This window comes from Micromonospora sp. CPCC 206061, assembly GCF_036906915.1.
Classification (GTDB): Bacteria; Actinomycetota; Actinomycetes; order Mycobacteriales; family Micromonosporaceae; genus Phytohabitans.
In genome coordinates this window covers 1-50,579 of the sequence record NZ_JBAKHX010000062.1, presented here as the reverse complement: position 1 = coordinate 50,579, position 50,579 = coordinate 1, and the positions used below count along the sequence as shown (strand labels likewise).

Annotated in this window: 44 protein-coding genes and 1 pseudogene; 15 read left to right on the top strand and 30 right to left on the bottom strand. The window is 71.7% G+C overall.

Translation table 11 applies throughout. The annotated features are described in order from the left end of the window. Nucleotides 1-645 precede the first annotated feature (645 nt). The gene (gene rnhA / locus V6V89_RS30450) at nucleotides 646-1,116 is read left to right on the top strand and encodes a ribonuclease HI (RefSeq protein WP_334622941.1); all 471 of its coding nucleotides are present in this window, start codon (nucleotides 646-648) and stop codon (nucleotides 1,114-1,116) included. Between the two features lie 1,846 nt (nucleotides 1,117-2,962). Here rnhA and V6V89_RS30445 read toward each other — a convergent pair. Further along, nucleotides 2,963-5,446: pseudogene (locus tag V6V89_RS30445) on the bottom strand (glycoside hydrolase family 38 C-terminal domain-containing protein); the annotation flags it as partial. Then, nucleotides 5,443-6,624, bottom strand: a complete 1,182-nt coding sequence (locus V6V89_RS30440) for an ROK family transcriptional regulator (RefSeq protein WP_334622940.1) — start codon at nucleotides 6,622-6,624, stop codon at nucleotides 5,443-5,445. The pseudogene V6V89_RS30445 and the gene V6V89_RS30440, both read right to left, overlap by 4 nt. Nucleotides 6,625-6,811: 187 nt before the next feature. Between V6V89_RS30440 and V6V89_RS30435 the strand changes: the two genes are divergently transcribed. Together V6V89_RS30435 and V6V89_RS30430 are read left to right on the top strand one after the other, a co-directional pair. Next, nucleotides 6,812-7,714, top strand: a complete 903-nt coding sequence (locus tag V6V89_RS30435; RefSeq protein ID WP_334622939.1) for an ROK family protein — start codon at nucleotides 6,812-6,814, stop codon at nucleotides 7,712-7,714. Next, the gene (locus tag V6V89_RS30430; protein WP_334622938.1) at nucleotides 7,711-8,124 is read left to right on the top strand and encodes a VOC family protein; all 414 of its coding nucleotides are present in this window, start codon (nucleotides 7,711-7,713) and stop codon (nucleotides 8,122-8,124) included. Before V6V89_RS30435 ends, V6V89_RS30430 begins: the two co-directional genes overlap by 4 nt. Here the strand turns inward: V6V89_RS30430 and V6V89_RS30425 are convergent. Together V6V89_RS30425 and V6V89_RS30420 are read right to left on the bottom strand one after the other, a co-directional pair. Further along, on the bottom strand, nucleotides 8,096-9,016 hold the full coding sequence (locus V6V89_RS30425) for a GNAT family N-acetyltransferase (RefSeq protein WP_334622936.1): 921 nt from the start codon (nucleotides 9,014-9,016) through the stop codon (nucleotides 8,096-8,098). The two genes, V6V89_RS30430 and V6V89_RS30425, sit on opposite strands and share 29 nt — an antisense overlap. A gap of 3 nt (nucleotides 9,017-9,019) precedes the next feature. Beyond that, complete coding sequence (locus V6V89_RS30420; RefSeq protein WP_334622935.1) at nucleotides 9,020-9,367, bottom strand: MmcQ/YjbR family DNA-binding protein; 348 nt, start codon at nucleotides 9,365-9,367, stop codon at nucleotides 9,020-9,022. Between the two features lie 19 nt (nucleotides 9,368-9,386). Here V6V89_RS30420 and V6V89_RS30415 point away from each other — a divergent pair, with 19 nt between their 5' ends. Both V6V89_RS30415 and V6V89_RS30410 read left to right on the top strand, forming a co-directional pair. Next, on the top strand, nucleotides 9,387-10,601 hold the full coding sequence (locus tag V6V89_RS30415) for an RNA polymerase sigma factor (RefSeq protein ID WP_334622934.1): 1,215 nt from the start codon (nucleotides 9,387-9,389) through the stop codon (nucleotides 10,599-10,601). After that, the gene (locus V6V89_RS30410; RefSeq protein ID WP_334622933.1) at nucleotides 10,598-12,010 is read left to right on the top strand and encodes a xylulokinase; all 1,413 of its coding nucleotides are present in this window, start codon (nucleotides 10,598-10,600) and stop codon (nucleotides 12,008-12,010) included. Before V6V89_RS30415 ends, V6V89_RS30410 begins: the two co-directional genes overlap by 4 nt. A 49-nt stretch (nucleotides 12,011-12,059) precedes the next feature. Here V6V89_RS30410 and V6V89_RS30405 read toward each other — a convergent pair whose 3' ends face one another. From V6V89_RS30405 to V6V89_RS30380, 6 genes are all read right to left on the bottom strand, one after another. Next, entirely contained in the window at nucleotides 12,060-12,821 is a 762-nt protein-coding gene (locus V6V89_RS30405) for an SRPBCC family protein (protein WP_334622931.1), read from the bottom strand. Beyond that, entirely contained in the window at nucleotides 12,811-13,674 is an 864-nt protein-coding gene (locus tag V6V89_RS30400) for an FAD binding domain-containing protein (protein WP_334622930.1), read from the bottom strand. Before V6V89_RS30400 ends, V6V89_RS30405 begins: the two co-directional genes overlap by 11 nt. Beyond that, nucleotides 13,671-16,058, bottom strand: a complete 2,388-nt coding sequence (locus tag V6V89_RS30395) for a xanthine dehydrogenase family protein molybdopterin-binding subunit (protein WP_334622929.1) — start codon at nucleotides 16,056-16,058, stop codon at nucleotides 13,671-13,673. The genes V6V89_RS30400 and V6V89_RS30395 overlap by 4 nt, the downstream gene beginning before the upstream one ends. A 13-nt stretch (nucleotides 16,059-16,071) precedes the next feature. Further along, a complete protein-coding gene (locus V6V89_RS30390; RefSeq protein ID WP_334622927.1) occupies nucleotides 16,072-16,764 on the bottom strand; it encodes a (2Fe-2S)-binding protein in 693 nt (230 codons plus the stop codon). A gap of 246 nt (nucleotides 16,765-17,010) precedes the next feature. Next, the gene (locus V6V89_RS30385; protein ID WP_334622926.1) at nucleotides 17,011-18,108 is read right to left on the bottom strand and encodes a vWA domain-containing protein; all 1,098 of its coding nucleotides are present in this window, start codon (nucleotides 18,106-18,108) and stop codon (nucleotides 17,011-17,013) included. Further along, entirely contained in the window at nucleotides 18,096-18,974 is an 879-nt protein-coding gene (locus V6V89_RS30380) for an AAA family ATPase (RefSeq protein ID WP_334622925.1), read from the bottom strand. Before V6V89_RS30380 ends, V6V89_RS30385 begins: the two co-directional genes overlap by 13 nt. Before the next feature lie 88 nt (nucleotides 18,975-19,062). On the opposite strand from V6V89_RS30380, the gene V6V89_RS30375 reads away from it, so the two are divergent. Beyond that, nucleotides 19,063-19,242, top strand: coding sequence for a hypothetical protein (locus tag V6V89_RS30375; protein WP_334622923.1), 180 nt, complete (start codon nucleotides 19,063-19,065; stop codon nucleotides 19,240-19,242). A 39-nt stretch (nucleotides 19,243-19,281) separates the two neighbouring features. On the opposite strand, the gene V6V89_RS30370 is transcribed toward V6V89_RS30375, so the two are convergent. Next, nucleotides 19,282-19,431 (bottom strand): hypothetical protein, encoded by a 150-nt coding sequence (locus V6V89_RS30370; protein ID WP_334622922.1) that lies wholly within the window; start codon nucleotides 19,429-19,431, stop codon nucleotides 19,282-19,284. A gap of 217 nt (nucleotides 19,432-19,648) precedes the next feature. Here V6V89_RS30370 and V6V89_RS30365 point away from each other — a divergent pair, with 217 nt between their 5' ends. Continuing rightward, nucleotides 19,649-23,077, top strand: a complete 3,429-nt coding sequence (locus V6V89_RS30365; protein WP_334622921.1) for an ATP-binding protein — start codon at nucleotides 19,649-19,651, stop codon at nucleotides 23,075-23,077. Nucleotides 23,078-23,198: 121 nt separating this feature from the next. On the opposite strand, the gene V6V89_RS30360 is transcribed toward V6V89_RS30365, so the two are convergent. Then, on the bottom strand, nucleotides 23,199-23,600 hold the full coding sequence (locus V6V89_RS30360; protein WP_334622920.1) for a type II toxin-antitoxin system PemK/MazF family toxin: 402 nt from the start codon (nucleotides 23,598-23,600) through the stop codon (nucleotides 23,199-23,201). A 71-nt stretch (nucleotides 23,601-23,671) separates the two neighbouring features. On the opposite strand from V6V89_RS30360, the gene V6V89_RS30355 reads away from it, so the two are divergent. The 3 genes from V6V89_RS30355 to V6V89_RS30345 are packed head-to-tail and all read left to right on the top strand — an operon-like array spanning nucleotide 23,672 to nucleotide 24,929. Beyond that, on the top strand, nucleotides 23,672-24,031 hold the full coding sequence (locus V6V89_RS30355) for an ArsR/SmtB family transcription factor (protein WP_334622919.1): 360 nt from the start codon (nucleotides 23,672-23,674) through the stop codon (nucleotides 24,029-24,031). 38 nt (nucleotides 24,032-24,069) lie between these two features. Then, nucleotides 24,070-24,516 (top strand): SRPBCC family protein, encoded by a 447-nt coding sequence (locus tag V6V89_RS30350; RefSeq protein ID WP_334622942.1) that lies wholly within the window; start codon nucleotides 24,070-24,072, stop codon nucleotides 24,514-24,516. Beyond that, entirely contained in the window at nucleotides 24,513-24,929 is a 417-nt protein-coding gene (locus V6V89_RS30345) for a VOC family protein (protein ID WP_334622918.1), read from the top strand. Before V6V89_RS30350 ends, V6V89_RS30345 begins: the two co-directional genes overlap by 4 nt. On the opposite strand, the gene V6V89_RS30340 is transcribed toward V6V89_RS30345, so the two are convergent. From V6V89_RS30340 to V6V89_RS30285, 12 genes are read right to left on the bottom strand one after another with little or no spacing between them, the layout of a single operon-like run. Then, nucleotides 24,915-25,658, bottom strand: a complete 744-nt coding sequence (locus V6V89_RS30340; protein ID WP_334622917.1) for a GntR family transcriptional regulator — start codon at nucleotides 25,656-25,658, stop codon at nucleotides 24,915-24,917. The genes V6V89_RS30345 and V6V89_RS30340 overlap by 15 nt on opposite strands. Before the next feature lie 11 nt (nucleotides 25,659-25,669). Next, on the bottom strand, nucleotides 25,670-26,662 hold the full coding sequence (locus V6V89_RS30335) for a Gfo/Idh/MocA family protein (protein ID WP_334622916.1): 993 nt from the start codon (nucleotides 26,660-26,662) through the stop codon (nucleotides 25,670-25,672). A 13-nt stretch (nucleotides 26,663-26,675) separates the two neighbouring features. Next, a complete protein-coding gene (locus V6V89_RS30330; RefSeq protein WP_334622915.1) occupies nucleotides 26,676-27,440 on the bottom strand; it encodes an ATP-binding cassette domain-containing protein in 765 nt (254 codons plus the stop codon). Then, a complete protein-coding gene (locus V6V89_RS30325; RefSeq protein WP_334622914.1) occupies nucleotides 27,437-28,534 on the bottom strand; it encodes an ABC transporter permease in 1,098 nt (365 codons plus the stop codon). The genes V6V89_RS30330 and V6V89_RS30325 overlap by 4 nt, the downstream gene beginning before the upstream one ends. Next, a complete protein-coding gene (locus V6V89_RS30320; RefSeq protein ID WP_334622913.1) occupies nucleotides 28,531-29,535 on the bottom strand; it encodes a substrate-binding domain-containing protein in 1,005 nt (334 codons plus the stop codon). The genes V6V89_RS30325 and V6V89_RS30320 overlap by 4 nt, the downstream gene beginning before the upstream one ends. A gap of 53 nt (nucleotides 29,536-29,588) precedes the next feature. Then, on the bottom strand, nucleotides 29,589-31,085 hold the full coding sequence (locus V6V89_RS30315; RefSeq protein WP_334622912.1) for a CoA-acylating methylmalonate-semialdehyde dehydrogenase: 1,497 nt from the start codon (nucleotides 31,083-31,085) through the stop codon (nucleotides 29,589-29,591). After that, the gene (iolD, locus tag V6V89_RS30310) at nucleotides 31,082-32,980 is read right to left on the bottom strand and encodes a 3D-(3,5/4)-trihydroxycyclohexane-1,2-dione acylhydrolase (decyclizing) (RefSeq protein ID WP_334622911.1); all 1,899 of its coding nucleotides are present in this window, start codon (nucleotides 32,978-32,980) and stop codon (nucleotides 31,082-31,084) included. Before iolD ends, V6V89_RS30315 begins: the two co-directional genes overlap by 4 nt. After that, on the bottom strand, nucleotides 32,977-33,798 hold the full coding sequence (iolB, locus tag V6V89_RS30305; RefSeq protein WP_334622910.1) for a 5-deoxy-glucuronate isomerase: 822 nt from the start codon (nucleotides 33,796-33,798) through the stop codon (nucleotides 32,977-32,979). Before iolB ends, iolD begins: the two co-directional genes overlap by 4 nt. Further along, nucleotides 33,795-34,658, bottom strand: coding sequence for a Cgl0159 family (beta/alpha)8-fold protein (locus V6V89_RS30300; protein WP_334622909.1), 864 nt, complete (start codon nucleotides 34,656-34,658; stop codon nucleotides 33,795-33,797). The genes iolB and V6V89_RS30300 overlap by 4 nt, the downstream gene beginning before the upstream one ends. Then, on the bottom strand, nucleotides 34,648-35,592 hold the full coding sequence (gene iolC, locus V6V89_RS30295) for a 5-dehydro-2-deoxygluconokinase (protein ID WP_334622908.1): 945 nt from the start codon (nucleotides 35,590-35,592) through the stop codon (nucleotides 34,648-34,650). The genes V6V89_RS30300 and iolC overlap by 11 nt, the downstream gene beginning before the upstream one ends. After that, nucleotides 35,589-36,446: a TIM barrel protein gene (locus V6V89_RS30290; RefSeq protein ID WP_334622907.1), complete on the bottom strand. Its 858-nt coding sequence runs from the start codon at nucleotides 36,444-36,446 to the stop codon at nucleotides 35,589-35,591. The genes iolC and V6V89_RS30290 overlap by 4 nt, the downstream gene beginning before the upstream one ends. Further along, nucleotides 36,443-37,450, bottom strand: coding sequence for a Gfo/Idh/MocA family protein (locus V6V89_RS30285; RefSeq protein WP_334622906.1), 1,008 nt, complete (start codon nucleotides 37,448-37,450; stop codon nucleotides 36,443-36,445). The genes V6V89_RS30290 and V6V89_RS30285 overlap by 4 nt, the downstream gene beginning before the upstream one ends. A 244-nt stretch (nucleotides 37,451-37,694) precedes the next feature. Between V6V89_RS30285 and V6V89_RS30280 the strand changes: the two genes are divergently transcribed. Next, nucleotides 37,695-38,048, top strand: a complete 354-nt coding sequence (locus V6V89_RS30280; protein WP_334622905.1) for a hypothetical protein — start codon at nucleotides 37,695-37,697, stop codon at nucleotides 38,046-38,048. Nucleotides 38,049-38,288: 240 nt separating this feature from the next. Here V6V89_RS30280 and V6V89_RS30275 read toward each other — a convergent pair whose 3' ends face one another. Next, a complete protein-coding gene (locus tag V6V89_RS30275) occupies nucleotides 38,289-39,308 on the bottom strand; it encodes a phosphatase PAP2 family protein (protein ID WP_334622904.1) in 1,020 nt (339 codons plus the stop codon). A 122-nt stretch (nucleotides 39,309-39,430) separates the two neighbouring features. Here V6V89_RS30275 and V6V89_RS30270 point away from each other — a divergent pair, with 122 nt between their 5' ends. Then, nucleotides 39,431-40,615 carry a GNAT family N-acetyltransferase gene (locus V6V89_RS30270; protein WP_334622903.1) on the top strand — a complete coding sequence of 395 codons (1,185 nt, stop codon included), beginning with the start codon at nucleotides 39,431-39,433 and terminating at the stop codon, nucleotides 40,613-40,615. On the opposite strand, the gene V6V89_RS30265 is transcribed toward V6V89_RS30270, so the two are convergent. Further along, entirely contained in the window at nucleotides 40,523-41,479 is a 957-nt protein-coding gene (locus V6V89_RS30265; protein ID WP_334622902.1) for a cytochrome c biogenesis CcdA family protein, read from the bottom strand. The genes V6V89_RS30270 and V6V89_RS30265 overlap by 93 nt on opposite strands. Nucleotide 41,480: 1 nt before the next feature. Then, entirely contained in the window at nucleotides 41,481-42,050 is a 570-nt protein-coding gene (locus V6V89_RS30260) for a redoxin domain-containing protein (protein ID WP_334622901.1), read from the bottom strand. A 172-nt stretch (nucleotides 42,051-42,222) separates the two neighbouring features. On the opposite strand from V6V89_RS30260, the gene V6V89_RS30255 reads away from it, so the two are divergent. After that, nucleotides 42,223-43,242, top strand: a complete 1,020-nt coding sequence (locus V6V89_RS30255; RefSeq protein WP_334622900.1) for an NAD-dependent epimerase/dehydratase family protein — start codon at nucleotides 42,223-42,225, stop codon at nucleotides 43,240-43,242. On the opposite strand, the gene gsmA is transcribed toward V6V89_RS30255, so the two are convergent. The 3 genes from gsmA to V6V89_RS30240 form a co-directional block, all read right to left on the bottom strand. Further along, entirely contained in the window at nucleotides 43,224-44,300 is a 1,077-nt protein-coding gene (gene gsmA, locus V6V89_RS30250) for a sporangiospore maturation cell wall hydrolase GsmA (RefSeq protein ID WP_334622899.1), read from the bottom strand. The two genes, V6V89_RS30255 and gsmA, sit on opposite strands and share 19 nt — an antisense overlap. Nucleotides 44,301-44,364: 64 nt before the next feature. Continuing rightward, on the bottom strand, nucleotides 44,365-45,828 hold the full coding sequence (locus V6V89_RS30245) for a PhoX family protein (protein WP_334622898.1): 1,464 nt from the start codon (nucleotides 45,826-45,828) through the stop codon (nucleotides 44,365-44,367). 19 nt (nucleotides 45,829-45,847) lie between these two features. Continuing rightward, complete coding sequence (locus V6V89_RS30240) at nucleotides 45,848-47,200, bottom strand: DedA family protein (RefSeq protein WP_334622897.1); 1,353 nt, start codon at nucleotides 47,198-47,200, stop codon at nucleotides 45,848-45,850. Between the two features lie 114 nt (nucleotides 47,201-47,314). On the opposite strand from V6V89_RS30240, the gene typA reads away from it, so the two are divergent. Together typA and V6V89_RS30230 are read left to right on the top strand one after the other, a co-directional pair. Further along, nucleotides 47,315-49,177 carry a translational GTPase TypA gene (gene typA, locus V6V89_RS30235; protein ID WP_334622896.1) on the top strand — a complete coding sequence of 621 codons (1,863 nt, stop codon included), beginning with the start codon at nucleotides 47,315-47,317 and terminating at the stop codon, nucleotides 49,175-49,177. 202 nt (nucleotides 49,178-49,379) lie between these two features. Further along, the gene (locus tag V6V89_RS30230; RefSeq protein WP_334622895.1) at nucleotides 49,380-50,279 is read left to right on the top strand and encodes a serine hydrolase; all 900 of its coding nucleotides are present in this window, start codon (nucleotides 49,380-49,382) and stop codon (nucleotides 50,277-50,279) included. The last annotated feature ends 300 nt before the right edge of the window (nucleotides 50,280-50,579 follow it).

The window sequence follows — 50,579 nt, the reverse complement described above, 5'->3', positions numbered from 1 at the left end:
CGGCGCCCGCCGCGCCACGCCCGCCGCGCCACGCCCGCCGCGCCGCGCCCGCCGTTGGCGCGCTCCGCGCGCCCCCTCTCCCCGCCGATCAAGGGCAAACGCACGTGATTGGATCTCAAAACCACGTGCGTTTGCCCTTGATCCATGCGAACGCCCTTGATCGGCGCCGCAAGGCGCCGCGCCCGGCCGGATTGCCCCTTCCGCGCCGCGGGCCGCTCGGGCTATTCGCAGCGCCCACCGACCGCGACCTTGGCGCCTGGCGTCCGCCCTAACTCGACGGCGTTGTCTCCTTGATCGCGGAACGAGGCGCGGTCGCTGTCGCAACCCCGCCGCTCGCTCTGGGAGGCGCGACGCGCGGCCACGGCCTGCTCGTCCTCGCGCGCGGCGACGGCCGTGACCCGCACCAACGCGGCGTCCGCCGATCAAGGCCATCCTCATCGATCAAGGGCGAACGCACGTGTTTTGAGATCCAATCACGTGCGTTTGCCCTTGATCGGCGGGGAGAGGGGCCGCGCGGGCCGCGCGGGCCGCGCGAGGCACGCGGGGCACGCGAGGCACGCGGGGCACGCGAGGCACGCGAGGCACGCGAGGCACGCGAGGCGCGCGAGGCGCGCGCGGGAGGTGGGGCGCCGGTACCGTGGGCGGGTGACGGTGGTTGAGGTGTATACGGATGGGGCTTGTAGCGGGAATCCTGGGCCCGGTGGGTGGGGTGCGGTGCTGCGGTACGGCGAGCATGTCAGGGAGCTGTGGGGCGGCGAGCCCGCCGGCACCACCAACAACCGCATGGAGCTGACCGCCGCCATCGAGGCGCTGGAGCATCTGAACAGGGCGGTCGCCATCCGCCTTCACACCGACAGCACCTACCTGCGGGACGGCATCACCAAGTGGATGCGCGGCTGGGAGCGCAACGGCTGGATGACGTCGGCCCGCACCCCGGTCAAGAACGCCGACCTGTGGCGCCGCCTCGCGACAGCGGCGGAGCGGCACCAGATCGAGTGGGTATGGGTCAAGGGCCATGCCGGCGACGAGGGCAACGAGCACGCCGACCGCCTCGCCAACCGTGGCATGACAGAAGCGCGCAGCGGCGCTGTCCCGCTGACTACCCCTCGGGCGTGACCTCGACCGAGACCGTCTCGGTGTAGTGGACCTGACCGAAGCAGGCGACCCTTACCGCCGCCCACCAGTGTGCGCCCGCTCGGGCCGTCGGCGGCGCTTCCACGACGAAGGGCACTTCGACGGTTTCCCCGGCCGGCACCACGACGCCCAGCGTCCATGGCGTGATCGCGACGCCGTCGCGGCCGCCCCAGGTGCCATCCGGGCTGAGCAGCTGCGCCTCGCCGCGCAGCTCGCTCCGGAGCAGGTTGGTCACCCGCAGGATCAGCTCACCCTGACCACCGGGCGCGACCCGCACGCCCGCTGGCCCCAATGCGGTTGAGACGAACGGGGCCGGCTCGGCGACACCGACCCTGACGGCGACCGCGTCTTCGAGGATCTGGCCCAGGTCGTCACGGATGCGTGCCGCCACCACGTACATGCCCGGCGACGCCCCGGAGGAGCGCACCGTCAACGGGAACGTCGCGTGAGAGCCTGCCGCAAGGTCGTACGCGAACGGACCGGCAGGCTCCACCGCGAGCCCCGGTGGCACGTCCAGCTCCAGCACACCGGACGCCGCCCGGCTCGACGCGGCCACCCGCACGACGACGTCGCCGGGCCCGCCGGTAAGCGCCAGCGACGACGGTTCGACGTGGACGGTGGTGGGCAGGTACCCGACCGGTGCCGGTCCCTTGTTGTGAAGCCAGTATCGGGTGAAGACGGGCTGAGCCGGCTCGGTCACGGGTGCCGGCAGCGAGGACGGCGCAGCCGAGGTCGGGCGTGCGGTCACGGTCACCACGTCGGCGGCGCCGATATCGACGACCACCGCCTCATTGTCCACAGTGAGCGGTCGCGGTTCGCCGCCCTCCAGGACGTCGGTCCGTTCCGGCGATGTGAGCCCACCGTACAGGCGCAACCGGGCCGTGGCCGGTGCGCCGCTCGACTCGTACAGCCGCACGGTGATTCCCGAACTCGGGTCGACGTCGCCAGGCAGCCCGGACGCCATCGGGTTGCCGCGCGGCTTGACCGCCGACAGGATGACGTGCGAGGGCTCGACCGAGCCGAGGCTCAACCGCGACGGCAGCTGCCCCGGCGTGGCGGGCGTCTCGTCGACGCGTACCGCGTGGTTTGCCTCCTGGCCGGCGCGCACGAAGCCGGCGGCGCGCCAGTCACCTGACCCCGCGACCAGGCTGTAGCGGAACGTGTGGCTCCAGTGCTGCAACTGGAAGCCGCTGCCGTCCGGCGCGGTGCGGCGCGGCCCGTCGATCCAGACGCCGCTAGGCCACGCGCTGCACGCGCGCATCAGGGAGAGGTACAGCGTGCCGTCCGGTTGGGCCACGAAGCTGGGTGTGCCGTGGTTGACCAGCGCGACCGAGTAGTCGTCGACCGGTTCGGCGGTGCCGGGCAACCCGTCCGGCAGCGGCACCTCGATGGTCGAGCCGTCGAAGTCGAGCCTGTCGCCGGCGACGATCAGCACCGGCAGGTCACGCGGTCCGCGTAGGTCCGCGCCGGGCGTCCACGCCGAGAGGCGGCTGCTGGCGGCGGGCACGAACACCATTCCGTTGCGCGCCAACGCCTCCCGGTATCCCGGCTCGGCGGCGTCGAGCACCTGCGAGGCGAACGCGTTGCCCGCGCCCAGCACGATCCGCACGTCGGGCAGGTTCGAGTCGGCGTCGAGCGCGCCGTACCGCGGCCCGTCCGGCCGGGTGAGGGTCGCTGTCACGCCCACCGCGACGAGCCGGGCCAGCAGATCGCGGACCGCCCCGCCCGACCCGTCCGAGGAGGACACGACCTCGGCGACACCGATAGCGTGCGCGGTGCGGCTGCCGTCGGCCCTCACGAGCGCGATGCGCGCGGTCGCCGACAGTCCCGCCCAGGTGTGCGCCGGACTGTCCAGTGTCCACAGATCCTCGGCGGCGTCCGATTCGGGAAAGCCGAACGACCGCCCGACGGCCGCGTATCCCACTTCGGCGACGGGAAGCGCGCCGGGCAGGTCGAGGTCGAAGCGGACGCGCAGCAGGTTGTCCTGCCCGATGGAGCCGTCGACGTGGGTCTGGAAGTCGATCCGGTCGACGCCGTCCCACAGTACCGTCTCGTGGCGGACGCGCAGGTCGCCGAGGGAGGTGGTGGACACGATCCGCCGGCCGATCGGCGACTCCTCAATGGACACTTCGGCGCTCTCGGCGCCCACGGCGGGACCGCTGGGAAGCAGGTGCCACGGTCCCTCGCCCCACCTGGGATGGGTCGCGTGCTCCGGCTGGCACACCAGCGCCCCGCCGAGCCCGCCGGGGCGCAGCAGCTCGCGCCCGGTGCGCCGGTCGGTGATCCGGCTGAGCGCGCCGTTGGCAGCGGCCTCGACGGCGAAAAGCTCATTCTGAGCGACGAGGCCAGGGGTCCAACCCGCCGGCACATCGTCAGCGGGAACCGCCCGGTACACCCGATAGCCGAGCGCCGGCACGTCTCGCGCCAGGAACGACAGTGTCACGTCGGCGAGCCCACCGTCCGCGTGCCGCAGCACTCCTTCGGCGAGCGCGGGCACGGGGCGCCCGCCATCGTCCTGTACGGCGACGCCGGCGGGACCCGGTGCCGGGTAACGCAGTCGCACCGTGGTGACGCCGTCGCGCGCCCAGGAGAGCGGGTTGACCGCCACCAGCGCCCGCCCGGGCCCGCTCGTGTCGGCGGCCGCCGCGATGGCCGCGACCGCCGCCGCCCGAGCGCCCTCCCCCAGCTCGTACGCCTCCCGCCAGCCGCCGAGCAGATCCAGGTACACCTGGTCCGACTCGGTGCCGGTAACCGCGTCGTGGTGCGCCCCGTACGCGAGCTGCCGCCACGCCTTGTCCAACGCCTCAGCCGGAAACCGGAAGCCGAACGCCGAGGACTGGCCGCCGAGCGCCGAGGACTGGCCGCCGAGCGCCGAGGACTGGCCGCCGAGCGCCGAGGACTGGCCGCCGAGCGCCGAGGACTGGCCGCCGAGCGCCGAGGACTGGCCGCCGAGCGCCGAGGACTGGCCGCCGAGCGCCGAGGACTGGTCGCCGAGCGCCGGGGACGAGCTGCCGAGCAGAGCCGCCACAGTGGACAGCCTTTCGGCGTCGAGCACGGAGACCTCGCCGGCCCGCTGCCCCTGCTTCGTGTCGATGTAGGACACGTCCTTGCCGGTGTACACCGGGTTCATGTCGCGGGTCTGCGGCGACGCGGTCCGGCCGGTTGAGGCGAGTTCGGCGCGCACAGCCGCGAAGAAGTCGTGGGGCAGCCCGAGGACGAAGCGCGGCCACACGTACCGCTTTGCCCACAGCCGGTGGATCTCGGTGCACCAGCGGGACGGGATGTTGTGGTCGTGCCCGACGGGCAGCAGCACGTGCCGCGTGGCAGCCACCTGCTTCAGCTCGCTGAACTGGGCGTACGCCTCGGCCATCGCCTCGTCGAGGGTGTCCTTGCGCTCCATGTTCCAGCCGGCGACGTAGTGGTCGGCCATGTACGCGGTCAGCAGGCCCCGCCCGGTCGGCGAGATCCACTCGAACTCGCTCGGGAACTGCATCCGCGCGATGTCACCGGCGTGCCGCCGCGGGCCGACGTGGTGGAACGGCCCTCGCGCCCACGCCGACGAGTCGAGGCCGGCGTCCGCCATGAGTCCCGGAAAGGCCGGGTCGTGGCCGAACACGTCGAGCATCCACGCGGTACGCGGGTCGCCGCCGACCACGTCGCGCTGGTACCCCACGCCGTAGACCGCGTTGCGGATCGTCGACTCGGGGTGGGTGAGGTTGGTGTTGGGCTCGTTGTAGGTGCCGCCAACCAGCTCGACGCGACCCTCGCGGAGAAACCGCCGCAGGTCGGCCCTGTCCTGCGGAAACACGTCCCAGTAAGGCTTGAGGTAGTCGAGCTCGGCGAGCACGAACTTGTAGTCGTCGTCGTGCCGGGCCGCGTCGAGGTGCGCGCGCACGAGGTCGAACGCGGTGCGGTTGAAGTCTGGCCGGCGCTCCTCGGCGACCGGCAGGTCGTACCACGTCTCGGTGAAACCGGCCTGGGTGTTCCACCAGACCGGGTCGTAGTGGAAATGCGACACCATCCACATCGTCCAGCCGGTTTCGGCCGCGGTGACGACGCCGTCCATCGTGGACTCGCCCGCCACGGCGGTGACCCGGTGCACCGAGCCGGGGCGCGAGGGCGCGGCGATCCGCACGCCGACCTCGACAATGCCGGGTGCGGTGGCGAGCACCGGCTCGGGCGTGGTCACCGTCGGGCCCTCGACCCGGACGTGCACCGGGGTGAGCACAGTGGACAGCGTGACGCGCACGACCTGGCAGGGCGCGGCGGCGGTGCCTACGAAAAGATCGGTGGACTGGATTTCGGTTATCACACTGGTTCCGCTCGTTGCAGGGCACGTTCTCGGGCGTTGCGCAGGCCGCTTGCCAGCCCGCCGAGGAGGGTGGCGTCGTCGCCGAGCGCGGACACCGCGAAGGCGGGGATGGGCAGCGGAAGCAGCGCTGCCAGCCGCTGACGAAGGGGTACCAGATAGTCGCCGAAGTGGCGGCCGACGCCGCCGCCGAGCACGACCAGCTCGGGGTCGAGCAGTGTCATCACCGCGGCCAGCGCGGTGGTCAGGTGGTCGAGTTCGTCGGCCATGGCGCGCACCGCCGCGGGTTCCTCGGCCTTGGCCGCGGCGAGCACGTCTTCGGCCTTGCTCGCGGTGGTGAGGCCGTGCCGGCGCGCCGCGGCGACCAGCCCGTCGGCCGCGGCGGCGGTCTCCAGGAGGCCACGGCGTAGTGCGGCGCGGCCCGATTCCGGGGCCGCGACCGGGAGGAACGCGACCTCGCCCGCGGTGCCGTGCGCCCCGCGGTGCAGCTTGCCGCCGAGTACCGCGCCGATGCCGAGCCCGCTGCCGATGTGCAGGTAAACGAAGTTTTCGACGCCGCGTCCCAGTCCGTACGCCTGCTCGCCGAGCGCCGCGAGGTCGACGTCGTTTTCGAAGGCGATGTGCGCGCCGAGCCGGTCGCGGAGCGTGGGCACCAGGTCGGGGCGTTCCCAGCCGGGCAGGTTGGAGGCGTGGCGGACCCGGTGGCCGGCCTCGTCGTAGACGCCGGGGCTGCCGACCACGACGTTGAGCACCGATTCGGGCGCGACCTCGGTGCCGGCGAGCAGCTCGTCGACCATGTCGCCGATCTGGTCGACCAGCGCCCGTGCGCCGCGCTTGGACCGCCGCCGCGACCGGCCGGCGACGGTGCCGGTCAGGTCGGCGAGGAGTACGCCCACCCACCGCAGCCCGACGTCGATGGCGACGACCCAGCCGGCCTCCGGGCGCGGGCCGAACAGCTGCGGCGCCCGGCCAGCGGCGCCGGTGCGGAGGCCGACCTTCTGGACCAGCCCGAACTGCTCTAGCCGCGCGAGGGCGAGCCCGACGGTCGGCTTGGACAGGCCGGTCTCGTTGACCAGTTGGGTGACCGACGTGGGCGCGAGCTCGAACACCCGCCTGAACACGGTGCGCTCGTTGACCTGACGCAGGAACGTGGCGCTCGTGGCGACCTCGGACGCGGTCATCGGAACAGTAAACACCACCCGTGTTCGTGATTGAAAGGAAGGCTCCCTTACACTCATCGGCCATGACAGAGTCAGCTGGCGTTCGCTGGCCCGCGCTCCGCTCGGGCGGCTCGGGCGCCGAAAGCCGCCGCCCCGCGGCGCGCCCTCACAGGTTCCTCGACTCCGGGGCGGCGGCGGGCGGCGGCGCATGACAGGCCAGGTGCTCGGCATCGACATCGGCGGAACAAAGGTGGCGATAGCGACCGCGGCGGCGGGAAACCGGCTCCACGAAACGCAGCGCCCCACCGCCGCCACGGAAGGCGTCACCGCCGTCGTCGACCGGATCATCCGGGCCGCGCGCGAACTGGTCGAGGCCGACCCAGCGCCGCTTGCCGGCGTGGGCGTCGTCTGTCCCGGCGTCATCCGCGAGGACGGCGTCGCGCTCGCGCCCAACAACCCTGGCTGGGAGACGCTGCGGCTGCGCGAGACGTTCGCGGCGGCGTTCCCCGGCGTACCGGTGGCGGTCATGAACGACGTCAAGGCCGGCGCCCTCGCCGAGAGCGCCACCGGCGCGCTCGTCGGCACCCGGTCCGGCATCTACCTCAACCTCGGCACCGGGCTTGCCGCGGCGTTCGTCGTCGACGGCGCGGTGGTCGAGGGCGCGCACGGCGCCGCCGGCGAGATCGCGTACCAATTGCCCGGGCCCCGCCACCCGTCCGCGTACGCCGACGGCCACGCCCCGCTGGAGGAGATCGTCTCGGGACAGGCCATCGGCGCCAACGCCTCCGCCGTGCTCGGCCGCCCGGTGGACGCCGCCGAGGCGTTCGCGCTGGCCCCCACCCACCCGGCGGTCGCCGCGGTGGTCGACGCGGCCGTCGAAGCCCTGGCCACCCACGTCGCCAACCTGTGCGTCGCCCTCGACCCGGACCGCGTGGTGCTGGCCGGCGGGCTGGTCGGGCAGGCGGTCGTGCTGGTGCCCCGGCTGGCCGCCGTGCTGCGGCGAGCAGTGCCGTTCCCGCCGGAGGTGCTGGTGGCCCGGCACCCGTTCGACGCGCCGCTCGCGGGCGCCCTCGTGATCGCGGCGCGCGCCGCCCTACCCTTGGTCCGATGAGCGACAACGCGCACGTCCGGCAGCTCCGCATCGTGGTGACGGCCGACGACTACGACGCCGCCCTCCGCTTCTATCGGGACGTGCTCGGCATGCCCGAGGAGGCGGCGTTCTCGTCGGAGGACGGGCGGGTCACGATCCTCGACGCCGGCCGCGCCACGCTGGAGCTGGCCGATCCCAACCACGCCGACTACGTCGACGAGGTCGAGGTCGGGCGGCGGGTGGCCGGCCACATCCGGCTCTGCTTCGAGGTCGACGACGCGACCGCGAAGACCGCCGCGCTGGCCGAGGAGGGCGCCACCGTGGTCGCCGAGCCCACGCTCACGCCGTGGAACTCGCTCAACGCCCGCCTCGACGCCCCCGCCGGCCTGCACGTCACGCTCTTTACCGAGCTGGGTCCCACGTCCAGTTGACCGACCGCTCGAACGTGACATAACCGGCCCGCGCGAAAGCCGCGGCCATCGGGACGTTGCCGACGTCGGTCGCCGCGCGGACGCGCGGCACGCCTTCGGCGGCCAGGACACGGGTACCTTCGGCCAGCAGCTCGTCGACGTACCCGTTGCCGCGATGCTCGGGCAGCACCGCGATATACCCGATGACGGGGTTGTACGCGTTGCGCCCAGGCGTGACGAAGCCGACCGGCTCGCCATCCGGCAGCGTCGCGACCCGCCACCACTCCCGCGGGCTGCGGTACGTCGCCAGCTCCCGGTCGAAGTGCGCGGCGGCCGATTCGGCGGGCGTCATGTGGGTGAGGTCGTCGAGGCCGTGCGCGTCGAGGGTGCCGTCGAGCACCCGCGCCATCAGCTCGATCATCTCGTCGCGGCCCTGCGTCTGGCGGAAGAGCAGCCGCCCGCTCGGCTCGGCGATCGGCGTGCCGGGCCGCCACTCCAGCCGCAGCCGCTCCACCAGGGGCTGCGCGCCTATCCGGGCGACCGCAGCCAGCCGCTCCTCGACCACGCGCCGGCTCTCCGGCTGCTCCCGCCAGTCCGGCGGCACGAACCGGATGTACTCCGGCGGGGTGCCACCAGCCGGTACGACGGCACCGAGCGCGGCCTCAAGAAGCGCGATCCCCTCGTCGACGGCGCCGCTCTCGACGTCGAAGACGTCGAGCAGCTCCGGGTCCGGATCGCCCCACCATGCGGCCCGCGCAACGAGCTGGTCACCCCGCAGTGCCACCCACATCCACTCCGGGCGTCGCCGCCCGGCGTCGAGGTCGTCGGCCAGCTCGTGGTCGAGCGTGTACGTCAGCCGGCAGAACAGGTCCAGCTCGTCGCGACCCGAGATCGGGCGCATGATCAAATCCATCCGCTAACCCTGTCGCGCTTCCCACTCGGCTGCCACTCTTTTTGGCACGCACATCCGCCACGCGTCGATGACCAGCTCACGCATCTCGTCTTCGTCGAGGGCGGCCATCCACGCCTGCACCCAGTGGTACCGCTCGTCGGCGCGGGACGGCGGGAAGAACTTCTCCGGCTCGGCGGCGATCAGCGCGGCACGCTCCTGTTTGGGAAAGCCGAACCCCATGGTGGTCTCGTCGCGCGAGAACGCCACGTAGACGATCCGCCCCACCCGGAACTTGACCCGGTCGCGAATCAGATGCTCCGAGGTGCGCGGCAGCGTCAAGGCCACCCGTCGCACGTCCTCGACCGTCACCATCCGCCTAGGGTAGTGCGCTATGGGACGGGTCGAGGAGCAGCTGCGGGAAGCGGCGCCGCAGGTGCTGGGCATACTCATCCGGCGGTACGGGCAGTTCGACGCGTGCGAGGACGCCGTGCAGGAGGCGCTGCTGAGCGCCGCGACCCAATGGCCCGAAGAGGGCATACCCGACAATCCGCGCGCATGGCTGGTGACCGTCGCCTCCCGCCGGCTGACCGACCAGTTCCGCAGCGACGCGGCCCGGCGCCGCCGCGAGGCCACCGTGGCATCGATGGGCGAGGAGACCTACGAAGACCAGCCGACCGCACACGACGACACGCTCACCCTGCTCTTCCTGTGCTGCCATCCGTCGCTCACCGCGGCGTCACAGATCGCCCTCACCCTCCGCGCCGTCGGTGGCCTGACCACCGCGCAGATCGCGCACGCCTTCCTGGTGCCGGAGGCCACGATGGCCCAACGGATCAGCCGGGCCAAACAGCGCGTCAAGGCGACGGGCAGCGAGTTCACGATGCCGCCCGAGCCCGAGCGCGCCGAGCGGCTGCGCGCGGTGCTGCACGTCCTGTACCTCATCTTCAACGAGGGCTACACCGCGACCTCCGGTCCGGACCTGCACCGCGGCGAACTGACCCGAGAGGCGATCCGCCTCACCCGCGGCCTGCACCGGGCCCTGCCCGACGACGGCGAGGTCGCCGGCCTGCTCGCGCTGATGCTGCTCACCGACGCACGGCGGCCGGCACGCACCCGGCCCGACGGCTCGCTGGTGCCGCTCGCCGAGCAGGACCGCGCCCTGTGGAGCCGGCCCGACATCGAGGAGGGTGTCGCGCTCATCACGGACACGCTGGCCCGCGCTCCCATCGGCCCATACCAGATCCAGGCCGCCATCGCGGCCGTCCATGACGAGGCGCCGCGCGCGGACGACACCGACTGGCCGCAGATCCTGGGCCTCTATTCGGTACTGGAACGCGTCGCGCCCGGCCCCATGGTCACCCTGAACCACGCGATCGCGCTCGCGATGGTCAAGGGACCCCGAGCCGGCCTCGACCTGCTGGCCACGCTCGACTCCGACGATCGGATCGCCTCCCACCACCGGCTCGCCGCGACCCGGGCACACCTGCTGGAGATCACCGGCGACGCGGCGGCCGCCCGCGCCCAGTACCAGCTAGCCGCCAAGCGGACCAGCAGCGTGCCCGAGCAGCGCTACCTGGAGGCGCGCGCGGCGCGGCTCGCGACATGAGCGAGGGAGTCGCCTTCAGCGCCGCCCGACCGAGCAAACCTGGAGGCACTGCGAACGCGTTCCTGGGCGTCGACCTGGGCACCAGCGGCCTCAAGCTCGCCTTGCTCGGCGCGGACGGCTCGCTGGTCGCGGAAGCCGAGGCTGGATACGAGGTGCGGCGGCCGCACGCCGGCTGGGCGGAGACCGACCCGGCCGAGTGGGTGGCCACGCTGCGGACCGCGCGGGCGGCCTTGCCGCCCGCGAGCATCGCCGCGGTCGGTGTGACGGGCCAGATGCACGGCGCCGTCCTGTGTGACGAGTCAGGTGTACCGGTACGGCCGGCCGTGCTCTGGCCGGATCAGCGCGCCACCGCCGAACTCGACCGCTGGGGTGCCATCCCCGCCCCGGCCCGCGACCGGCTCGCCAACCCGCTGGCACCCGGAATGACCGGCCCGATCGTGGCATGGCTGGCCGCACACGAACCGGACGCCGTCGCGCGCGCCACCCACCTGTTGCTGCCCAAGGACTTCCTGCGGCTGACCATCGCCGGCCCACCCGTGACCGAACGCAGCGACGCCTCCGCCACCCTCCTGTGGGACGTGGTTGGCGACGACTGGTCCGCTGCCGCCGTCGCGGCGGCCGACATCCCCGCGCGCCTGCTGCCCGAGGTGGTCTCACCGGACACGGTCGTCGGCTCGGACGGCGACGCCGCGGTGATAGCCGGCTGCGCGGACACGCCCGCCGCGCTGCTGGCCGTCGGCACCGTCGACGACTTCCAGATCAACCTCGGCACCGGGGCACAGGTGCTGCGCAGGGTCGCCGCCCCGCAACCGGTGGCGTCACCGGTCACGCACCTGTACGCGGCCGCCGACGAGGGCTGGTACGCGATGGCCGCCGTGCAGAACGCGGGCCTCGCGCTGGACTGGGTCTGCGGCGTGCTCGGATTCTCGTGGGCCGACCTGGTGGAGGCGGCGGCCGCCGGGCCGGCCGGCGCCGGCGGTGTGACCTTCCTGCCATTCCTGACCGGCGAGCGCGGCGGCCTGGCCGGTCCGTCCAGCCGAGGCGGATGGCTGGGACTGCGGGCGTCCACGACCCGTTTGGAACTGGCTCGGGCTGCTGTGGAGGCGATGGTGTTCGCCGTGCGGCGTGCGGCCGAACTGCTCGGGCCGCTGGGGCCGGCGGTACGCCTGACCGGAGGCGGCGGGCGCGAGCCGCTCGTCCGCCAACTGCTCGCGGACGCCTTGGGCGTGGTCGTGCGGCGCGTGGAGGTACGCAGCGCGTCCGCGACCGGCGCGGCCCTGCTCGCCGCCCGCGCGGTCGGCGCCAACGTACTCCCCGACCGCGCCTGCCCTCCCGACACCGTCCCCCGCCCGAACCCGGCGCTCGAGTCCGCGTACAGCTCCTGGCTGGAGCACACCCGCACGGCCTAGCCGCCCCCAGACGGGGTGGTCGGCAAGCATCGGCCGTGCGCGGGTGAGGTCAGCCGCGTAGGGCGCGGATCACGAACCATGTCGCGACCGCCGCTACGGCCGCGAGGCCGACCAGGCCCGCGTACCGGGCGGTGCGCGTGCCCGCCGAGAGCTTGAGCAGGTCGATCGGCTCGACTTCCCGCTCCGGCTCGACCGGCCGCAAGACAGCTGCGGGCGAGACCGCGGTGGCCGCCGGCTGGATGGCGGCGGGCGTCGTTTCGATGCCGTCCGCGGACGGCGTCGAGGTGGCCTCGGCTGGTGCGGGCTCGCTCGGCTCGGCGGGGTCGGGGAGGCTGTCGGGGACGACGGGCTGGGGTGCGTCCGGAACGGGTGCGGCGATCTCGCTCGCCAGGCAATCGGCGAACTGGCCCACCAGCCGCCCGCCCACGTCGGCCAGCATCCCGCGCCCGAACTGCGCCGGACGCCCGGTCACCACCAGGTCGGTGGCGACCTCGACGCGGGTCCGGTCGCCGTCCGGCACCAGAACGGCGGTGACCGTCGCGGACGCGGTGCCCGCCGCCCGCGTGTCTCGCCCGGAGGCCTCGATGACGACCCGGTGGGCCGCGTCGTCGCGTTCGACGAAGCGGCCCTTTCCGGTGTACGTCAACACGATCGGTCCGACCTTGACCTTCACCGTGCCGGTGAACGCCTCGCCGTCGAACTCGGTGAGCGCCGCCCCCGGCATGCAGGGCGCGACACGTGGCACGTCCAGCAGGACGCGCCACGCCTCGTCGACGTCCACCGGCACGGTGAAGCTGTGGTCAAGACGCATGGATGCCTCCTGCCGCCGCGACGGCGCGACGGGTCAGCACGGTTGCCAGGTGACTGCGGTACGCCGCGGACGCCCATACATCCGTCGGTGGATCTGCGCCCTCGGCCGCTCGCCCGGCGGCGGAGCTGACCGCGTCGACGGTGGCCGATGCGCCGACCAGAGCCTCCTCGACGGCGCGGGCCCGCACCGGGCGAGAACCCATGTTGGTCAGGGCCACCCGCGCCCCGGCGATCATGCCATTCTCCCGCCGGACGGCCGCGGCCACACCGACGATGGCCCACGCCTGCGCCACCCGGCTGAACTTCTCGTAGTGGGTTCCCCAACCGTCCTGTTTGGGCACCCGGAGCGCGGCGAGCAGCTCACCGTCGCCGAGGGAGGTGGTGAGGAAGTCGACGAAGAAGTCGGCGGCGGGGATGGTGCGCCAGCCGCCAGGGCCGACCACTTCGAACGAGACGTCCAACGCGATCGCCACGCTGGGCAGATCACCGGCCGGGTCGGCGTGCGACAGGGAGCCGCCGATGGTGCCCAGATGCCGCACCTGCCGATCGGCCACGGTCTCGGTGGCCTGAGCGAGCAGCGGCGCGTGGTCGCGCACCAGGGGATCGCGCAGCAGGTCGGCGTGCCGGGTCATCGCGCCGACGACCAACGCGTCGCCGTCGTCGCGGACGCCGCGCAGCTCCCCCAGGCCGCCGAGGTCGACGAGCAGGGTGGGCACGGCCATCCGGAGGCGGAGCATCGGGATGAGGCTCTGGCCGCCGGCGAGCACCTTGGCGTCGTCGCCACCGTCGGTCAGCGCCCGCACCGCGTCATCTACTGTGGACGGCTTCGCGTATTCGAACGACACCGGAATCATGAGCGCGCACCCCCTTGCAGGGCCTGCCACACCCGCTCGGGGGTGGCCGGCATCCGGATGTCTCGCACCCCGTACGGCCGCAGCGCGTCGACGATCGCGTTGATGACGGCCGGCGTCGACGCGATCGTGCCAGCCTCGCCGACGCCCTTGGCACCGAGCGGGTGGTCCGGCGCGGGGGTTTCGTTGCGGTCGCTGACGATGTCGGGCAGGTCGACCGCGCTCGGCACCGTGTAGTCGATGAAGGTGCCGGTGAGCAGGTTGCCTTCGCTGTCGTACACGGCCTCCTCGAAGAGGGCCTGCGCGATGCCCTGCGCGACGCCGCCGTGCACCTGGCCCTCGACGATGAGCGGGTTGATGACCCGGCCCACGTCGTCGACGGCCACATAGGACCGTATCGTCACGCGGCCGGTCTCGGTGTCGACCTCGGTCGCGCACAGGTGTGTGCCGTGCGGGAACGAGAAGTTGCCTGGGTCGTACGTGGCGTCGGCGTCGACGGACGGCTCGACGCCGTCCGGCATGTCATGCGCGGCGAACACCGCGAACGCGCAGTCGGCGATCGTCTTGCCGGCCGCGTCCGAGGGTGCGCCGCGCACGCGGAACGCCCCGTCGGCGAACTCCAGGTCGGACACGTCGCACTCCAGCAGGTGCGCCGCCACCGGCCTGGCCTTGTCGATCACCTTGGTGCACGCGTTGACCAGCGCGATGCCGCCGACGGCCAACGACCGCGACCCGTACGTGTCGAGTCCCTTGTGCGACGTGCGGGTGTCGCCGTGCAGCACCTCTATATCTTCGAAAGGCACACCGAGCCGATCGGCGACGATCTGGCTCCACGCCGTCTCGTGGCCCTGCCCGTGCGGAGACGTGCCGGTGACGACCTCCACCTTGCCGGTGGGCAGTACCCGCACGCTGGCGGTCTCCCAGCCACCCGCGGCGTACCGCAGGGCGCCCAGTACCCGCGACGGGGCGAGGCCGCACATCTCGGTGTATGTGGACACGCCGATGCCCAACTGCACCGGGTCGCCGGACGCCCGGCGGGAAGCCTGCTCCGCCCGCAGTTCCTCGTATCCGAACAGCGCGAGCGCCTTGTCGGTGGCGGCCTCGTAGTTGCCTGAGTCGTAGGTCAGCCCGGCGACGGTGTCGAACGGGAACTCGTCGTGCCCGATCCAGTTGCGCCGGCGTATCTCGACCGGGTCCAGGTCGAGCTCGGCGGCCAGCTCGTCCATCAGGCGCTCGATCGCGTACGTGGCCTCGGGCCGCCCGGCCCCACGGTAGGCGTCGGTCGTGGTGGTGTTGGTGTAGACGCCGGTGCACACGAAGCGGTACGCCGGGAACTTGTAGATGGCGTTATACATGAAGGCGCCCAGCAACGGCACGCCCGGCGTGACGATGCCGAGGTATGCGCCCATGTTGGCGAGCAGGTTGACGCGCAGCCCGAGCACCGTGCCGTCGCGCCGCGCGGCCAGTTCGAGGTCCTGGATCTGGTCGCGCCCGTGGTGGGCGGAGAGCAGGCTGTCGGAGCGGGTCTCGGTGTACTTGACCGGCTTGCCAACGCGCTGCGCCGCCATGAACGCGATCAGTTCCTCCGCGGTGACCTGTAGCTTGCCGCCGAACCCGCCGCCGACGTCTGGCGCCACCACCCGCACCTTGTGCTCCGGCATGCCGGTCACCAGCGCCACCATCACCCGCAGGATGTGGGGGATCTGCGTGGCCGACCAGATGGTGTGCTGGTCGCCGGTCGGGTCGACGACCACGCTGCGCGGCTCCATGAACGCGGGGATCAGCCGCTGCTGGATGTACCGGCGCTTGATAACCACCTCGGCGCCGGCGAAGGCCGCGTCGACGGCCTGGCCGGTGCCGGCCTCGCCGGAGTCGAACACCCACGTGTACGCCTTGTTGGTGCCCTTGTCGGCGTGCACCAGCCGGGCGTCTTCGGCGAGCGCCTCTTCCATGTCGAGCACGACGGGCAGCGGCTCGTAGTCGACCTCGATCGAGGCGAGCGCGTCGACCGCGCTGGCCCGGTCGCGGGCCACGACGACGGCGACCGCCTCGCCTGCGTGCCGCACCTCGTCGACCGCCAGTGGCGGGTGGTCGGGGTGCACCATGTCTTCGGTCACCGGCCACGCGCACGGCAGGCTGCCCTGCGTGTCGGCCACGTCGCGGCCGCTGAACGCCGTCACCACGCCGGGCTCGCGCAGCGCCGCCGACGTGTCGACCCGGGTGACCCGGGCGTGCGCCATCGGGCTGCGCAGGATCGCCAGGTGCAGCATGCCCGGCAGCGTGATGTTCTCCGTCCACATCGTCCGGCCGGTGATGAGCCGAGCGTCTTCCTTGCGTTTGCGTGCCGCGCCGACCTCGCCGGCGGGTCGTTCCTGGACAGTGGTCACGAACCGACCTCCCTTACGGCACCGGCCGCGGCACGGCCTCGACGGGTACGGACTCGGGCTCGGACGGCACCGCGGGTGGCGCCTGGGGCGTACCCGGCATCTGGCCGTCCACTGCGGACGCTGGCTCCGCGACCTCGGCGCCGCGCAGCGCGGTCGCCGCGTCGCGCACCGCGTGCACGATGTTCTGGTATCCGGTGCACCGGCAAAGGTTGCCCTCGATGCCTTCCCGGATCTGCGTGTCGCTGGGATCCGGGTTTTCGGTCAGCAGGTCCACCGCGGCCAGGATCATCCCGGGGGTGCAGAAGCCACATTGGAGCGCGTGCCGGTCGTGGAACGCCTGCTGCACCGGGTGCAGCGAGCCGTCGCCACCGGCGAGCCCTTCGATGGTGGTGATCTCGGTGCCGTCCGCCTGGACGGCGAGCACGTTGCAACTCTTGACGGCCGCACCGGCTCTGCTCAATTGCTCGGCTGCGCGCTCTGCTCCGCTCGTCGGTCGCTGCGCTCCCTGCGATGCTCGCTCCGCTGTCGCCTCGCTGGGCGCCGAAGGCGCCATGAGCACCGTGCAGGCGCCGCAGTTGCTGGTGTCGCAGCCGACCACGGTGCCGACCTTGCCGAGCCGGTCGCGCAGGTGGTGAACGAGCAGGGTGCGGGCCTCTACGTCGTCGTCGTAGCGGATGCCGTCGACGGTGATGCTGATCCGGGTCATGAACCCTCCCGGGCGGGACGGGGCCAGGTGCGGGCCGCACCGGACCGGGGCCGGGCGCGCACGAGCAGCCCGGGCCGCATCGCCTCCGGCGCACGCCCGGGAAAGGAGTGCGCGCTACCTCACAGACAATCCCTCGCGGCCGTCTGCCGCAAGGGGTTCGGCGTAACCCGCGCAACTTTTTGGATCAGCTGGGAGCCGTGGGTGACCACGACGGCGCCTGACCCGAATTCCGGTTTGTTTTCCTGATCAGGCTCGGGAGATCACTCGGACCAGGTCTTCGAGGGTGGCCAGGTTGTGGCCGGCGACGAACTCGTCCAGGTAGGGCAGCGCGGCCGCCATGCCCGCCACGAGCGGCGCGTACCCCGGCTTGCCCCGGTGCGGATTGACCCACACCAGCCGGTACGCCAGCCGGGACAGCCGGGCCATCTGGGCCGCGAGCAGCGCCGGGTCGCCGCGCTCCCAGCCGTCACTGCACAGCACCACCACGGCGCCGCGTGCCGTGCCGCGCTGGCCCCACCGATCCAGAAACGCCTTGAGCCCGTCGGCGAGCCGGGTGCCGCCGTGCCAGTCGGCGATCGCCCCACCGGCCGCGCGCAGGGCCGCGTCAGGATCCCGGTGGCGAAGCGCCCGGGTCACCCGGGTCAGCCGGGTGCCCAGCGTGAACACCTCGGTCAGCGTGGGCCGGCGGCGCACCGCCGCGTGCGCGAAGCGGAGCAGCGCGTCCGCGTACGGTGCCATCGAGCCGGAGACGTCAACCAGCAGCACCAGGCGGCGCGGCTTGTCGCGGTGGTCGCGGCGCGCCAGCCGCGTGGGTTCGCCGGCGTGCCGCAGCATCCGCCGGACCGTCCGCGCCGGGTCGACGCCGCCCGCGCGGGCGGGGCGGTGTCGCCGGCTGGGCCGCGGCGCGGTGCCCGGTGCCAGCAGCGCCACCAGCCGGCGGACCTCGTCACGCTCCGCCACCGACAGCGCGGCGATGTCGCGCTGTCGCAGCACCTCGGTGTCGCTGGCCGCGACCGGGGTCGCGGCGTCCGGCTCGGTGGCGGTGCCGCCGGGCACCGACCCGAACAGCGCCGCCGGGCGGCTCCGGGCCGCGGGCTGCGGATCGGGTACGCGGGCAGGCAGCCGCCCACCGAAGTACGCGGTGAACGCGGCATCGTAGACCGGCAGGTCGTCGGGTTCGGCGCACAACGTCAGCCGGCCCGCCCAGTACACGTCCCGCCGACTGCTGACCTGGAGCGCGCCAGCGGCGGCGATCATGGCCTCGACCCGCTCCCCCACCGCCTCGACCCCCGCGTGCCGCAACGTCTCGGCGAAGCCCACAAGGACGGCGGTCAGGTCCGCCATGGTTCGGACTCTCGCACCCGTTCGATGTCCTCGCGGTACTTCAGCACCGCGCCGAGCGTGGCCGCCGCGACGTCCCGGTCGAGCCCGTCGGCGCCGAGCGCGGACAGCGCGCTGGCCCAGTCCAGCGCCTCGGCCACCCCCGGCGGCTTGATCAGGTCGAGCTCGCGCATCCGCCGGATCGCCTCCGCCACCTCGGCGGCCAGCCGTTCGGTCACCTCCGGCAGCCGGGAGCGCAGGATCGCCACCTCGCGCTTCACGCTGGGGTGCTCGACCCAGTGGTACAGGCAGCGGCGCTTGAGCGCGTCGTGCACCTCGCGCGTGCGGTTGCTGGTCAGCACGGTCAGCGGCGGCCGTTCGGCGGCGATGCGCCCGAGCTCCGGGATCGTGATCGCGGCATCGGCCAGCACCTCCAGCAGGAAGGCCTCGAACTCGTCGTCGGCCCGGTCGATCTCGTCGACCAGCAGCACCGACGGCGTGCGTTCGAGGGCCGCCAGCAACGGGCGGGCGATGAGGAATCGCCGGTCGTACAGGCTCGCCTCCAGCGCCGCGGTGTCCGGCTTGTCGCCAGCTGCGACGGCCGCCGCCTCGACGGTGCGCAGGTGCAGGATCTGCCGCGGGAAGTCCCAGTCGTACAGCGCCTGCGAGGCGTCCAGCCCTTCGTAGCACTGCAGCCGCACGAAGTGGGCGCCGGTGGCGTCGGCCAGCGCCTGGGCGAAGGCGGTCTTGCCGACACCCGCGTCGCCTTCGAGAAACAGGGGCCTACCCAGCCGCAACGCCAGGTGCCCGGCGATGGCGAGCCCCTCGTCCGCGAGGTACCCGACCTCAGCGAGCGCCTTCGCGAGGTCCTGAGGTGAGGCGGGGATCACAGGCCAACTATGCCAGGTGAGCGGTATCACGACGCCATGTAACGCCCTCGTAGCAGGGGCAACGTGCAATGGAGGTGGAGGTTTTGCGATGTTGTACGACTGCCCGGAGTGCGGGCTCCCGACCACCGTGACGCCGTACGGCCAGGCGACCGGCACCGACGGCCCGGTCGAGGTCGTCCGGGTGCGGTGCGCCGGGGCGCACTGGTTTCTCGGCCCCGGCGACACCCTGCGCCGGCTGATCCCTGCGCCGGTGCACGAGCAGAGCTGAGCGGGGCGCCCCGAGAGGCACCCCGCTCACGCTGGCACGTCAGTTGTCGCTGGTGCCCGCCGGCTCGGAACCGACGCCCTTGCCCTTGTCGGGTGTGCCAACGCCCTTACCGTCCTTGGGCTCGCTCCCGACGCCCTTACCCGCGGGCGGGGCGCCCTTGCCGTCGGTTTCGGCGCTCGAATCGGCCATGATTTCGGACCTCCCCTGACACAAAATGACTTTGTGTTGACACGGCGTACTCTAGTGGCGTCTTGCGCGCGGGCGCCGCCGTCGCGTCGGGACCCCGACACGGTCGCACTGGGTCTGCATCAAGGTGGAGGCCGGAGCGAGGCGGAGTCCAGGCGGCGGCTGGGCCCGCCGCAGCTCAGTATCCACCTTGATACAGGCCCTGGGACGGTCGAGGACATTGAGTGTTGAGCAGGACGGTTGCCCGCAGTGCGGGGCGCCCACCGATCCGGGCCACCGCTTCTGCGGCCGGTGCGGCACGGCCCTGCACGCCCGCTGCCCCTCCTGCGATGCCACCATCGCACCCGGCTTGAGCTTCTGCACCACCTGTGGCGCGCAACTGGGTGGTTCGGAGGCGCCCCGCGAGGAGCGCCGCACGGTCAACGTGCTCTTCGTCGACCTCAAGGGCTTCACGCAGATGGCCGAGAGTCTCGACCCGGAAGACCTGCGCCGCCTGCAGATCGACTACTTCACCACGGCCCGCGAGGTGATCCGGCGATACGGCGGGGTGGTGGAGAAGTACATCGGCGACGCGGTCATGGCGGTCTTCGGCGTGCCGGTGGAGACCGAGCACGACGGGTACCGCGCGGTGTTCGCGGGGCTGGAGCTGCAGCGCGAGCTGGACGAGCGGCCCCTGGCGGGCCGGTACCGGATGCGCGCGCGGGTCGGCGTCGCGACCGGCGAGGCGCTGGTCGACCTGGCCGCCGCCCGCAACGGCGGCGAGGCGCTCGTCTCCGGCGACGTGGTCGCAACGGCTTCGCGCCTGCAGTCGCACGCGCCGCCCGGTGGGGTGCTGGTGTCCGCGGCCACGCACCGGGCCACGGTCGGTTCCATCCGGTACGCGGACGAGCCTGCCCACCTCACGGTGGCCGGTAAGGCGCGGCCGGTGGAGGTGTGGCTGGCGCAGGCGTCGGCGCACCGGCCGCAGGTGGTCGACGACGAGGGCACGCCGCTGATTGGTCGCCGGTCCGAGTTGGACCTGCTGATGGCGGCGCTGACCCGGTCGGTGTCGGAGCGACGGGCGCAGCTGGTGTCGGTGGTGGGCGCCCACGGGCTGGGCAAGAGCCGCCTGGTGCGCGAGCTGTTCCGTCGCGTCCACGACGCCGGTGACCTGCTGGTGCGCTGGCGGGTGGGGCGCTGCCTGCCGTACGGGGCGGGCGGCACGTACGACGCGCTCGCCGAGATCGTCAAGGCCGAGGCGGGCGTCCTGGACACCGACGACCCGGACACCACCAGAGACCGGCTCACCGCCGCGCTCGGCGACGCGTTGCCGGCCGACGACCGGGAACGGCTGATCCGCCTGGTCGCCCCGCTCGCGGGGTTGCCGGGCCGTGCGGTGCGGCCGGGTGAGATCGAGGCGGCGTGGCGTGACGCGCTGCTCGCCCTGGCCCGGCACCTCCCGACCGCGCTGGTCGTCGAAGACCTGCACTACGCCGACCCGGCGCTGCTGCGGTTCCTCGCCGACCTGGTCGAGGCGGGCGGCGACGCACCGCTGTTCGTCCTGTGCACATACCGGCCGGAGCTGCTCGACCAGCAGCCGGCCTGGCCATCCGGGCTGCCCGGCATGCTCACCGCCTCGCTGGCGCGGCTGCGCCCGCCCGAGATGCGCACGCTGGTGTCGACGCTGCTGCGCCAGCAGTCCATGCCTGAGGAGTACGTCGAAAGGCTCGCCGAGATCACCGGCGGCAACCCGATGTACGCCATCGAGTACGTGCGGATGCTCGCCGAGCGGCAGGGCGACCCGGCGCCCACGATCGAGGGCGAGTTGGACGTTCCGGAGACCGTGCACGGCGTCATCGCCAACCGCATCGACCTGCTCGACAACGCCGGCCGCCGGGTGCTGGGCGCCGCGGCTGTCCTGGGTGACCGGGTGTGGCCGGGTGCGGTCGCGGCCATGCTCGACCTGGGTGACGGCGACGTGGCCCGGGTGCTGCACCGGTTGCAGCAGCGCGACATCCTCGCCGCCGGCACACTGTCCACAGTGGCCGGGGAGAGCGAGCTGGGATTCCAGCACCAACTGGTGCGCGAGGTGGCGTACCGGCGGCTGCCGCGGGCGATGCGCGCGGCGCTGCACCGGCGCGCGGCGGGTTGGCTGGAGCGGGTGTCGATCGGCGGCCGGCACGACCTGGCCACCGCCGTCGCCCGCCACCGGATCGAGGCGCTGTCGCTGGCCGAGAGCCTCGGTGAGGACACGGCCGCCGACGCCGAGGCCGCCCGCGCGGCGCTGCGGGCCGCCGCCGAGGCCGCCTACTCCGTGTACGCCGTGGACGCCGCTCTCGGATACGTCGAGCAGGCGCTCAACGTCTGGCCCCTCGACCACGAGCCGGCTGGACGGCGGGCCACCGAGTTGCTGCACCACCGGCTGCGGTTCCTCGTGGACGGCGACCGCTTCTACCGCGACGAGGGCGTCAAGGACGTGGCCCGGCTGGCCGACCGGATGCGCGACGCGGGCGACCTTCCGGGCGAGGCGGGCGCCGAGACGCTGCTCGGGCAGGCCGAGTCGATGCGCGCCGAGCGCACCAAGGCCCGTGAGCACCTCGACCGCGCGGTGGCGCTATTCGCGCGGATGCCCGACAGCGCCGACACCACCGAGGCGTACGCCGAGCTGGCCCGCCTGCACCTGATGGACTACCAGACCGGCGCGGCGATCACGGCGGCCCGCACGGCACACGCGCTGGCGTCGCGGCTCGGACTCGCCGACGCCACCGTGCACGCGCTGGTCACCGAGTACGCGGCCCGGTACGTGGCCGGCGACGCCAGCGCACTGTCCGACATGGAGCGGGTGGTCGAGACGTGCCGCGCCCAGGGGCTGCCGACGCTGCGACGGGCCGGCCACAACCTGGCCACCTTCGTGCAGGAGGAGGGCGACCTGCCGCGCGCGGCCGAACTGGAGCGGGAAAGCCAGACGGTCCAGGGTGGACAGCTGCGGTTCGTGCCTAGCCACTCGGAGGAGGCCGAGCTGGCCTACTTCGAAGGCGACTGGATCACGCTGCTCCAGGCCGCCGACGCCTACCTCGACGGGGAGGGCGCCGACACCACCGACTGGGATCTCCAACTGCGCGGCCGCCGCGCCTGGCTGCGTATCCTGTGCGGCCTGCCCGCCGGGGAAGATGTGGCGCGCGGCCTGGCGGTGGCGCGCGACTCCGGGTTCGCCAGGCTCCGCTTCAACGCCACCGCGCACGGTGCGCTCTGCTGCGCCCTGGCCGGCGACTCGGACAAGGCGGCCGAGCTGCTCACCGAGCTGGCCAGCGTGTGGCGTGAGACGCCCACCGCACTGACGATGGAGTGGCTGCCCGCGGCGGCGCACACGGCGGTCCTGGTGCCCGAAGCGGCCGGCACCGTGGCGGCGGTCGTCGACACCGCCCCGCGGCGTACCCGATGGGTGGCCGCCGCCGAGGCGATGGTGACCGCCGGACAGGCCTTGTCACGCGGCGACCGGGCGGCGGCGACCGACCACCTGAACGCGGCGGTCGAACGCTACGACGCGATCGGCTGCGCCAGCGACGCCGTCCTAGCGGCGGCGCTGGGCGAAAGCCGCTACGCGTCCCGCGTGGCGGCTTTCGCCGCCCGCAACCGCGCCCCCGCGCTTCTCACCCTGACCCGCCTCTAGCCCTCTCCTCGCCGATCAAGGGCAAACGCACGTGCTTTGATCTCCGATCCACGTGCATCTGCCCTTGATCGATGCGAAAGCCCTTGGTCGGCGCCCACGCCGGGGCGCGGGAGCGATCGACTTAGGTTAGCCAGCCGTAGCGGTTCTTCAGGACGGCCGCGACCTCGGCGAAGCGGTGCGGGTCGAGGATGCAGCCCTCGCGGCGGATGCCGTCCTCGTCCACCTCCAGGACGCGGTCCAGGCGGACCCAGCTTGGGCGCTCCTGGCGGTCCCAGGCGCCGGGGCCGAGCCCGAACCAGTGCCGATCCCCGTCGCGCTCCTCGTTGCTGGAGAGCATGAGACCGAGCAGCATGCGCCCCTGCCGGCCGGCCACCAGCACGGGCCGGTCCTTGCCCTGGTCGGGCAGGTCTTCATAGGCAACCCAGGTCCACACGACCTCACCGGGGTCGGCCTCGCCGTCGAGCTCCGGGTTGTACTCCAGGATCCGCCCGCCGACCGGCGCCTCGCTCTTCCAGACACTCACGGGCCTGACCTTAACCGATCATCCGGCCGGTTCTTGACAGGCTGGCCTTCACCCCAGATAACCTGTTAGTTATGAAACCGAGCGGTTATGGGCTCGACACCACGTTCGCGGCGCTGGCCGACCCGACGCGGCGTGCGATCCTCGCCCGGCTCGCCGCCGGCGAGGCCACGGTGTCTGAGCTGGCGGCGCCGTTCGACATCAGCCAGCCGGCTATCTCCAAGCACCTGAAGGTGCTGGAGCGCGCCGGGCTCATCTCCCGGGGCCGCGACCAGCAGCGCCGGCCACGCCGGCTGGAGCCGCGCCCGCTGCGGGCGGCCACCGAGTGGCTGGAGACCTACCGGGAGTTCTGGGAGGAGCGGTACCGCAACCTCGACGCCCTGCTCGGCGAGCTCCAGGCCGACGAGGGCGGCACCCAGGGAGGCGGATTGTGACTCTGCACGTGACCACGCCGACGGACCGGACGATCGTCATGTCGCGGCGGTTCGCAGCGCCGCGACCACTGGTCTTCGACGCCTGGACCCAACCGGAGCTGTTGCGCCGCTGGTACGGGGCGAAGGGCTGGACGTTGGTCGAGTGCGAGGTGGACCTGCGGGTCGACGGGGCGTGGCGGTTCGTATCGGAAGGGCCGGAGGGCGCCCGGATGGGGCAGCGCGGCGTCTACCGTGAGGTCGACCCGCCCCGCCGGCTGGTCTTTACCGAGCTGTTCGACGACCAGTCCTACCCGGGCGTCGCGCTGGTGACCCACGACTTCGTGGCGGAGAAGCCGAGCGCGACGACGATCACCAGCACGATCCTGTACCCGTCGCCGGAGGCTCGCGACATCGTGCTCCGGTATCCGATGCGGCGCGGTGTCGCGGAGGCGTACGAGCGACTCGACGAGGTGCTCACCGGCACAAACCAGAAGGGGACATCATGAACTGGACACTGGAAGTCGTCGTCGTACCGGTCTCCGATGTGGACCGTGCCAAGGCGTTCTACGCCGACCAGCTCGGCTTCGCAGTCGACCACGACACGAAGATCAGCGACGGGGTGCGCATCGTCCAGCTGACGCCGCCGGGCTCGGGCTGCTCGATCGTGATCAGCAAGGGCATGAACGACATGCCGCCCGGCTCGCTCAAGGGCCTGCAGCTGGTCGTCGCCGACCTGCGCAAGGCGCGCGCCGAGCTGGTGGAGCGGGGCGTCGACCTGACCGAAATCCAGCTCCACACCCGGGAAGGGACGACGCGCCCCGCCCGCGATGACGACAACCTCGACAACGAGGGGTTCGTCCACCTGAGCGACCCCGACGGCAACGCGTGGTCGATCCAGCAGATCTCAGCGCGCGACTAACGTCAGCTCGAAGCTGTACAGCGACGCCCGATAGGCGTGGTGGCCGTACTCGACCGCCCGCCCGGCGTCGTCGTACGCGGTGCGAATCATCGTGAGCAGCGGCGCACCGCGCGCCTCGCCGAGCGCCTTGGCCTCGGCCGCGGTGGCCTTACGCGCGCCGATCGTCTGATCGGCGAGGCGCAGGTTGATGCCCGCCGACCGCATCACCTGATACAGCCCGTGCTTCGCCAGATCTTCGGCGCTGATCTGCAGCAGCCCGAACGGCAGGTAGTTGCGCATCACGGCCAGCGGCTCGCCCTGGGCGTACCGCAGGCGCTCGATCGCGAGCACCGGCGCACCTGGGGGCAGGGCCAGCGCCACCGCCACCTCGTCCGGCGCCGCGGTCTCGCCGAACGACAGCACCTCGGTGCGCGGCTGCTGATGGGTGCGGTGCAGGTCGTCGTACAGGCTGGTCAGCTCTACCGTGCGGCGCACCTTCGCGTGCACGACCTGGGTGCCGACGCCGCGCTTGCGCACCAGCAGTCCCTTGTCGACCAGGTACTGGATCGCCTGCCGCATGGTGGGCCGGGACAGGCCCAGCTGGTCGGCGAGCGCGATCTCGTTTTCCAGGCGGGTGCCCGGGGTGAGCTGACCCGACTCGATCAGCTCCTCCAGCCGCTGCGCCACTTGGAAGTACAGCGGCACGGGGCTCGACCGGTCGACCCGGATGAGCTGGCCTACGGGGTTCACGACGGGCTCCTTCACTGCGGACTACCGGTTGGTGCGTCGGCCAGCGTCACCGTACTGCGGGCGCCGGTGGCAAGGGATCGAAGGCACGCTTCCGCGACGGCGGTGGCCGCGTAACCGTCCCAGGCGGTCGCGCCACCCGGCCGGCCGTCGACCCACGCCTGCAGCTCGTCCAGGTATGCCTGGCCGAACCGGCTGCGCCAGTCGTCCGGCAGCGGTTGGGTGCGGCCCCCGCCGCGCGTCACCGCGCCAGTGCTCGGGGTGTCGAGCGAGACCGTACCAGTGCTGCCCACCACCTCGCAGCGCACGTCGTATCCATACTGGCAATTAACGAAGCTTTCGACCTCGACGACCACGCCTGCGGCGGTCTCCAGAAGCACGATTTGCGGGTCGCGGGCGCCGCCGGCCAGCGGGCTGGACCTGACGGCGACCACGGTCGCCGCGACGATTTCCGCGCCGAGCAGCCACCGCGCGGCGTCTATTTCGTGTACGACCGAGTCGGTCAGCGACATCTCGCTGGTGAACCACGGCGGCACAGAGGCATTGCGGTGCACGCAGTGCATCAGCAGTGGCTCGCCGATGCCGCCGCCATCGAGGACCGCCTTGACCTGCCGGTACCCGAAATCGTGCCGGCGCATGAAGCCGACCCGCACCAGCGGGCGGCCACGCGCCGCCTCCGCCTCGACCACCTTGAGCGCCGACTCGGCCGTGGTGGCGAGCGGCTTCTCGCACAGCACCGGCTTACCCGCCGCGACGCACGCGAGCACCTGCTCGGCGTGCAGGTCGCCGGGCGAGGCGATGAGCACCGCATCGACGGCCGGATCATCGATGACGTCGTGCGCGGCGAGGTGGACGGCCGCACCGACCGGGGCGCCCACCGCGACGGCGCGTTCCCGATCGACGTCGAACACCGCGCTCACCTCGGCGCCCGATACCTGCTGCGCGAGCCGCCGGACGTGCTCGGCACCGATGCTCCCGGTGCCGATGACGCCGACTCTTACACTCATACCTTGCTCTCCCTCAGGTCCGCTCGAGTTCGTGGGTGAGGGCGGTCAGCTCGTCGCCGCCGGCCATCTCGCGGGTCAGGTCGTCCAGGCTGATCTCGGCCCGCTTGCAGTCCAGCCGCATCCGGCCCCGGTTGAGCAGGATGAAATGGTCGCCCACGAGGTACGCGTGGTGCGGGTTGTGGGTGATGAACACGACGCCGAGCCCGGCGTCCCGGGCGGCGGCGACGTACTTGAGCACCACACCGGACTGCTTGACGCCGAGCGCGGCGGTCGGCTCGTCGAGGATCAGCACCCGGGCTCCGAAGTGGATGGCTCGCGCGATGGCCACGCACTGCCGTTCGCCGCCGGAGAGCTGGCCGATGGGCTGCTCGACGTCGCCCAGGCGGATGCCCATGCGGGCCAGTTCGTCGCGGGTGGTGCGGCGCATGGTGTCGATGTCGAGCACCTTGAGCGGCCCCTTGCGCAGCTCGCTGCCGAGGAAGAAGTTTCGCCACACGGGCATCAGCGCGACGACGGCGAGGTCCTGGTACACGGTGGCGATACCACGGTCGAGCGCTTCTCGGGGCGAGCCGAAGTGCTTGGGCTCGCCGTCGACCCGCATCTCTCCCGAGTCGTGCCGGTGCAGTCCAGACATGATCTTGATCAATGTGGACTTGCCGGCGCCGTTGTCGCCGAGTACACACGTGATCTCACCGGCGTTGACCCGCAAGGAGATGTCGTGCAACGCGACGATGTTGCCATACTGCTTGCCCACGTTGGACATTTCGATGAGAGTCATGGCTGCCGCCTTGCCTGCATCCGGGCGGAGGCGCGAGGCGCCCGCCCGGGATGCACCGCCAATCGCCGGACCCACATGTTAAGCACGGTTGCGAAGAGCAGCATGATGCCGAGGAAGAACTTGAACCAGTCGGCTTCCCACCCGGCGTACACGATGCCCTGGTTGGTCATGCCGAAGATGAGCGCGCCGAACGCGGCCCCGATCGCCGAGCCGTACCCACCGGTCAGCAGGCACCCGCCGATGACCGCCGCGATGATGTAGATGAACTCGTTGCCGACGCCCTCGCCGGACTGCACGGTGTTGAACGCGAACAGCCGGTGCATGCCCATGAACCAGGCGCACAGCCCGACGCCCATGAACAGTGCGATCTTCGTCTGCCGCACGGGCACGCCGACGGCCCGCGCGCTGTCCACATTGCCGCCCACCGCGAAAATCCAGTTTCCGAACCGGGTGCGCAGCAGGATCCAGGTGCCGATGGCGACGAACAGCAGCCACCACAGCACCGTGACCCGGATGCTCACGCCGCCCACCTCGAACGACGACGCGAAGACCCGCCGGGCCGAGGAGAACCCGTCCATGTCGGAGATGTTGTCGGTGGCCACCTGTCCGCTGACCTGCTTGGTGATCGCGATGTTCGCGCCCTGGAGCATCAGGAACGTGCCAAGGGTCACGAGGAAACTGGGGATCTTCGTGGTCATCACGAGGAACCCGTTCAGGAAGCCGATCCCCAGCGCGAACACCAGCGACACCAGCACGCCGGCCCACACGTTGAGGCTGAGCTGGAAGCTGAGCATCGCGGCGAACAGCGACGAGGCCGTGACGTTGACGCCCGCTGACAGGTCGAACTCGCCGCCGATCATCAACAGCGCCACGGGCACCGCCATGATGCCGATGGTCGAGCTGACATACAGCACGGTGGCCATCGACGAGGTCTGGCGGAACGGGTCGGCGATCACGAAGAAGAAGATGAAGATCGCGATGGCGCCGACCAGCGACCCCAGCTCCGGCCGGGCGAGCAGGCGGTGCGCGAGGGAGGCACGTGCCACCCGCTCGGGCACCGCCCGCTCAGCCGCGGCAGTGCTCGTCGAACTCATCGAGTGCCTCGGTTGGCGTACTCGGCGATGGCCTCGATGTTGGACTTGTCCACGAAGGAAGGTCCGGTGTAGACGGTCTGGCCACCACCGATGGTGTTGCCGTTGGTCAGGTACAGCCACAGCGAGTCGATCGCCAGGTAGCCCTGGAGGTACGGCTGCTGGTCGACGGCCCACTTGACGCCGTCCGACTTGATGGAGTTGACCAGCTCCTTGTTGGTGTCGAACGTGACGACCCGCGCCGAACTGCCGGCCTCCTTGGCGGAGTCGACGGCGGTCAGGGCGATCGGAGCACCGAGCGCCACCACGTGGTCGACGCCCTTGTCCTGCTGGAGCTTCGCCGTGATGGTGCTCTTCACCGACGGCATGTCCTTGCTGTTCACGTTGAGGTTCTCGACCGTGCCTGCGGCGCCGAAACCCTTCTTGACGCCCGCGCACCGGGCCTCCAGCGCGACGTGCCCCTGCTCCTGGATCACGCAGAGCACCTTCTTGGCGCCCTCCTGCGCCAGGCGCTGCCCGACGGCCTCACCGGCGACGCTCTCGGCCTGCCCGAAGAACTGGAGCACGCCCATGCTCTTCCAGTTGTCGACGCCGGCGTTGAACGCGACCACCGGAATGTTCGCCGCCGTCGCCTTGGCCACCACGTCCTTCATCGCGTCCGGCTTCGCGAGGGTGATCGCGATGCCGTTCACCTTGCTGTCGACCGCGTTCTGCACCAGGTTGGCCTGCTCCGGCGCCTCCGGGTTGTTGGAGTACTTCAGTTCGACGTTGTCCTTGGCCGCCGCGGCCTCGGCGCCCTTGCGGATGAGGTCCCAGAAGGTATCGCCGGGCACCTCGTGCGTGACCATCGCGATCGTGAGACGGGGAGTGTCGGCGACACCGGCGTTGCCGCCGTTGCTCGACTCCTCCTCCTGCTTGCCGCCTTCACTGCTGCACGCCGCCACGCCGAGTGTGACGGCGGTCAGGAAGGCGAGCAGGGCCGCGGTTCGTGGGGTTCGCGCCATTGTCTACCTCCGTGGGGTCGCCAGCGGCCGGAATCAGGGGCGCGGTCGCTGGATCAGTGCATCGTCGGGAAGTGGTAGCTGGCACCGGCAGGGTGCGACACGTGCGGCCACCGGGAGGTGACCACCTTCGCGCGGGTGTAGAACGAGATGCCCTCCGGCCCGTGCACGTGCTTGTCGCCGAAGAGCGAGTCCTTCCAACCGCCGAACGAGTAGTACGCCATCGGCACCGGGATGGGGACGTTGATGCCGATCATTCCAACCTGGACACCGCGCTGGAAGCGGCGCGCCGCCTCACCGCTGGAGGTGAAGATGGCCGTGCCGTTGCCGTACGGGTTCGCGTTGACCAGCGCGATGGCCGCGTCCACCGTGTCGGCCCGCAACACCGACAACACGGGGCCGAAGATCTCCTCGCGGTACACGTCCATCTCGGGCGTGACCGCGTCGACAACGGTCGGGCCGACGAAGAAGCCGTCCTCGTACCCGGGCACCACCAGGCCGCGCCCGTCGACCGCGATCCGCGCGCCCTGCCGCTCGCCGGAGTCGATGAACCCGACGATCCGGTCCCGGGCGGCGCTCGTCACGACCGGGCCCATCTCGCTGGACGCGTCGCGCCCCGGGCCGACCTTCACCGCCGCCGCCTTGGCGCTGACCGCCTCGACCAACGCCTCGCCCGCGTCGCCGACCGCCACGGTCGCGGAGATCGCCATGCAGCGCTCCCCCGCCGAGCCGAACGCGGCTGCCACCAGGTGGTCCGAGGCGTAGTCCAAATCGGCGTCCGGCAGCACGATCGCGTGGTTCTTGGCGCCGCCGAGCGCCTGCACCCGCTTGCCGCTGGCCGTGCCGCGCTCGTGGATGTACCGGGCGATCGGCGTGGAGCCCACAAAGGACACCGCCGCGACGTCGGAGTGGTCGAGCAGCGCGTCGACCGCCTCCTTGTCGCCGTGCACCACGTTGAAGACCCCGTCGGGCAGGCCGGCCTCGGCCCACAGCTGCGCAACCAGCAGCGACGCGGACGGGTCGCGCTCACTCGGCTTGAGCACGAACGTGTTGCCGCAGGCGATGGCGATCGGATGCATCCACATCGGCACCATCGCCGGGAAGTTGAACGGGGTGATGCCGGCGACCACGCCCAGCGGCTCGCGGAACGAGTACGTGTCGACGCCGGTGGAGACCTGGTCGGAGTAGTCGCCCTTGAGTAGGTGCGGGATGCCGCAGGCGAACTCGACCACCTCCAGGCCGCGCTGCACCTCACCGCGGGCGTCCGACACCACCTTGCCGTGCTCGTCCGAGATGATCTCGGCGAGCTCGTCCATGCGGCGGTTGACCAGCTCTCGGAAGGAGAACAGCACCTTCGCCCGCTTGCTCAGCGACGACTGCGACCACTCCCCGAACGCGACCCGCGCGGTGCGCACCGCCTCGTCGACGTCGCCCGCGCCACCCAGCACGACCTCTGCCTGCTGCTGGCCGGTGGCCGGGTTCCAGACCGCGCCGCGCCGGGTTGCCGCGCCAGCGGTCAGCTTGCCGCCGATCCAGTGCTCGATGGTCCTCACTGCTTCGTTCCCCTCAGATATGACCGCTGGTTGGTCTTCGCGGCCTCGTACTGCTTGCGGGCCTGCCGGGTGGCGTCCAGTTCGGACACCTCGGCGACCGGCACGTCCCACCACGCCTCGCTGCTCGGCGCGTACACGAGCGGGTCGGCGTCGACGTGGACGAGCGTCGGCCCGTCGTGCGCCTTCGCGTCTGTCAGGGCCGCGCGCAGCTCGTCGACGCCCTTCGCCCGCAGCACCCGCACGCCCAGGCTCGCCGCGTTGGCGGCGAGGTCGACGGGCAGCACGTCGCCGTCCAGCCGGCCGGTGTCCGGGTTGCGGTACCGGTACCAGGTGCCGAAGCGGGGAGCGCCGACGCTCTCCGACAGCGCGCCGATCGACGCGAACCCGTGGTTCTGCACCAGCACCACGATGAGCTTGATCCGCTCCTGGACGGCGGTCACCAGCTCCTGCGACATCATCAGGTAGGAGCCGTCGCCGACCATGACGAAGACGTCCCGGTCGGGTTCGCCTTGCCGGTTCAGAGCCATCTTGGCTCCTAATCCTCCCGCGATCTCGTATCCCATGCAGGAGTACCCATACTCGACGTGGTATCCCTTCGGATCCCGGGTGCGCCACAGCTTGTGCAGGTCGCCGGGCATCGAGCCGGCCGCGCACACCACCACGTCGCGCGGCTGGGACACCTCGTTGACGACCCCGATCACCTCCGACTGGGCCGGCAACGGGCCGTGCCCGAGGTGGTACGCCCGCTCCACCGTCTCGTCCCACTCGGCCGCCAGCCGGCGCGCCTGCTCGCGGTACGCCGGGTCGACCGACCAGCCGCTCAGCGCCTCGGCCAGCGCCAGCAGCGCTTCCCGGGCGTCCGCGACGACCGCGACACCGGCGTGCTTGGCAGCGTCGAAGGCGGCCACGTTGACGTTGACGAACCGCACGCCGCTCTCGGCGAACGCCGTGCGCGAGGCCGTGGTGAAGTCGCTGTACCGGGTGCCGACGCCGATGACCACGTCGGCCTGCCGGGCGATCTGGTTGGCAGCGGTGGTGCCGGTGCTGCCGACCGCGCCCAGCGAAAGCGGGTGGTCGTACCGCAGGGAGCCCTTGCCCGCCTGGGTCTCGGCGACCGGTACGCCGGTGGCCTCCACGAACAGCCGCAGCGCCTCGGTGGCGTCCGAGTAGGACACGCCGCCACCGGCGACGATCAGCGGCCGGCGGGCCGAGCGGATCACGTCGACCGCGCGGGCCAGCGCCGCCGGCTCGGGCACCGGCCGCGACACGTGCCATACCCGGTGCTCGAACAGCTCCTGCGGCCAGTCGAACGCCTCGGCCTGTACGTCCTGCGGCAGCGCGAGCGTGACCGCGCCGGTCTCCGCCGGGTCGGTCAGCACCCGCATGGCCGACAGCAACGCCGACGGCAGCTGCTCCGGGCGCCACACCCGGTCGAAGTACCGGGACACGGGCCGGAACGCGTCGTTGACCGACACGTCGTACTGGCGCGGGTCCTCCAGCTGCTGCAGCACCGGGTCGGCGGCCCGGGTTGCGAACACGTCACCGGGCAGCAGCAGCACCGGCAGCCGGTTGATGGTGGCGAGCGCGGCACCGGTCACCATGTTGGTGGCGCCGGGGCCGATCGACGACGTACAGGCCAGCGTGGTGAGCCGGTTACGCATCCGGGCGTACGCGGCCGCGGCGTGCACCATGGCCTGCTCGTTGCGGGCCTGTAGATAGGGCAGCGCGCCGGGCGTATGCAGCTCCGCCTCCATCAGCGCCTGGCCCAGCCCGGCCACGTTGCCGTGCCCGAAGATGCCGAAGCAGCCGTCGAACAGCTTCTGCCGGGCGCCGTCCCGCTCGCTGTGCTGCGCGGCGAGGAACCGGACGGTCGCCTGCGCGACGGTCAATCTCATCTATCCACTCCGAACGGTAACCGTGGGTCCACGGGCTGATCGGCCCAGGTGCCGCGGATCCAGCCGTGCGCCGGGTCGTCGCAGACCAGCCAAGCGCGCTCGTCGGCCGGTCCGGCCATCACGTTGAGGTAGTACAGGTCGTAGCCGGGAGCGGCCATCGACGGCCCGTGCCAGCCGTGCGGCACCAGCACGACATCGCCCTGACGGACCTCGGCGAGCACATCGATCCCTTCGCCGTACACCCTTTGGTACGCCGGACCGTCGCCGGAAATCTCGAAGTAGTAGATCTCCTCCAGCACGGACTCGCCGGGCCGCTCCTCGTCGTGCTTGTGCGGCGGGTACGACGACCAGTTGCCGGCTGGAGTCAGCACCTCGCAGGCGATCAGCCGGTCAGCGAAGGGGAACGCGTCGGGAGTACCAAAGTTGTTGACCTGGCGCGAGCAGTTGCCGGCGCCGCGCAGCTCGACCGGCACGGCGTCCTTCGCTATGTAGCGCGGTTCGAGCCGGCGGCGGGCCCGCGCGGCCGGCACCGCGAAGCGACCACCGTCCACACTCGACACCATGACGGTGGTGTCCCGCGGCACGTACGCCACGTCGGTGGGGCCGGCGAAGACGTCCGGCCGCCCCTCCAGGTCGGCGGCGAAGCCGTCACACGACACCGAGCACGCCCCGGACAGCGGGACAACCATCACTTCGTCGTCGCCCGTCCGGAACTCTCGCGCACCGCCGGGCGCCAGCTCCAGGATCGTCAATCCCGAGTACGCCCAACCGGCCGACTCGGGCGTGACCTCGGTGCACTGTGGCAGGTAGTACTTCACAGCAGACTCACCGCCGTGTCGACCGCGGCCGCCACGTCGTCGTCGCTCGGATAGAGCAGCGACCGTCCGGCCACGATCCCCTTGACCGTGGGCAGTTGCAGCGCCTTCTGCCAGCCGGAGAACGCGGCGTCCCGGTCCGCCGGCACCTCGCCGCCCAGCAGCAGCGCGGGCAGCGTGGAGGCGGCCATCACCCGCTCCATGTCCGGCACCACCGGCACCTTCAGCCACGTGTACGCCGACGTGCCACCCAGCCCCGAGGCCACCGCGATAGCGCGGATCATCGCCTCCGAGGTCAGGTCGTTGTGCACCCGCCCGTCCACCCGGTGCGAGATGAACGGCTCCACCATCGCCATCCGCCGGTGCGCGGCGAGCTCGTCGACCGCCCGAGCGCTGGCCTCCATCGTGGACACGGTCGCCGGGTCGTCCGGGTCGATCCGCAGCAGCATCTTGCCGCCGTCGAAGCCCATCGCGGCGATCGCGCCGGCGCTGTAGCCGGTGAACCGGTCGTCCATTTCGAACACCGTGCCGGCGAGGCCCCCGCGGTTCATCGAACCGATGACAACCTTGCGTTCCAACGCACCGAGAAGCAGCAGGTCTTCCAGGATGTCCGCGGTGCCCAGCACGCCATCGACCCCGGGCCGCGACAGCGCCACGCACAGCCGCTCCAGCAGGTCGGCGCGGTCGGCCATCGCCAGCGGGCGACTGCCGGCCCGCAGCGCGCCACGCGCCGGGTGGTCGGCGGCCACGAGCACCAGCCGACCGCCGATCGCGCCCGGCCGGCGCCGAGCCGCCGCCTCCGCGATCGCGGCGGGCTTGTGCATCCGCGTCCGCACGATCTCCATCAGGTGGTCAGCGAACATCCAACTTCCCCGTTTCCAGTACTTCAGCCGTGGTCGGCATAGCGTCCGAGCACGCCAGCCGGCCAGCGACGATCGCGCCCGCGACGTTCGCGAAGCGCATGATGTCTCCGGTGTCCCATCCCGACAGCAGCCCGTGGCACAGTGCCCCGCCGAACGCGTCACCCGCGCCCAGTCCATTCACGACCTCGACCGGGAACGGCGGCGCCTCCACCGACCCGCTCGCGTCGACGGCCAGCACGCCGCGCGGTCCCTGCTTCACGACGGCGAGGTCGGCGCCCCGGTCGCGCAGGGCCTTGGCGGCGGCGGCCGGCTCGCGCTCGGCCACGGCGGTGAAGCACTCGTCGAGGTTGCCGACCGCGACGGTCGCGTACGGCAACGCTTCCTGGACCCAGCGCCGGGCCTCTTCGCGTGAGGGCCAGAACATCGGCCGGTAATCCAGGTCGAGCACGGTGATTCCCGCGCGGTCGCGCGCCTTCAGCGCGGCCAGCGTCGCGGACCGGCTCGGCTCCTCGCACAGCCCGGTGCCGGTGACCCAGAACACGCCCGCGGAGCGGATCGCGTCGAGGTCCAGCTCGTCCTGCTTGATCTGGAGGTCCGGAGCCGTCGGGTACCGGTAGAAATACAGCGGGAAGTCGTCGGGCGGGAAGATCTCGCAGAACGTCACCGGGGTGGGCAGGTGCTCGACCGGCGTCACGTACCGGTCGTCGACCCCGTACCCGCGCAGTGCCTTGTGGATGAACTCGCCGAACGGGTCCGCACCAGTGCGGGTGATGACCGCCACCCGGTAGCCGTGCCGGGCGGCGGCCACCGCCACATTGGTGGCGCTGCCGCCGAGGTACTTGCCGAACGTCTCCACCTCGGCCAACCCAACGCCGACCTGGAGCGGATAGATGTCGACACCGATCCGCCCCATCGTCAGCACGTCGAACGTCATCTGATGCTCCGCAGGTATTCCACACTGGACAGCACATCGGCGAGCGGGTCCGCGTCGGGGCCGTCGAGCACCTTGTCCTGCTCCAGCACGAACCAGCCCTGGTATCCCGAGGCGGCCAACCCGCGCACGATAGAGGGGACGTCCACGTCGCCCGTGCCCAGCGGCCGGTACATGCCGGCGCGCACGGCGTCGGTGTACGTCAGCTCGCCCGCGCGTACCCGCGCCGCCAGACCAGCCTCGACGTCCTTGAGGTGCACGTGCTCGATCCGCTCCGGCGCCCGCGCCGCCAGCAGCGCCGGGTCGGTGCCGCCGATCAGCAGGTGGCCGGTGTCGAGGCACAGCGGGATGCCCGAGTCGGCGAGCACCCGCTCGACCTCCGGCGCCCGCTCCACCATCGTGCCCACGTGCGGGTGCAGCGTCGCGGTCAGCCCGGCCTCCGCCACCACCACCACAGCAGCGTCCAGATTGGACAGCAGCGACCGCCAGCCGCGCTCGTCCAAGTCGGGCCGGGAGTCGTATCCGGTGCCACCGGTATCGGCGGCCAGCACCACGACCTCCGCCCCGCCCTCCGCGAACCGCTCAGCGGTGCGGCGCAGCGCTGGCAGCGGGTCGTGGTCGGGGTCGTGCAGCACCACCGGCACGAACCCACCGATGGCGCTCAGCCCGTACGCCGACAGCAGCGCCGTGCGCGCCTCATGCTCGTCGGGCAGGTAGCCGTCCGGCCCAAACTCGGTCGCCGTGATGCCGGCTTCCTTCATCTCGGCCAGTACCCGCTCGGCCGGCAACTGGTAGCCCCACCCGGGGACCTCGCACACACCCCACGAGATGGGCGCGCCCGCGATGTTCAGCCTCACCGCCGCACCTCCGCGACCGCGACGGGACGGTGCTCACGACGCGACAGGTCACACGCCTCGGCGACGTAGAACGCCTCCAGCGCGTCCGCGACCGTGCACGGAGACTCACCGTTGCCCGCCACCAGGTCGGTGAAGGCGGTGAGCTCCGCGATGTACGCGTCGCGGAAGCGTTCCATGAAGTTCGGGTACGGCGTGCCGGCCGGCCACGCCACCCCGGGCTCGGCTGAACGCAGCGGCAGCCGGTCGTCGAGCCCGACGGAGACGCTGTCCTTCGCGCCGAGCACCTCCAGCCGCACGTCGTACCCGGCCGCGTTGTATCGGGTGCCGGACACCAGGGCGATCGTGTCGTCGTCGAGCGTAAGCACCGCGGCGCTCGTGTCGATGTCGTCCGCCTCCCGGAAGAAGTCCTCACCCCGGTTGGCACCCACCGCGTACACCTCGACCACCTCGCGGCCGGTGACCCAGCGGATGATGTCGAAGTCGTGCACGCTGCAGTCCTTGAAGAACCCGCCCGACGTGGCGATGTACTCCGCCGGCGGCGGCGCCGGGTCCAGCGTGCCGGCCCGCAGCGTGTGCACCCAGCCCAGCCGTCCACTCTGGACAGCGTCGCGCGCGGCTGTGAATCCCGCGTCGAAGCGCCGCTGGAAACCGATATGCACCTGTACCGTCGAGCGCGCCACCCGGTCGAGCACGGCGAGCGTGCCCGGGACGTCCGGCGCGACCGGCTTTTCGCAGAACACCGGCAGCCCCGCCTCGACCGCGTCCAGGATCAGCCCCGCGTGCGCGTCGGTCGCGGCCGCGATGGCCAGCCCATCGATGCCGGCGGTGAACAGCTCCGCGGGCGTCTCCACCGCGGTCACCGACCCGCCCAGCTTGGCCGCGATGCTGGCCGCCCGGTCCGGGTCGGCATCGGCCACCACGAGTGACTCGACATGATCGAGCCCTCTCAGTGTCTCGGCGTGAAAAGCACCGATCCGGCCGACGCCGGCGAGTCCGATGCGCATGGATGCGGCCTCCTGGATTTCTGAAAAGTGGCAGCGTTGTTACGCCCACTGTTCTATCCAGCCCGCGACTTTGTCAATACATACTAACCACCTAACACGGCCCTCGCCGCCCCTCCCCGCCCGCCGATCAAGGCCAAATACACGTGGTTCGATCTCCTTTCCACGTGCACTTGCCCTTGATCGACGCAAAGTTCCTTGATCGGCGCTCCGCGCCGCCGCCGCAACCCCGCGCCACACCCTCCCCGTGCCACCGTCCGCACCCCAGGCGGCACCCGCACCCGCACCCACGCCGGCACCCGTACCCCAGCCCGGCGCTTTGCGCCGCCACCGGAACCCCGCGCCGCACCCACCCCCGTGCCACCGCCGCCCGCACCCCACGCCGACACCCGCACCCGACGCCGCCACCCACCCCCAGCCTGGCGCTCCGCGCCGCCGCCCGCACCCCACGCCGCAGGTGGTGTCATGCCGGCCGCCCGGCAAGGGCATCGCCGCGCACGCGGGCTCGCGGCCCGCGCTCCGCGCCGCCACCTCCATCGACCAGCACCGCCCCGCAGCGCTGGAGCGGCGCGGACTCCGCGTCTGGCAGCGCGGCTCCTAACTCGGCAAGATCTCGACGCGGACCGCCGGGTGGCGTACGGATGCGCGCACCGCTGGGCGTTTTGTCGTGTTTGCGCGAGGGTCGGGCATCGAGATCTCGTTGCTACGCCAAGATCTCGATGCCCGACCCGACAGAGGCCCGGCGGGGTGCGATCACGCCGCACCACCGCCGGGCCCCACCCAGCCGATCCGGCCGCGCCCCCACGCGCCGCGCCCCCACGCACCGCGGTCGGATCGCCGATCAAGGACTTTCGCGTTGATCAAGGGCAAATGCACGCGGAATGGAGATCGAATCACGTGCGTTTGCCCTTGATCGGCGAGCGAGGGCCGGCGTCGCGAGGGCCGGCGTCGCGGACATCGCCGCCCCGGACGGAGCGGGCACCGCGGGCCTCACCGGCACAGCCACGGGCAGCGTCGCGGCCGGCGTCCGAGCCAGCGCGGGTGCGGGGCGCTGCGCCCGCGCGACCGCGGACGCCGGAGCGGGCGTCTGGAGCGGCACCCGCGCGAGGGCTGGAAGGGAGCCTGGGGCGCGGCGGCGGAGCCACCAGCCGCAGGCGAACCAGGCCGCCGTGGTCAGGGCCGCTCCGGCAACCGCGTCGACCAGGTAGTGGTTGGCGGTCAGGACGACGGCGGCCGTCATCGCGACCGGCATGATCACGCCGATCACGCGGACCCACAGCCGTCGCGCGGCGACCGCGATGGCGATACCGATCAGCAGGTCCCAGCCGACGTGCAGGCTGGGCACGGCGGCGTACTGGTTGGTGAACATCGGCGGCTGGAGCACCCGGTACGCGTGCGAGCTCACCGTCACCGTGTCGATCATGCCAAGCTCGGCGAGCCGGGGCGGTGCCACCGGAAACGCCGCGAAGATGATCATCCCGATGCCGCCGGACAGCATCATCGCGTTCCGGGTGCGCAGATAGATCGCGGGATGGCGGCGGGCGAGCCAGATCAGCGTGACCGCGATGACCGGCCAGTGCCCCCAGATGTAGATCCAGTTGAAGAACGTCTTGACCGTCGCGGAGCTGGCGAACGTCTCCTGGAGCCACGGCTCGTGATAGATCCCGAGGAACCGCTCGAAGTCGACCACCCGCTGGGCGTTCGCCAGCGCCTGGGACACGGATCCTTCGGTGGCGCCGCGCACACCGAAGTACACACAGATCGCCCCGATCAGAATCGCGATCTGCGGCACCAAGCGGATCGGCGACGCTCCACTGTCGACTGTCCGCCGCTCGTGCTGTAACCTCTCAACCCCCGTCATTACTGCCATAGCGACAGCCTCCCGAATGATCGTCGCACTTCCATCCGGGCCGGACACCGACTTCACCCTGATTCACCTGTCCGGCGGAGGAGGGGGATGGCCCTAAGGGTTTACTGGGGGGCATGCAGGTCCGTCGCATCAGCGCCGAGGAGCGCCTCAGCCACTCGTTTCCCCTTCAGGCGTACGCCTTCGAGGGCTCGCCGGCTCCAGCGGCGACCGCCGATCGCTGGCGCGACCGGTTGCCGTACAACGAGGGCAATCGCACGCTCGTGGCGGAGGATGGCGACACGGTGCTGGCCGCGGTCACCGCGATTCCGATGCGGCAGAACGTGCGCGGTCAGCTCCTGCCGATGGCCGGGATCGCGGGTGTGGTCACGCATCCGCTGGCTCGCCGGCAGGGCCATGTGCGCAAGCTGCTCACCGCGCTACTCGGCGAGATGCGCGACGAGGGCCATCCAGTCAGCGCCCTCTACCCCTTCCGGCCCTCGTTCTATGCCCGTTTCGGCTACGCCGCCCTGCCCAAACGTCGTACTGCCACCTTCTCTCCTGGTGATCTTGGCGACCTGGTCCGCGCCGACCTGCCTGGCGACGTGGTGTGGGAACGGATGGGTGCCGGGTACGGCGCGTACCGGGAGTTCACGCTGCGGCTGGCGCGGGAGCGGCACGGGTTCGCGGTCTTTCCCGACTTCCGGGACGCGCGGCTGCGCGACGACGACGAACGCTGGCTCGTGACCGCCCGGGTCGACGACCAGGTAGTTGGCGCGGCGGCGTACAAGGTGACCGGCTACGACGGCGAGCTGCTGGTCGACGACCTGCTCGTCACCACCCCGCTGAGCCGGATGCTGCTGCTGCGGTTCCTCGCCCGGCACGTCGACCAGGTGTCCCGTGTGGTGGCCGGGATCCCGGCGTACGAGCTGCCCGAGCTGTGGGGCACCGATTTCCAAGTGACGGTGGAGGCGCGCACGGTGATCCCGAGTGGCAACGCCCCGATGGCCCGCGTGCTGTCCATGGAAGCGCTCGCCGGCATCCAAACCGGTCCGGGCAGGCTAACCGTGGAGGTGGTCGACGACCCGTTCCTCAAAGGATCGTTCACGCTCGACGGCCGCGGCGGAACACTGGAGGTGAGCAGCGCAGGCGGCGCGGCGGGAGCCACTTTGAGCGCCGCCGGGCTCTCCGCCCTGGTGTACGGCGTGCTGGACCCGGAGGAGCTGCCGCTACGCGGGCTCGGCGCCGTGCCCGCCGACGCCGCTGGCGAGCTGCGCGCGCTCTTCCCGCGGCTGGTCCCCCACGTCGTCGCGGACTTCTGAGTCCGGGCCACCGCCTGCCTGCGCCTCGGCAAGGCGGGACCGGTACCGGCGCAGCGCCAGTGCCGACACCAGCAGCGCCGCGAAGACGACCGCGATCGTCGACACGCCCGCGCTGCTGAGACTGCCGGAGAGCCAGTGCTGCACCCGCGACGCGGCCGCGATCACTGGATCGTCCACAGCGGACGCGTCGGACGCGAGCCTGATCTCGTAGCCGCCGTAGTACGCCACGTATCCGCCGGCCAGCACCAGAAGCACGCCGCCGGCCCGCGCGATGGCGGTCCCGGCCCGCCGCACCGAACGGATGAGTGAGGTGCGCAGCAGCGCCACGGCCAGCGCCGCCACGCCCACCGACAGGCCCATGCCAACGGCGTACGCGAGGAAGAGCCCGATCCCGGCGCCGGTGGAACCGGCGCGCATGCTCGCCACGACGATGGCCAGGAACGGGCCGATTGTGCAGCTCAGTGAGGCGGCAGCGTAGGCGGCGCCGAAGAGCACCATCGACGGCACGCTGCGCCGCAAGGCCGGCGCCTTCGGGCCGCGCCACAGCGCTGGCAGCGCGCGCCCGGCGGTGAGCCAGACGCCGGCTACCACAAGCGACAGTCCCAACGCGACGGTGACCCACGGCAGGCGCTGCTGTATCCAACCGGCGGCGGGCGCCAGCGCCAGCCCGAAAGTGCCGAACACCGCGACGAACCCGGCGGTCATCGCGGCGGTCGAGACCAGCGCCCGCCGGACCGCGCCACTGCCACCGTCCCCCTCGGATACAAGAAGAGAAAGGTACGCGGGCAGCAGCGCGAAGCCGCACGGGTTGACCGCCGCGAGCATGCCCGCGGTGAGCGCCAGGACGAGCGTGGTCTGCGTCATGTCACTTCGCCAGCTCGGCGACCTTGCCTTCGAACTGCATGCTGTCCATCCAGCCCTTGTTCAGCACCTTGCCCTCCTTGTCGAGGATCAGGTAGGTGCTCTGTTCGGCGATCTGGAACTTCTTCCACACCGCGCCGGACGCGTCGTTGAGGTGCTTGACGTTGGCGACGTCGCCCTCCGTAACGAACTGCTTCATCTCGTCGAGCTTGCCGAGGCCGGCGATGCCGAGCAGGTTCACCTTGTCGCCGTGCGCCCGCTGCATGTCGGAGACCGAGGCGGCCTGGCCGAAGCACGTGGCGCACCACGGCGCCCAGAACCACAGCACGGTCGGCTTTCCGGCGAGGCTGGTGGCGTCGAACGACTGGCCTTCGAGCGTCTTTCCCTGGAACTTGAGGATGGACGGCACTACCACGGCGGCGGCCTCACCAGCAGTGGCCTCACCAGCGACGGCCGCCTGTGATGCGGGTGGTCCCGCGGCCTCCTCGAAAGCAGGGGCGGGGTCGCCACCACAACCAGCCAGCGTCATCGCGCCGGCAGCGAGCAGTGCGGTCACGGTAAGCCGGACACGCATGCGGAACCTCCCCTAGACGGCTATGCCTTCTGGTTCGCTCGGTCGGGCGGCACCGCGCCGCCTCCCTCGCTCACCGCGCCGGGGAGTACGGCGCCCGGCGGCCAGAAGTTCAACGATTCCGCCCGTCGCGAACCCGATGGGCGCTTCCCGCGTCGAGGCCTAGCGTGGCCGCATGGACAAGATCGCGCTGGTCATCGGTGCCACCGGGCAGATCGGCTGGGCCGCCGTGCCCGCCCTCGTGCGTGACGGCTGGGAGGTGCGGGCCGCGAGCCGCCACCCCGGTGGTCACTGGCCCGCGGACCTGGGAGTACGCGAGGTGCGCCTCGACCGCGGCGACGACGCCCAGCTGGCCGCCGCCGTCGGGGACGGCGTCGACGTGGTGGTCGACGTCCTCGGGTACGACGCCGGTCACGCGGCGCAACTGCGGGGGCTCGCGGACCGGATTGGGTCCGCGGTGGTCGTCTCCAGCGCCGCGGTCTACGCCGACGCCGCCGGGCGCGGCCTGGGTGGCGAGTTTCCGGTACCGATAACGGAGGCGCAATCCACCGTGGCACCCGGCGACGGCGACTACGCGGCCGGCAAGGCGGCTCTGGAGCGAGTCCTGCTGGACGCCGGCGACACGCTGCCGACCACCGTGCTCCGCCCGGCCGCTATCCACGGCCCGCACAGCGAGTTCCTGCGCGAGTGGCATTTCGTCCGGCGGGCGCTGGACGGCCGCCGGCACCGGATCCTCGCCCATAAAGGGGAGAGCCGCTTCCAACCCACGGCCACCGCGAACCTGGCCGAGCTGATCCGGCTCGCCGCCGCCAAGCCGGGCACCCGCGCGCTCAACGCCGCCGACCCGGAGGCGCCGACGGTACGCGAGATCGGGGCGACGATCCACGCGGTGCTCGGGTACGAGGCGGAGGAAGTGCTGATCGACGGGCCACCGCCCGCCGACGTGGTGGGCGACACGCCATGGTCGATCCCGCGCCCGTTCGTGCTGGACATGTCCGCGGCGGCACGCGAGCTGGGGTACGAGCCGGTGACCAGGTACACCGAGTCGCTACCGGCCACAGTGGACTGGCTGGTCGGCGAGGCTCGCGAAAGGCGGGAAAGCGACGCGTTCCCACGCCTGAATGAGCTACACGGCATGGACTTCTTCGACTACGCCGCCGAGGACGAGTGGCTTGCTCAGCGGTCGAACCGGTAGAGGTTGTGGGCCTTCATCAGCTTGATGAGGTTCTGCGCGTACGTCGGTGAGGTGGCGTACCCGGCCTTGTGTATCTCGACGGCGAACCTGTTCGGGTCGTGGCTGTACCTGAACGCGTTGCGGTACCGGGGATTGACGGTCAGAAACCGGCCGTGGTCGGCGAAGGAGCCGTTCGCGTTGCGGTACGCCCGGAACTGTGCGGTGGTCGGGTAGCACTTCTTGCCGTCGCACTCGTGTGTGGCGTACGAGCGGCAGCCGAGCGCGATGCCGCCGGGGTTGCCGAAGCACTTGATGCCGAAGTAGCTGTGGTCGCGCCGCGCCAGCCAGCTACGCCCCCAGCCGGATTCCAGGATCGCCTGCGCGATGGTGACCGACGCCGGCACCTTGTACTGCCGGAAACCGGCTCGCGCCGGCCCGCTGGTGCGCGCGATGAACTGCGCCGCGTTCGCCGCCGGCGTGCTCGGCGCCTGCTGCCCGCACCACGGCAGGGTCGGCAGGTGCGGGCTCCACACCGTGTACGCGTCGGCGACGTACCGCCCGCCGGGCAGCCTGTTCCACGCCGCCGAGCGCCGCACCTTGCCGGCGACCAACTCGCCCCACACCTGGCATTCGACGGCCAGTACCTGCCCCTCGGCGATCCGGCCCACGCGGGCGAAGCGTGTGCCGGGGCCGGAGCGGACGTTGAGCGGGCCGATGCCGGTGCGGACGGTCGGCAGGACGGCGCCGCGCGGGCCACACCAGTGCACCCAAGGGCGCCCGGGGTTCCAGTGGACGTAGGCATCCGCGACGTACCGGCCGTTGGACAGCCTGTTCCACATCGGAGTGCGCCCCTGGGTACCGGCGATCAGCTCCCCGTACACCTGACAGGTGACCGTGAGCCGCGCGCCCTCGCGGAGCCTGCCCGCGACGGCGTCCGCCGTGGACGCGCCGGCCCGCATGTTGAGTCCCGTTCCCCCGCTTCGCACCGTGGGTGTGGCCCCGGCGGCCTGGGCCGCCGGGGCGACGCCGACCCCCGCTACGAGCACCACCACGATGACGCCACTACGCACCCCTACCATGTAGAGATACTATTTGCCCGTTTTGACACTCACGTGGCAAATGAGAAACTTACTCCTAATTGAGCTACACGCCGATGCGGTGCCACGGCCCCCAGATTGCGAACGTCATGCCCCGGCTGGCCTGGATGTTGACGAAGAGGGTGTGCCCGTCGGGGCTGAACGTAGACCCGGCGAACTCGTCGTTCGACCGGTCCACGCCCGTGCTGCTCGTGAGCCGGTTGAGTGCGATGTCGAAGAGCCGCCCGCGCCGGGTCAGCCCGCGCAGGTAGTTGTTGTCGACGTTGTCCTCGCAGACCACGAGCGTGCCGCGCGGGCTCGTGGTCACGTTGTCCGGGAAGTCGAGCACGTCCGGCCCTGGCGACTCGTACGCCAGCCGCAGCACCGACGCGCGCGTGTCGTACGCCCAGATCTGCCCGCTGCCGTTGCCGTACCCGTCCTCGATCGGGCCGAGCGACGTCTCCGCCGGCCCGCCGCCCTGCGTGGCGGTGAAGTAGACGATGCCGTCGTCGTACGCCGAGCCTTCCAGACGCGAGAAGTACGCCGCGCCCTGCTCCCAGCCCTGCCGCGCCACGTATGTGAGCGCGGTGTCGTTGGTGGTCGGCGCCTCCTGCCCCGGCGTATACGGGAACGACGGCGCCGGGTCGTCGATGTCGACCCACTCGACCCGGTACGAGGCGCGCCGCGGCTGCGCCGCCGCCAGGTTCAGGTTGCGCCGCCCGCGCACCTTCAGCATCTGCAGCCGGCCGCGGTTGCCCAGTTTCCCGGTCTTCATCGGGTGCTTGCGCGGCTTGTACCGGTAGAAGCCGGACGGCCAGCCGAAGTTGTCCTCGGTCAGGTACAGGTATCCGCTGCGCGGGTCGAACGCGACCGACTCGTGCGCGAACCGCCCCGCCGCGGTGATCGGCTCCCGGTCCGACTGGCCGCGCACGGGGACCTCGAAGATGAACCCGTGCGGCTGCTTGAGCGGCACGTTGGACGCGCCGGTGAAGTCGGGCCCGACATCCGGCCCGTTGATGGTCTCCTCGCACGTGATCCAGCTGCCCCACGGCATCTGGCCGCCGGAGCAGTTCATCATCGTGCCGTTGCAGCTCGTGTAGCCGCTCACCACCTCGCCGTACTTGGTCACCTCGACCGTGGTGGTGCCGCCCTGCGCCATCGGGTCGTACGCCGCGCTTGCGTCACCGAAGGCCGGGCCGGGGTTGTTCACCTCGTGGTTTCGGACAAGGCGGATGGTGCCGTACCGGCCGCGGAACGCGCCCATCCCGTCGTGCCGCCCAGGCAGCGCGGTGCCGTCGTCGAGCGTCACGGGAAACTCGGTGTCATGGAAGGATCGGTACTGGAATCCGTCGGGTAGCCACAGCCGGACCTTGCCGTCACGCAGGTCGGCGATGGGACCAAGTTGCGGCGAGTGCCCGGTGGGGGCCGCCGCGTTCGCGCGGTTGACGAAGCCCAGGAAGGGCCCACCTATCAGGGCTCCGCTCGCGGCGACGGTGCCGCGCAGCAGGGTGCGCCGTTGCAGTTCTGCCATCTGCTGATGATGCCACTCCTCAACCGACCGGCAACTCAACGTTGACCTGCGAGTTTGCGGCCCGGTCGCGGGTGCGCCACGCGACGATGAAGACCGCCGTCCAAAGTGCGCCGAGCAGCACCGAGGTGACCGTCTGGCTGGCCGTATTCCAGCTGACGTACACGCGCGCGCCCGACACGACCACGACCGCGACCGTTGCCGCGGTCCAGGCGCCGACGGCCGCCGGCCAGCGGGTACGCTGCGAGACCATCCAGGCCAGCGTGCACAGGCTCGCGGTCACGACCGCGAGCTGGGTGAGGAAGAACCGCTCCGGCAGCAACTGCTCGACCACGGCGAGCACGAGCAGCGGGACGAACGCACCGACCGTGCCGACCACGCTCACGAGGTCGCCGCGCCAGGCCCGGCTGCGCCAGCCCAGCACCACGGCGGCCACGGCGACGGCGGCGATCAGGTACTGCGGGCGCAGCACCTCGATGACCAGGTCGGCTGCTCGGGCGGTGCCCGGAGTGCGCTGATCGGCGAACCAGTTCGCGATCGCGTTGTCGATGAGGGACAGTCCGCTGTGCCGCACCACACCCTCGACCAGCCACGCCATCGCCAGCCCGATGCCGAACAGCAGCAGCATGCCGGCGGCCAGGTTGATGACCAGCGCCCAGCCCGGCCCGATCTGCATGGACAGCAGGAAGAAGAGCACACCGTACCGTTGCGTCACCCACCGCAGCGGCGGCAGCGCGCCCGCGCGGGCCGCGAGTGCCCGCGCTGGATCGGGGTTGCGGCCCAGCCACCGTCCGGTCAGGACGATCCCGACGATCGCCGCGAGCAGGATCAGCACCGCGCCGGTCGCCTTGCCCAGGTACCGGGAGACCGTCTCGTACGACTCGCCGGCCAGGTACCCGAGGAGCACCGACGCGCCGACCCAGGTGACGACACCGGCCGCGTTCCACGGCGCGAACCGCCGGTACGGCATACCCGCGGTGCCGGCCAGGCGCGGCGCCAGCGTGCGGACGAACGCCAGCCACCGCGCACCGAACATGGCCCGCCCGCCCATCCGGTTGACCATCGCGTCGGCCTTGCGCCAGCGCTCCTCGCCGACCCGGACCCCCACCCGGCTGGCCCGCAGCCGCGCACCGTGCCGCCGCCCGCTGCGGAAGGCGAGCGCGTCGCCGACCAGCGCGGCCCCGATCATCACCGCGATCGCCGGCGCCAGGCGCAGCGTGCCCAGGTAGGCCAGGAAGCCCACCGTCAGCAGCGTCGCCTCAGCAGGCAGCACCAGCCCCACTATCACCGCGGTCTCGGTAGCAACCAGGACCGCCGCGACGATGTAGATCAGCACCGGCGGCAGCGCCTCGAGCAGGCTCAGCACGTCTGACATGGTTCTCCCCCGACCACGTCAGCCAGCATGCCAGGCGCCGCCCACCGGGTCATCCGGGTAACACCCCAGTGCCCCGGCTCGCTCGGTTGATCTCAGGCACGGGAGAATAGAGGCATGCAGACCCGCTCCGATCTCCGCAACGTCGCCATCATCGCCCACGTCGACCACGGCAAGACCACCCTGGTCGATGCCATGCTGCGGCAGGGCGGCCAGTTCCACGCTCGGGCCGAGATGACCGATCGCGTGATGGACTCGATGGACCTGGAGCGGGAGAAGGGCATCACGATCCTCGCCAAGAACACGGCGATCAGCTACCGGCCGGCCGACGGCGAGGCCGTCACCATCAACATCATCGACACCCCTGGCCACGCCGACTTCGGCGGCGAGGTGGAGCGCGGCCTGACCATGGTCGACGGCGTGGTGCTGCTGGTCGACGCGAGCGAAGGGCCGCTGCCGCAGACCCGGTTCGTGCTGCGCAAGGCGCTCCGCGCCCGACTGCCGATCATCCTGGTCATCAACAAGGTCGACCGGCCGGATGCCCGGATCAAGGAGGTCGTCGACGACACGTACGAGTTGTTCCTCGACCTCGACGCCGACGACAGCCAGATCGACTTCCCGATCATCTACGCCTGCGCCCGCGACGGCATGGCCTCCCTGACCCAGCCGGCCGACGGCGCCCTGCCCGACAACCCGAATCTCCAGCCGCTCTTCCAGACCTTGCTAAGCACCATCCCGGCGCCGGCGTACGACGAGAGCGCCCCGCTCCAGGCGCACGTCACCAACCTGGACGCGTCGCCGTTCCTCGGCCGGCTCGCGCTGTGCCGGGTACGGCAGGGCACGATCCGCAAGGGCCAGACCGTGGCCTGGTGCCGCGAAGGCGGCACCATCGAGAAGGTACGCATCTCCGAGCTGTTGATGACCGACGGGCTGGAGCGCAAGCCCGCCGAGAGCGCCGGGCCAGGCGACATCATGGCGGTCGCCGGCATCCCCGAGATCATGATCGGCGACACGCTGGCCGATGCCGACGACCCCCGGCCGCTGCCCCGCATCACCGTCGACGAGCCGGCCATCTCGATGACCATCGGCACCAACACCTCGCCACTGGTCGGCCGGGTCAAGGGCGCCAAGGTGACCGCCCGAATGGTCAAGGACCGCCTGGACAAGGAGCTGGTCGGCAACGTGTCGCTGCGGGTGCTGCCGACCGACCGCCCCGACACCTGGGAGGTGCAGGGCCGCGGCGAGCTGGCCCTCGCCATCCTGGTCGAGCAGATGCGCCGCGAGCAGTACGAACTGACTGTCGGCAAGCCCCAGGTCGTGACCCGGGAGATCGACGGACGCACCTGCGAGCCGGTGGAGCGGCTCACCATCGACGCCCCCGACGAGTACCTCGGAGCCATCACCCAGCTGCTGGCCACCCGCAAGGGCCGCATGGAGCAGCTCGTCAACCACGGCACCGGCTGGGTACGCATGGAGTGGCTGGTGCCGGCGCGCGGGCTGATCGGCTTCCGCACCGAGTTCCTCACCGACACCCGGGGCACAGGCATCCTGCACCACGTCTTCGAGTCGTACGAGCCATGGTTCGGCGAGCTGCGCACCCGGAGCAACGGCTCGCTTGTCGCCGACCGGACCGGCGTGGTCACCCCGTTCGCGATGCTCAACCTCCAGGAACGCGGCACGCTGTTCGTCGAGCCCACCACCGAGGTATACGAGGGCATGATCGTCGGCGAGAACTCCCGCTCCGACGACATGGACGTCAACATCACCAAGGAGAAGAAGCTCACCAACATGCGCTCCTCCACCAGCGAGGAGACGGAGAAGGTGATCCCACCACGCAAGCTGTCGCTGGAGCAGGCCCTGGAGTTCTGCCGCGAAGACGAGTGCGTAGAGGTCACCCCGGTGGCCGTGAGAATCCGCAAGGTCGTCCTCGACCAGACCCAGCGCGCGCGAGCGGCCGCCCGCCGCAAGCACACCGCCTGACGCCCCCTGGCGCCCGCCCTCGCGGTGCGGCGCGCCGCGCCGCCCCTCTCCCCGTCGATCAAGGACAAATGCACGTGGTTTGATCTCTTTTCCACGTGCGTTTGCCCTTGATCCATACGAAAGCCCTTGATCGCGGGCGCGCCGCGCCCGGCCGCGCGGACGCCGTCGCCCGCGGGCGGCGGTGATCGCGGAGAATGGGCGCGTGGACTGGGGAGCGCTCGACAACGACCTCGACGCCGTGCCCGGCACGGTCTCCGTCTGTACGGGGCCGCTGGCCGGCCCGCCCACCTATACGCGGCTTCCAGACGCCACGCACTACGCCGCCAGCACGATGAAAGCGGCGGTGCTGGCGGCGCTGTACCGCTCGGACGTCAACCTGGACGCGGACGTGCCGGTGCACAACGTGTTCCCGTCCGCGCTGTCCGGTTCGTACGGGTGCACGCGCGAGTACGACAGTGACCCCGCAGTGTGGGAGCGGCTCGGCGGCACCGCGCCGCTACGCTGGCTCGCCACCCGCATGATCGTGAGGTCGAGCAACCTCGCCACGAACATCGTTCTCGGCCACACCGGCCTGCCCGCCGTGGCGAAGGTGTGGGACCAGGTCGGCGCCCGCCACAGCGTCACGGTGCGCGGCATCGAAGACGCGGTCGCCCGCAAGGCCGGCATCGAAAACCTCGTGACGGCCGCCGACCTGGCCGCCCTGGTAACGGCGATCGCCGCTGGCGCGCCGCCAAACGCCGCCGGCCACTCGACACCCACGTCCACCGCGTCGGCCGGGCCGGACGCGCCACGCCACGCCACGGACCCGCCACGAAGCGGCGAGGGCGGCCTCGCGTCGCCCGAGGCCTGTCGCGCGATGCTCGACGTGCTGCTCGCCCAGGAACGCCGCGAAGACCTCGCCGCCGGCCTCCCTCCAGACACCCCAATCGCGCACAAGAACGGCTGGGTGCCGGGCGTCCGACACAGCGCGGGCGTGGTCTTCCCCGACGACGCGCCGCCGTACGCCATCGCCGTCTGCACCACGACCGACCTCCCCGACGAGGAGGCCTGCGCACTGCTCGCGCGGGTCTCGGCGACCGCATGGGCCGCCCGCCGCGCGTAGCAGGCAATCATCGGAGAAGGCGCGGGCGGAGGCGCTCTTTTCCGCGAATCGGCGGCCGGGACAGCCGGCGTGCCCGGCCGATCACCTCTCGCGGAGCGCGACCGGCTCGCCGGCACCGGTCCTCGCCGGGGAGCGTCGATCAAGGAAGATTGCGCGTCGATCAAGGGCAAATACACGTGGAAAAGAGATCAAAACACGTGCGTTTGCCCTTGATCGGCGAGAAGAGCGGGGCGCGCCGTGCGCGCGCAGCCGCCGGCGCGCGGGCGGACGCGGGGCCGGGCGGGCGGCGCGCGGGGCGGG

Excerpts from the sequence above, each read along its gene's own strand:
- V6V89_RS30440 (WP_334622940.1), bottom strand. The coding sequence starts at position 6,624 with ATGACCGCGTCCGAGGTCGCCACGAGCGCCACGTTCCTGCGTCAGGTC.
- V6V89_RS30435 (WP_334622939.1), top strand. The coding sequence starts at position 6,812 with ATGACAGGCCAGGTGCTCGGCATCGACATCGGCGGAACAAAGGTGGCG.
- V6V89_RS30430 (WP_334622938.1), top strand. The coding sequence starts at position 7,711 with ATGAGCGACAACGCGCACGTCCGGCAGCTCCGCATCGTGGTGACGGCC.
- V6V89_RS30425 (WP_334622936.1), bottom strand. The coding sequence starts at position 9,016 with ATGGATTTGATCATGCGCCCGATCTCGGGTCGCGACGAGCTGGACCTG.
- V6V89_RS30420 (WP_334622935.1), bottom strand. The coding sequence starts at position 9,367 with ATGGTGACGGTCGAGGACGTGCGACGGGTGGCCTTGACGCTGCCGCGC.
- V6V89_RS30415 (WP_334622934.1), top strand. The coding sequence starts at position 9,387 with ATGGGACGGGTCGAGGAGCAGCTGCGGGAAGCGGCGCCGCAGGTGCTG.
- V6V89_RS30410 (WP_334622933.1), top strand. The coding sequence starts at position 10,598 with ATGAGCGAGGGAGTCGCCTTCAGCGCCGCCCGACCGAGCAAACCTGGA.
- V6V89_RS30405 (WP_334622931.1), bottom strand. The coding sequence starts at position 12,821 with ATGCGTCTTGACCACAGCTTCACCGTGCCGGTGGACGTCGACGAGGCG.
- V6V89_RS30400 (WP_334622930.1), bottom strand. The coding sequence starts at position 13,674 with ATGATTCCGGTGTCGTTCGAATACGCGAAGCCGTCCACAGTAGATGAC.
- V6V89_RS30390 (WP_334622927.1), bottom strand. The coding sequence starts at position 16,764 with ATGACCCGGATCAGCATCACCGTCGACGGCATCCGCTACGACGACGAC.
- V6V89_RS30385 (WP_334622926.1), bottom strand. The coding sequence starts at position 18,108 with ATGGCGGACCTGACCGCCGTCCTTGTGGGCTTCGCCGAGACGTTGCGG.
- V6V89_RS30375 (WP_334622923.1), top strand. The coding sequence starts at position 19,063 with ATGTTGTACGACTGCCCGGAGTGCGGGCTCCCGACCACCGTGACGCCG.
- V6V89_RS30370 (WP_334622922.1), bottom strand. The coding sequence starts at position 19,431 with ATGGCCGATTCGAGCGCCGAAACCGACGGCAAGGGCGCCCCGCCCGCG.
- V6V89_RS30355 (WP_334622919.1), top strand. The coding sequence starts at position 23,672 with ATGAAACCGAGCGGTTATGGGCTCGACACCACGTTCGCGGCGCTGGCC.
- V6V89_RS30350 (WP_334622942.1), top strand. The coding sequence starts at position 24,070 with ATGTCGCGGCGGTTCGCAGCGCCGCGACCACTGGTCTTCGACGCCTGG.
- V6V89_RS30345 (WP_334622918.1), top strand. The coding sequence starts at position 24,513 with ATGAACTGGACACTGGAAGTCGTCGTCGTACCGGTCTCCGATGTGGAC.
- V6V89_RS30335 (WP_334622916.1), bottom strand. The coding sequence starts at position 26,662 with ATGAGTGTAAGAGTCGGCGTCATCGGCACCGGGAGCATCGGTGCCGAG.
- V6V89_RS30330 (WP_334622915.1), bottom strand. The coding sequence starts at position 27,440 with ATGACTCTCATCGAAATGTCCAACGTGGGCAAGCAGTATGGCAACATC.
- V6V89_RS30325 (WP_334622914.1), bottom strand. The coding sequence starts at position 28,534 with ATGAGTTCGACGAGCACTGCCGCGGCTGAGCGGGCGGTGCCCGAGCGG.
- V6V89_RS30320 (WP_334622913.1), bottom strand. The coding sequence starts at position 29,535 with ATGGCGCGAACCCCACGAACCGCGGCCCTGCTCGCCTTCCTGACCGCC.
- iolD (WP_334622911.1), bottom strand. The coding sequence starts at position 32,980 with ATGAGATTGACCGTCGCGCAGGCGACCGTCCGGTTCCTCGCCGCGCAG.
- V6V89_RS30300 (WP_334622909.1), bottom strand. The coding sequence starts at position 34,658 with ATGTTCGCTGACCACCTGATGGAGATCGTGCGGACGCGGATGCACAAG.
- iolC (WP_334622908.1), bottom strand. The coding sequence starts at position 35,592 with ATGACGTTCGACGTGCTGACGATGGGGCGGATCGGTGTCGACATCTAT.
- V6V89_RS30285 (WP_334622906.1), bottom strand. The coding sequence starts at position 37,450 with ATGCGCATCGGACTCGCCGGCGTCGGCCGGATCGGTGCTTTTCACGCC.
- V6V89_RS30275 (WP_334622904.1), bottom strand. The coding sequence starts at position 39,308 with ATGACGGGGGTTGAGAGGTTACAGCACGAGCGGCGGACAGTCGACAGT.
- V6V89_RS30270 (WP_334622903.1), top strand. The coding sequence starts at position 39,431 with ATGCAGGTCCGTCGCATCAGCGCCGAGGAGCGCCTCAGCCACTCGTTT.
- V6V89_RS30265 (WP_334622902.1), bottom strand. The coding sequence starts at position 41,479 with ATGACGCAGACCACGCTCGTCCTGGCGCTCACCGCGGGCATGCTCGCG.
- V6V89_RS30260 (WP_334622901.1), bottom strand. The coding sequence starts at position 42,050 with ATGCGTGTCCGGCTTACCGTGACCGCACTGCTCGCTGCCGGCGCGATG.
- V6V89_RS30255 (WP_334622900.1), top strand. The coding sequence starts at position 42,223 with ATGGACAAGATCGCGCTGGTCATCGGTGCCACCGGGCAGATCGGCTGG.
- gsmA (WP_334622899.1), bottom strand. The coding sequence starts at position 44,300 with ATGGTAGGGGTGCGTAGTGGCGTCATCGTGGTGGTGCTCGTAGCGGGG.
- V6V89_RS30245 (WP_334622898.1), bottom strand. The coding sequence starts at position 45,828 with ATGGCAGAACTGCAACGGCGCACCCTGCTGCGCGGCACCGTCGCCGCG.
- V6V89_RS30240 (WP_334622897.1), bottom strand. The coding sequence starts at position 47,200 with ATGTCAGACGTGCTGAGCCTGCTCGAGGCGCTGCCGCCGGTGCTGATC.
- typA (WP_334622896.1), top strand. The coding sequence starts at position 47,315 with ATGCAGACCCGCTCCGATCTCCGCAACGTCGCCATCATCGCCCACGTC.